The organism is Xanthobacter sp. NM-25 (genome assembly GCF_022138605.1).
In the GTDB taxonomy this organism is placed as follows: domain Bacteria; phylum Pseudomonadota; class Alphaproteobacteria; order Rhizobiales; family Xanthobacteraceae; genus Xanthobacter.
On the sequence record NZ_JACBFS010000005.1, the window covers coordinates 55565 to 112610 of the forward strand.

Here is a 57046-nt window from a genome sequence, read left to right on the forward strand (position 1 = left end):
AATGCGGCGGCTGCTCGCCCGGCTATTCAGAATGCCCGGGGGCGTAAAAGGATTCCATTTTGTCGGCAATGGGCGCCAGGAAGGAAAAACGGCGTGTGGTGCGCGGAACCATTGCGCGCGCGCCCGTCCAAAGACCTTCCGCGCGAAGGTGATGGATCATCGGGCCGCGGTGCAGGAGACGGGGCGGACATGTCGGAAAAGCATAACTGCCGTGCGTGATCATCTGTTCTGGGCCATCAAGGTGGAACCAGCATTTGCTGTGCTGGAACGAGCGACTGTTGTTGCATGGGGCGGCCTTTGCCATTCATCCCGGTGCCGGCATCCGGTCGGGCCGGTGGGTGAAGGATGATTGGCGGCATCGGACGCAGCCGTTATAGACAGACGCAAGCGTCCGGCTCGGCGCGAGGGGCGGTGCGGCGGCGTGGTCCGTGAGGCGGCCCGGTCGGGCGTGGCCCAAGACCTTGAGAACGGTGGAACCATGCCGCGCGCCGTCGCCGGACCGGAGATCGAACGTTTGATTCAGCTGCTGGCGCGGTTGCCCGGGCTCGGACCGCGCTCCGCGCGACGGGCGGTGCTGCAGCTGATCAAGCGCCGGGAAGCGCTGATGGCGCCGCTGGCGCGGGCGCTCACCGATGTCCACGACAAGGTGGTGGAGTGCCAGATCTGCGGCAACGTGGATGTGTGCGATCCCTGCACGGTCTGCACCGATGTCAGCCGCGATCCGCGGCTGCTGGTGGTGGTGGCCGAGGTGGGCGACCTGTGGGCGCTGGAACGCGCCGGGGTGCTCAACGCCCGCTACCATGTGCTGGGCGGCGTGCTCTCTCCCCTCGACGGGGTCGGCCCCGACGATCTCAACCTCGCCAAGCTGGTGGAGCGGGTGCACGACGGCGCGGTGGCCGAGGTAGTGCTGGCGCTCGGCGCCACCGTGGATGGACAGACCACCGCCCATTACATCACCGATCTGCTGCGGGATCTGCCGGTGCGGGTCACGCGGCTGGCGCAGGGCGTGCCGGTGGGCGGTGAGCTCGATTATCTCGATGAAGGCACGCTGTCGGCCGCCATTCGCGCCCGCACCCAGATGTGAGCGCCTCAGGCGCCGCTGGGGGCCGGACGCGGCGGCGCGACCAGGGGCCGCGTGGCGGCGGTGGTGAAGAAGTCCGGCAGGGCCCGCAGCGCGGCGGCGGCCCGGCGCAGGGCATCCACCGCCTCGCCCGGCACGTTGCTGGGGCGATGCGCGAGCCGGGTGGCGGCGCGATCAAGGGCATTGGCCACCCGCAGCGGCTGGGTGGTGAGCACACTCATGGCGGTGAGCGCGGCGACGAGGCTGCGATCGAGGCTGTCGGAGCGATCCGGCGCGGCCCGGCAGGTGTGAAGGGCGCGGATGGCGGTGCCCACGGCGAGAGCCGCCAGGCCGCCGTCGATGGCCGCGAAATCGCGATCGCCGGATTTCTCGGTCCATCGCACCAGCCGCAGCAGGCGATGATAGAGCCGGGCCCGCCAGCGGCGCGCGTGGTCCGGGCCATAGGGTGCGCGCGCCATGTCGCTCAGCTCGCGCACCATCATCTGCACCAGCATGGTCCGCCTTCGGCGGGCGTCCACGGGAAAGGCCACGCGGTAGGCCACCAGGGCCACCACCGGTCCGGCCAGCATGGCGAGCACCATCTGGACCATGATGGCCGGGGTGCCGTGCAGCGGAAAGGCGGGCTGCAGAAGCAGCAGCAGCGCCATGTTGTAGTCCATGCCCGCCAGCATGGTGGTGCGGTGGGCCATGATGAAGGCGCCGATGAACAGGAACGGCACCGTGAGGGCGATGACCCCGGCGAGGCTGTCCGCATAGGGCAGCACCAGCCAGCGCGCCGCCAGCGCCGCCAAGGCCCCCGCCACCGAGCCGCCCAGCACGAACCGCATGGTCAGGGCGGGGTTGTCGAAGGTGGAGAAGAGCGAGGTCATGATGGCCGCGCCCATGAGCATGAAGGGGCCATAGGTCCAGCCGGTGGCCAGCCACAGGGCCCCCACCACCAGCACCGCGCCGGCGGCGCGCAGGGTGGCGGCGCGGGCGCCGATGAAATCGCGGTGCCGCAGCAGCTGCGGGCCCTCGGCGTCCGGATCGGCGGTGTGGCTCCCTTCCGTGTCGAGGGCGACATAGGCCGACACCACGGTTTCCACCGTTGCGGCGAGGGCGGGGTCGTCGGCGGTGGCGAGGGCCCGGGCGCTGCGGCTGACGGCGTCGAGGTCCGGGCGCGCGAGGTCGAGGGCGGCGACGATGTCGCGCAGCCGGGCCTGATCCTCCTGCCGGTGGGGGGCGGCGCCGCCGGCGCGGCCGCGGGCGAACACCAGGGCGCTGAGCAGCGCCGCCAGCAGGGTGCGGCTGCGATGGGCGGCATTGCGGCTGCGGCTGGAACCGGCGCCATGGGCGTCGAGCACCTCGTCGATGGCGGCCATCTCGGAGATGATGGCATGCTCCTCGGCGCGGAACCGGGGCAGGTCGGCGCTGTCGAGGGCCTGGGCGAGATGGCGCAGCACCCGGGTGGTGAGCCGCCGCACCCGGCCGAACAGCGCGCTTTCCTCGCTGGCCGGGGTGAACAGCCAGCCCACCGCCAGCGACACCACCACGCCGACGCAGATGGTGAGCACCCGGTCGAGCGCCAGGGCGTAGATGTGGTCCGGATGGTGGAAATCGATGAGCGCGACCATGGCGGCGGAATAGCCGGCGAGAATGGTGCCATAGCCGGTGAAGCCGCCGAACACGTTGCCGGCCCCGGCGCACAGGCCGATCCAGGCGGCGAGCCCGATCACCATCAGCGCCGGCGTGTCGGCGCAGGTGAGCACCAGCACGATGCCCACCAGGGCGCCGGCGAAGGTGCCGATGATGCGGAACACGCCCTTCTCGAGCAACTGCCCGCGGGTGGGCTGCGCCACCGCCCAGACGGTCATGGCGGCCCACTGCGGATTGTCGATGTGCAGCGCCGAGGCGAGGATCAGGGCCACCGCGGCGGCCACCGCCGTGCGCAGGGTGAAGGCGAGGCGCGGCGTGTCGAAGCCCAGCCGGGTCAAAAGAGCGAGGGCGGGCATCAGCGTTCGGAACCCTTGCTGGCCGGTGGCGGAGCGGCCTGGATGCGGGCGTCGATGCGGTCGAACGCGGCGGTCATCTGGGCGATCTCCGGATCGGAGAGGTCCTCCAGCAGCTGATCCTCGATCCGCGCCAGCTTGGCGCGGATGTCGTGCACCGCGGTGTGCCCGGCGGGGGTGAGCTGCACCAGCTTGAGCCGGCGGTCCCGTGGGCTCGGCTGGCGTTCCACCAGGCCCCGCTCGGCCAGCAGATCCAGCAGCCGCACCAGGGTGGATTCGTCGATGCCCACCGCCGCCGCAAGCTCCTTCTGGCAGCGGCCGTCGCCCAGCTCCGCCAGATGCACCAGGGGCGCCCAGGTGGCGTCGCTGAGGCCGATGACGGCGAGCCGCTGATCCAGCGCCCGGCGCCAGCGCCGGGCCAGGCCCACGAGGTGAATCCCGAACCGACGTCGGGCCGACATATCCGTTTGCATCCAAGTCGTTTTAATTCAAACTATATGGATCGCAAGCGGTGGCCCCTGCCCCGCACGCGGGCCAGCCGCGCTATTTCAGCAGGGGTTCATAGCGCTTGTCGGTCAGTGTCTTGAGAAAGGCCACCAGGGCGTCGACCCGCCGGTCGTCGAGGGCGGGGCCGCTTTCCAACTCCTTCAGGGAGATGTTCTGTGCCACCTCCGGCGGCGTGAACGGGGCCCCGGTCTCGGGGTTGATGTGGCGGGCCGGATTCTTGGTGTTGTAGGTGTTGTAGAAGAGAATGACGGTGCGCAGGTCCTTGAACACGCCGTTGTGCATATAGGGGCCGGTTACGGCCACGTTGCGCAGGGTGGGCGTGCGGAAGAGACCGGCCTGTGCCGCCTTCTGTTTGCCCTTCACATGGGGATTTTGCGCCAGGCCGAGGTCGCGGCTGTCGGGCTTCAGCCCGGCGGCGGCGCGGGCGGCGATGTTCTTCGGCACGCCGATATTGTGGAATTCGTAATTGGTGAAGGTCTCCTCCGGCGCGCCCACCTGGGCATTCAGCCGGTGGCACTGGCTGCAATTGGTGAATTGCTGGGAGAAGAACAGCAGCCGCCCAAGCTCTTCCTGGTCGGTCAGCTTCACCTCGCCGCGCAGATAGCGGTCGTATTTCGAATCGAAGGGGGCGAATTCCGGTGTCCGCTCATAGGCGGCGATGGCGCCGGTCATGGCGGCGTAGCCGCTGGCGGCCTTGTCGAGCACCTTGGGGCCGTAGAGCGCCTCGAACGCCGCCACATAGGCCGGGTTCTCCTTCAGCCGCGCCACCACGCTGGCCTGATCGGGCATGCCCATTTCCACCGGGTTGAGCGGTGGCCCGCCGGCCTGCTCGGCGAGGTCCTTGGCGCGGCCGTCCAGGAACTGCCCGCCGTGGTAGCGGCCGGTGGTCTTGGATTTGCCGAACGGCGGGCTGAACCGGGCATAGGCCGCGGTGGGCGCGTTGCGGTCGCCCAGGGAGGTGCCGTCATCGCCCAGCGACACCGCCGCGCCAGCCTCGGGGGTCTCGCGCGGATCGGTGAAGGCATGGTCCGGGGAATGGCAGGAGGCGCAGGCCTGGGTGCGGTTTTTCGACAGGTTGGTGTCGAAGAACAGCGCCTCGCCCAGTTTTTCCCGGGTCGACAGATCCACCGCATTGGCCGCGCGGGCGTCGCCCGGAACCGTCGTGAGCAGCATGCCGGCGAGGGTGACGCCGGTGGCGAGTGCCGCCCATGCCCGCGCCCGGACAACGCGAGAAGCCGGCGTGCGAAAGGGCGTGCCAACAGCTGATCGGCCAGGCTTGACGGGAGCAGACCCGAAACCGTCGCGGCCGGGCCGGACGGACGGTAGAACCATCACCATCACTCTCCTCAGGGCGGCGGCCGGGGCAGCGCCGGCCCGCGCCCGGTTGCGACGCATTCGACAGCCATGAAGCGCGCCTCGCCCGCCAAGGACAATCCGGAAATCTACCAAAGCGCGTCAAATCAATGATTTAGAGAAATTCTAAACGCCGCGCATTGCGTTGCGAAGTCGCGCTGCAGCAACAGATTTGCTTCGCATCTGCGCTGTAATCTCCTAGCGTATCGTGTCACTTTGATACCAACCCTCGCGCGCCCGGAGCGCGTGCCGGAGGAGCGATGTCGGCCCTCGTCTCTTCATCCGCCGCCGCTGATGACCTTGCGCGGGTCGTCGCCCAAACCTGCCTGTGCCTCGCCATCCAACGGGCGAGCCGCGCGGTGGGCCGCTGCTTCGACGAGGCCTTCCGGCCGCTGGGCCTGACCAACTGGCAGTTTTCCCTGCTCGCCATGCTGAGCCGTCCGGAGCCGTTCACGGTGACCCGCTTGGCGGAGGCCATGGGCATGGACCGCACCACCATCACCTCCAATCTCAAGCCGCTGGAGCGCAAGCGGTTGGTGACGGTCGCCACCGATGCGCAGGATCGCCGGGTGCGTCGCATTGTGCTGAGCGCCCGTGGCCAGGAGGTGCTGGAGCAGGCGGCGCGCCACTGGCAGCAGGCCAATGCCGCGGTGGAAGCGCGACTGGGCGAGGTGGACCCCATCACTCTGCGCATGGCTCTCGACGAGCTCGCCGGCGCCTGAGCGATCAGGACGGGGTCAGGACCGCGGGCGATGTCGGCGCGGGGAGCGGCCTTGGAGATGGGGACAGGGCGCGTCGCACCAGCGGGTGGGCGCGCACCTCGGCCCAGGTGAGCCGGCTGCGGGTGCCGGGGCCGCTGGCGGTCGCCTCCGCCGGGTGGTCGGCCCGCCAGTGGGCGCCCCGGCTCTCCGTGCGCTGGTGCGCGGCCACCGCCATCATCAACGCCACGAGGGCCGGTTCGGCGGCGGGTGTGGCCGAATGGGCGAGAGGTGCCAGCGTGGTGATGGCGTCTCGCAGCCCGTCCTCCCGCCGCACCACGCCGAGATGCGCGCTGGTGATGGGCTGCACTGCGGCCGGGTCCGGCGCCGGCGGCAACGCCTGCGGGGGCAAGCTCTCTCGCGTGGTCCCCTGTCCCGTAGTCCCCTGTCCCGTGGCCCCCTGCCCTGTCGTCTTCCGCGCGGCACCGCCGGCGAGGCTGTCGGCCACCCAGCGGGCGCACACCACCGCTTCCACCAGGGAGTTGCTGGCAAGGCGGTTGGCGCCGTGCAGGCCGGTGGCCGCCACTTCCCCGCAGGCCCAGAGCCCTGGCACGGAGCTGCGCCCCTCTAGGTCCACGGCGATGCCGCCCATGTGATAGTGGGCCGCCGGCCGCACCGGCAGCAGCTGGCGTGCCGGATCGCGACCGGCGGCGGCGCACAGGGCGGCGACGGCCGGGAAGCGGCTGGCGAAGCGTGGGCCCAGCGCCGCGCGTGCGTCGAGATAGACCGCGCGGCCTTCGGCCAGCTGGCCGGCCACCGCGCGCGCCACCACGTCGCGGGGGGCGAGCTCGCCGCCGGGGACCGCATCGAGGAAGAAGGTGCCGTCGGCGGTCATCAGCCGGGCCCCCTCCCCCCGCACCGCCTCGCTGATGAGGGCAAGCGGCCGGCCGGCGCCCACCAGCGCGGTGGGGTGAAACTGCACGAACTCGAGGTCGGCCAGCACCGCGCCGGCCCGGGCCGCCAGCGCCAGGCCGAGACCGAACGAACTGAGCGGATTGGTGGTGTCGGCGAACAGGGCGCCGAGGCCGCCGGTGGCGAGCACCACCTGGCGCGTGTGGAGGGTGACGGGCGTGTCGCCCCGGGCCAGGAGCAGGCCGCGAATGCCGGCCTCGTCGCGCAGCAGGCGGCGGGCCTCCAGCCCTTCCAGCACCGTCACCGAAGCCGTGGCCCGCACGGCCGCCGCCAGGGCCCGCACCAGCTCGCGGCCGGTGCCATCTCCGTCGGCGTGAACGATACGGCGGCGGCTGTGGGCCGCCTCCAGCCCCAGCGCCAGCCGGCCCCCCTGCTCCCGGTCGAGGCGGGCGCCGATGCGCTCCAGGGCGCCGATGGCCGCCGGTACCGCGGCGAGGATGCGCCGCGCCATGGCGGCATCGCACAGGCCGGCGCCGGCGCTGAGGGTGTCGGCGAGGTGGAGATCGACGCTGTCGTCGTCGGCCAGGGCGGCGGCCATGCCCCCCTGGGCCAGGGGGCTGGAGCCGTCCTGTTCGAGGGGTGCGCGGGTGACCAGCACGCAGGGACGGGGCGCCAGGAACAGGGCGGTGGCAAGCCCCGCCACCCCCGCGCCGACGACGACCGGAGGCTGATCCGGCAGGGCGCCGCTCACAGCGCCAGCATCCGGTCGACGGCGGCGCGGGCACGGCCGGCCACGTCGGGCGCGATGTCCACCACGTGGCGGTTCTGCTCCAGGGCCTGGCGGATGTTGGCAAGGGTGATGCGCTTCATGTGCGGGCACAGGTTGCATGGGCGCACGAAGTCGATGTCGGGATGGAGCACCGCCACATTGTCGCTCATGGAGCATTCGGTGAGCAGCACCACCTGCTCCGGCCGCTCACGGCTGACATAATCCGCCAGGGCGGCGGTGGAGCCGGCGAAGTCGGCCTGCGCCACCACCTCCGGCGGGCATTCGGGATGCACCAGCACGCTCACCCCCGGGTGCGCCTCGCGCAGCTCGCGGATGTCGTCGGCGGTGAAGCGTTCATGGACCTCGCAGGCGCCGGGCCAGGAGATGATTTCGACACCGGTCTCGGCGGCCACGTTGGCGGCGAGATACTGGTCGGGCAGCATGATGACCCTCGGGGCCCCCAGCGCTTCCACCACCCGGCGCGCATTGCCGGAGGTGCAGCAGATGTCCACTTCCGCCTTCACCGCCGCCGAGGTGTTCACATAGGCGATGATCGGCACCCCGGGATAGGCTGCCCGCATGGCGCGCACGTCGGCGGGGGTGATGGATTCGGCCAGCGAGCAGCCGGCGGCGAGGTCCGGCATCAGCACCGTCTTGTCCGGGTTCAGCAGCTTGGCGGTCTCGGCCATGAAGTGCACGCCGGCCAGCACGATCACATCGGCATCCGCCGTGGCGGCTGCCCGCGCCAGGGCCAGGCTGTCGCCGACGATGTCGGCCACGCCGTGGAAGATCTCCGGGGTCTGGTAGTTGTGGCCGAGGATGATGGCGTTGCGGCTGCGCTTCAGCGCCAGGATGGCTTCCACGTCGTCGACGAACAGGGCCCAATCGGCGGGCGGCACCACCCGCTTCACCCGGTCATAGAGCGCCGCGGTGCGGGCCAGAGCGGCATTGAGGGCGGGGGTCGCGGCGGCGGGGGCTGAGGAAACCGGGGTCATGGCGCATCTCCCTATGCTCATACTGAGCATATTTATGGGATATGCTTATCTTGAGTATAAGCCATGTCAAGAGCGCGCCAGCGGCAGCTTGGTGCCCGCCACTGCCCGCTCGGCGAGGACGGCGGCGCGGAAGCGGAACAGCTTGGCGGGCCGGCCGATGCCTTCGGCGGTGGTGGCGCCGGTTTCCTCCACCAGCTCCTGCTGCTCCATCAGCCGGCGGAAATTCTGTTTGTGCAGGGTGCGGCCGGCCAGGCCCTCCACGCAGCGCTGCAGTTGCAGCAGGGTGAAGGTGGGGGGCAGCAGCTCGAACACCACCGGCCGGTATTTGATCTTGGCGCGAAGCCGGGCGATGGCGGTGGCAAGGATCCGGCGATGATCGCCGATCATGGGCCGGCCCAGGTCGGCAAGGTCGGCAAGGCCGGCAAGGCCGGCAAAGGCGGGTGCCGTATCGACGTGCCGGCGCTCGGGCACCAGGGCGGCTTCATAGAGCAGCTCATAGCGCTGCAGGGCCAGCTCCTCGTTCCAGGGCTGCCCGTCCAGGCCGAAGGCAATGGCCACCCGCTGGCGGCGGGCGGCCTGCTCGGCCGGGTCTGGCGCGCTCTGCGCCCAGCCGGAGAGGGCCGGGGCGATCTGCGCGGCGATGAGCGGCGGCGGCCCGGCGCGGTGGTCCTCCCAGGGGAAATAGGCATACCAGCTGCACCAGCCGCTTTCCGCGTCCGACAGCGCCCGGGTGAGGCCGAGATAGCTGATGGAGATGGTGCGGGCTCCGCCCTCGCCGGCCCGATCCTTGTCGGCGAAGGTGTAGAGCTGCTCCACATAGCCGAGGGGATGGTGCGTCTGCTGCTCCACCCAGGCCCGCAGGCCCGATTGCAGGGAGCGGTGGCCGAGCGCGAAGGGACCCGACGGCAAGGCGCGCTCCCGGTCGAGGGTCATCACCAAAGGCGTGCCGGCCTGCACCGCCACCAGCACCGCGATGAGGTCCACCGTCACCGCTGGAGCTTCGCGCGGCGCGGGCGGGGGCGAAGCGGGCACCTGCGTCACGGGCCGGCGCCGTTCAGGCTTCGACCCGGAGGTCGGTGTCGATCGTTTGGGCCTTGGGGCGGGCGCCGTCGGTAATCCTGACGCCGCCCTTGCCGTTCTTCTTGACCTCGTACATGGCGGCATCGGCGAGCCGCATCAATTCGCCGTCGTCGGTGGAATGGCGCGGGCAGAGCGCGATGCCGATGCTGGCGCCGATGGACACCGAGACGGCCGGCCGCGCCTGGCGCAGGCCATAGGGCTCCTTGAGCGCCTCGCACAGGCGATGTCCCTGGTCCAGGGACACCGTCTCGTCCTGCAGGTCCAGCATGATCACGGCGAACTCGTCGCCGGAGAGGCGCACCGCGAAATCACCGTGGCGCAGGTTGGCGCGCAGACGCTGGGCGATGGCGCACAAAAGCTCGTCGCCGGCGGCGTGGCCGTGGCGGTCGTTCACCTGCTTGAAGCCGTCGATGTCGATATAGAGCAGGGCGAAGGCGGAGCTGTTCTGCTGGGCCTGGGCAAAGGCTCGGCTGAGATGCTCCACGAACAGGATGCGGTTGCCGAGGCCGGTCAGGGCATCGTGGGTGGCCATGTGGCGCACCTGCTTTTCCACCCGGCGCCGCTCCTCGATCTCCACCTCCAGCTGCCGATTGCGCTTCTCCAGCTCCTCCAGGGCGCTTCGCAGCCGCATCTTGGAGATGTGCAGCTCCAGGAACACCGTGACCTTCGACAGCAGCACCGCGTCGTTGATGGGCTTGGCGATGTAGTCGACGGCGCCGAAGGTGTAGCCCTTGAGACGGTTGACGTCGTCCAGATAGGCGGCGGTCACGAAGACGATGGGGATGTCGCAGGTGGCGGGATCGTTGTTGAGCAGCGAGGCCACCTCGAAACCGTCCATGTCGGGCATCTGCACGTCCAGCAGGATCAGCGCGAAGCGGTGGTCGAGGCACAGGGCCAGCGCCTCGTTGCCGGAGCGGGCCTCATAGATCTCGGCGTCGACCGGGGCCAGCAGCCGGCGCATGCCCGCCAGATTGGCGGAAACGTCGTCCACCACCAGGATCTTGGGGCGGGGCTCGCCCTGGACGGTCTCGCTCATGTCCGGCACGTTTCGTTGATCCGCGTGGCGAGCGCCGCCAGCGGGGCGCACAGGTCGGCGCCCGCGCGCTCCAGGGCTGCCTGCGGCATGGTGGCGACCTGCGCCTCGTCCGGAGCCTGCACCAACGCCATCCCTCCCAGCGCGCGGATGCAGGCCAGTCCTGCCGCACCGTCGCTGCTCGCCCCGGTGAGAACGACACCAATGAGGCTTTTCTGGTACGCCCGCGCCGCGCTTTCAAACAGCACGTCGATGGCCGGTCGGGAGAAGCACACTTTGGCATCCACCGAAAGTGTAAAGTGATGATCGGGCGCGATGAGCAGGTGGTAGCCGCTCGGCGCCACGAACACCTGGCCCGGCGTCACCGGCAGGCGCTCGCGGGCGGTCGAGACCGGCAGCGGGCAGGCGGGGGCCAGCACGTCCGCCAGCAGGTCGGGGCCCCGTGCCCCCACGTGGTTGACGATCACCACCGCCGCCGGCAGCGCCGGCTCGAGGCCGCCGAGCAGCCGCCGCAGGGCGGCCGGACCGCCGGCCGAGGCGCCGATGACCACGGTTGGCGCCATGCCTCAGCCTCCGCTGCGCAGGCGATAGATCTGCGTGTCCGCATCCAGGCACTGGAATCGCTCCCGCGCCCGGGAGAACTGCAGATTCTCGCGGGTGCCGAGACACAGGAAGCCACCCCGCACCAAGCTGTCGGCGAACATGCCCAGCACCCGGTCCTGCAGGGCGTTGTCGAAATAGATGAGCACGTTGCGGCACAAGATCAGGTGCGCTTCGCAGAACACCGTGTCGGTCACCAGATTGTGTTCGGCGAAGGTGACATTGGCGATGAGCCGCTCGTCCAGCTTCAGCAGGTCGTAACGGGCGTGATAATAATCGGAAAAGCTGCGGGTCCCGCCACTGTCGAGGTAGCGGCGGGCGGCATCGGGGGCGTCCTGCAGGGGAAAGATGCCTTCGCGCGCCCGCGCCAGCGCCTGGGTGGAAATGTCCGTCGCATAGATGTGGGCGCGCGAAGAGAGCCCGGCCTCGGCGAGCAGGATGGCGAGCGAATAGACCTCCTCCCCATGGGCGCATCCGGCCTGCCAGATGTTGATGCGCGGGTAGGAGGCGAGCAGCGGGAGCACGCTCTGCCGCAGGGCCTGGAACACGGGCGGATCGCGGAAGAATTCCGACACCGGCACGGAAAGGCCCGAGATGGCGGATTTCAGCTGCTCCGGCGCGTGCAGCAGCCGATCGGTGAGGGCGGTGACGGTCCCGGTGCCGAACTGGGTCACCAGGGCGCGCACCCGGCGCGTCAGCGAGGCCCGGCTGTAGCCACTGAAGTCATAGCCGTAGCGGCGCTTCATCGCCTCGACGAACAGGTCGATCTCGAGGGTTTCCAGGGCCACGGGGTCGTCGATGTGGGTCATTTGGGCGGCAGCCAGGCGCGGATCATGGACAGGAGCTTGGGCACGTCGATGGGCTTGGCGAGATAGTCGCTGGCGCCCGCCGCCAGGCATTTCTCCCGGTCATCCTTCATCGCCTTGGCGGTCAGGGCGATGATGGGCAGCTTGGCGAACTGCGGCCGCTTGCGGATCTCCGCGGTGGCTTCATAGCCGTCCATCACCGGCATCATGATGTCCATGAGCACGATTTCAAGCTCGGGATGCGACTCCAGCTGGGCCACCGCCTTGGCGCCGTCCTGCGCCAGGGTGACCTCGATGCCCTTGCCGCGCAGCACCTTGGCGAGGGCGTAGATGTTGCGCATGTCATCATCCACCAGCAGCAGCCGGCGACCCTTCAGATCGCCATCGGGATCGGCCGGCAGGGCCGGGGAGTCGTGGCGGACCGAGTGCAGGAACAGGCTCACCTCGTCCAGCAGCCGTTCCGGCGAGCGGGCCCCCTTCACGACGATGGAATCGGTGAAGGCGCGCAGCTTCATGCTTTCTTCCGGGGTGAGATCGCGGCCGGAATAGACCACCACCGGCACCTGGCGGTTGCTGGCCGCCAGGTGCTCCAGCAGCTCGAAGCCGGACATGCCCGGCAGGCCAAGGTCGAGCACCATGCAATCCACATCGGAGCTGTTGATGGCGTCGAGGGCGGCCTCGCCGCTGTCCGCCTCCACCACCTCCACATGCTCGCCGGTGATCAGCTTGCGCACCGCCAGCCGGGCGCCGGCGTCATCGTCCACCACCAGCACGCGGCGGGGCTGGTCGGGCGAGAAATGGGCGAGGAGGGCGAGGGCGCCGCTGAGCTCGTCGGCGCTGACCGGCTTGGTGAGGAAGCCCACCGCGCCGAGATCGCGGCCGCGCTTGGCCTCATCGAGGGCCGAGACGAAATGCACCGGGATGTGGCGAGTGGCCGGGTCGCTCTTCAGCCGCTCGATCACCGTCCAGCCATCCATGCCCGGCAGCATCACATCGAGCAGGATGCCGGTGGGACGATGGGCGCGGGCCAGTTCCAGGCCGCTTTCGCCATCGCCGGCGGCCAGCACCTGGAAGCCCTTGCGCCGCACCAGGCTCACCAGGGTCCGGGCGAACGCCGGGTCGTCTTCCACCACCAGGATGGTGGTCACCCCGGCCCGCAGCCGCGCGCGGTCGTCCTCGACCACGATGGCCGGCCGTGGCGCGGGCGCGGCGGTGGCGAGGCTGGTGGCGAGGCTGGGGGGCTCCGGGCGGGCCACGGGGGCGGCGGTCTCCGCGCCATCGCCGATGGGCAGCACCAGCTGGAAGGTGGAGCCGGCCCCGAGGCTGCTGTCCACGGTGACGTCGCCACCCAGCAGCTGGGCGAGCTTGCGGGTGATGGCAAGGCCCAGCCCGGTGCCGCCGAACTGGCGGCGGGTGGAGGCGTCCACCTGCTCGAACGCCTCGAAGATGGTCTGCCTCTTGTCCTCGGGAATGCCGATGCCGGTGTCGCGCACGCGCACCGCGAGGGTCTCGCCCGGCCCGCGCGCGAAGGTGACGGTGACGCTGCCTTCAGCGGTGAACTTGAAGGCGTTGGACAACAGGTTGTTGGTGATCTGCTCCAGCTTGCCGTCGTCGGTGACGATCTGCGGCGGGGCGTCGGGGGCGATGGTGACGGTGAAGTCGACGCCCTTCTCCTGCGCCACGTGGCGGAAGTTGCGCTCCATGCGGGTGGCGATGGCGGGGATGCTCACCGGCTCGTGCACCACGTCCATCTTGCCGGCCTCCACCTTGGACAGGTCGAGGATGTCGTTGATGAGCCGCAGCAGGTTGGTGCCCGAGGAATGAATGATGTTGGCGGCCTCGATCTCCTCGCCGTCGAGGTGGCCGGTGTGGTTCTGGGCCAGATCGTGGGCGAGGATCAGCAGGCTGTTGAGCGGTGTGCGCAGCTCGTGGGACATGTTGGCGAGGAATTGCGACTTGTACTGGTTGGCGCGCGCCAGCTCGTCGGCGCGCGCCTCCGCCTCCCGGTTCATCTCCTCCAGCTGGGCCTTCTGGGCGGTGAGCTCTTCGGAATTGTGGCGCAGCACCGCATTGGACCGCTGCAGCTCGTCCGCCTGGACCCGCAGCTCTTCCTCGGAGGCGGCGAGCTTCTGGGATTGGCTCTGCAGCTGCTCGTTGGTGGCGCGCAGCTCCTCCTGCTGGGTGCGCAGCTCCTCTTCCGCAGCCCTGAGCTCGGTGGTCTGGCGCTGGGTCTGCTCCAGCAGGTCCCGGGTGCGCAGGGCCCGCACGAGATTGTCGAGGGAGAGCGCCGCGATCGGCGCCACATCGGCCAGCAGGCGTGCGCGCGCACCCTCCAGGGGTTCAAGGCAGGCGAATTCCATCACGCCGAGCAGGCGGTCCTTGCTGATGACCGGCACCGCGACCACCAGGTGCGGGACCGCTTCGCCGGTTCCCGAGTGGATGCGCACATAGTCGGCCGGCACCGGGCTGAGGGTGATGGGCTTGCGCTCGCGGGCGCTCTGGCCGATCAGCCCCTCGCCGAGGGCATAGCGCAGCGACAGGTGACGCCGCTCCTGGAAGGCGTAGGTGCCGGCGAGGCTGAGCGCCTCGCTGCCGGGATCGAAGGCGTAGAACACGCCAACGCCGGCCTTGAGCCGGGGCGCCAGCTCTGCCAGCAGGTCGTTGGCGAAGGTCGCCAGATCCTCGGCCGGCTGCACCTTGGCGGAGACCGCGGCCACGCCGGTCTTCACCCAGTCGTTGTCATAGGTCTGCACCGCCATGGTTTTGAACACCGCGAGGGCGCGGGCGATGGTGCCCACCTCGTCGCGGCGGTCGGTGAAGGGCACCACGATGTCGTGGTCGTGGTCCGCCAGCTGCTCCATCCGCTCCGCCAGGGTCCGCAGCGGGCGGGTGATGGAATGCGCGGTAAGCACCAGGGCGCCGATGCCGGCCACCAGGGTGGCGACAAGGGCGGCGAGATCGACCATCCGCAGCAGGGATTCGGTGTGCGCGAGGCTGGTGCGCGCCCGTTGCAGCGCCTCGTCCGCAGTGGCATTGACCTGGTCGATGGCGGAGATGATGGCACGGCTGCCGCCTTCGGCGCGCTCGGCGGTGAGGAAGGCCAGCAAGGCCTGGTTGAGGTCGCCGGGGGTGGCCTCCCCCCGCTCCGCGCGCGCCGCTGCCGCCACCAGCGGCGTGGCGGCCGATTGCGACCAGCGCTGATCGAGGCGGGCCACCACATCCACCGCCGCGCGCAGGGCGCTGTCGCCGTCGGTGGCGGCGCGCAGCTCCTTGATCAGGCCGGCCACCTCCGCATCGGCTTCGGTCAGTCGCGCGCGTACGGTTGTCGGCGCGATGAAGGTATTCTGGATGAGCCGGCCCTGGCGCTCGATGATGGCGCGGGTGACGCCGCTGCCGATCTCCATGAAATGCACCAGGCGATTGGCCTGCTGCTGCAGGTGGTTGAAGGCCTGGAGGGCGAGGCTGTTGGCTCCCAGGAGCAGGATGAACAATGCCACCAGCAGCACGATGACCGCGCCGAACTTGCGCTGCATCGGCATGTTGGCGAGCCAGGAGCTGCGCGACGAGGCTTGCGACATCCTTATCCCCACGAGGCGTCTTGTGACGAACCGACCGGGGCGGAATGAAGCACGTGAGCTGATAAGAAGTTCTGAAGCGCCTGCGGTGCAGGGGGCTAGGGCAGGATCTCGCGCACCCGTTCCATCGGCCGGCACAGACGCACCCCCTTGGGGGTGAAGACGAAAGGGCGCTCGATCAACGCCGGATGGGCGATCATGGCATCGAGCAGCGCATCATCGCTGAGCGCGGGATCGTCGAGGCCGAGGTCCTTGTAGAGATCGCCCTTGCGCCGCAGGGCATCGCGCACGCTGATGCCGGCCGCCTGGACGGCCTGGGCGAGGGCCGGTCGGCTCGGCGGGGTCTTCAGATACTGGACGATGTCCGGGGTGAGCCCTTCGGCCTCCAGCAGCGCCAGGGTCTTGCGCGAGGTGCCGCAGGCGGGATTGTGCCAGATGGTGACGCGCGACGAACCGCTCATGACGCTGGACTCCGGAGGGGACAGGATCGGGGCGGCGACGGCGGATGGCCGGTCGGCGCGCCCCCGCCATCAAGCCGGCGGGCGCGGCGGGATGTCAACGCGGCGCCGCGCCGCCGCGACTCATGTAGTTCGATTGGATTAATGTTATTTGTTGAGTCGTGACGCGAGGTGGGATGCCAGATGGGACCGGAGAGCGAACGCGAAAAGGGCCCGCGCGGCACGCTGATCATCGTTGGGGGCGGCTTCAGCGGCACCCTGGCGGCGCTGCTGGCCCATCGGCGCGGTGCGTTCGACGTGGTGCTGGTGGAGCGCGAGGCGCAGGCCGGCCTCGGCCTCGCCTATGGGGCCTGCGACGCCCACCATGTGCTCAATGTGCCGGTGGTCCGCATGGAGCTGGGGCTGGAACCCTCCTTCGCCACGTGGCTTCAGGCTTCGGGTGTCGATCTCGAGGCCGCCCTGGCGGAAGCGGGGGGCGATCTCTCCCAGGCGTTTGTGCCGCGTGCCCTGTTCGGGGCCTATGTGGCGACGCAATGGGAGGCGGCCCTGGCAGAGGCGCAGAATGCCGGCGCGCCCCGCCTGCGCCGGGTGCGCGGCGCGGTGGTGGAGGTGCGCGCGCAGCCGATGCCCGGCGTGGTGCTGGCGGATGGGCGCCGGCTCACCGGGACCCATGTGCTGCTGGCCACCGGCAACCTGCCGCCCAAGCCGCCCCGCTGCGCCGATGCGGCGTTCTACGACACGCCGCGGTTCATCCCCGACCCCTGGGCGCGCGGCGCGCTGACGGCGCTGCCGCCGGATGCGACGGTGCTGCTGATCGGCTCCGGCCTCACCCTCGTGGACGTGGCCCTGAAGCTGGCGGCGGCGGGGCATCGTGGGCCGCTGGTGGCGGTGTCCCGGCACGGGTTGCTGCCGCAGGTGCATGCTGCGGGCGGGCGCTTCGCGGCGTTCCTGTCACCGGCCCTGGCGCCGACGCCGCGGGCGGGGCTGCGGGCGATCCGGCAGGCGGTGGCGCGCGCGGCGGCGGAGGGCATCCCCTGGCAGCGGGTGATGGATGCGGTGCGCCCGGCCATCGCCACCATCTGGAGCCACTGGACGCAGCCGGAGAAGGCGCGGTTCCTGCGTCACGCGCGTACCTATTGGGATGTGCACCGCCATCGCATGGCGCCGCGGGTGGCGGATCGGCTGCAGGCCCTCATCGGCTCCGGCCAATTGCGGGTGGTGGCCGGTCGCATCACCGGCTACCGGGCGGGGACCGACGGGGTGAGCATCACCCTGCGCCACCGGGGCGGCGGCCACGACAGGAGCCATGACAGGGGCCATGAAGAGGTACGGGCGGCGGCGGTGATCAATTGCACCGGGCCGCGCTCGGATTTCGCCACCCTGGGCCTGCCGCCGTTCGCCGCCCTGCGGGATGCCGGCCACATCGTGCCGGATGCCCTGGGGCTGGGGCTTGAAACCCGCGGCTGCGCCCTGGTGGACCGCTATGGCGCCGCCAGCTCCTGGCTCCACGCGGTGGGGCCGCTGACCCGGCCGGCCTGGTGGGAGATCACCGCCGTGCCGGAAATCGCCGCGCAGATCCATCGGCTGGTGGAGGATCTCGCCGATGGCACCCTGTCCGCCCCCGGCGTGCCGGCGGATCTGCTGGTGGATTTCGTCAATCTGGGCGCGGGCATCTGAGGCCCCGCGCCATTGGGTCGCTGCCGGGGCCGCAAATAGGCGCAAATACGCCTAATCGAACGGCTGAAGGCGTCCCCGCCGACCCCATCCCCTGGCAGGTGCCCCAGCGGCAGGGGGCCGGTGATGGTAGCGCGGGCCGCGTGCCTCTGGCATGTTTCCGCTGAAACGTGTTCCCCCACTCCATCCGAGCGGGCGGCGGAACCGGTGCACGGAGGTCGGCGCATGGCGGGGCGTGCGAACGAAACCGCGGACGGAGACGGCCGCATCGTCGCCCTGCGCGGCGCCGTGATCGACGTGCGCTTCGCCGCGGGGAACCTGCCGGCGGTGGAGCACGCCCTGTGGGTGGAAGACCCCGCGCGCGGCCGCATCCTGGCCGAGGTGCAGAGCCATATGGACATCGAGACGGTGCGCGCCATCGCCCTGCAGCCCACCTCCGGCCTCAAGCGCGGCGATGTGGTGAAGCGGGTGGGCGGACCGGTGGAGGTGCCGGTGGGCGACGCGGTGCTGGGCCGCTTGCTCGACGTGGCCGGCAATGTGGGCGACAAGGGCGCCCCGCTGCCCGCCGATGTGCCGCGCCGGCCGATCCATGCGCCACCCCCCGCCTTCGCCGACCAGAGCGGCACCGCCGACATTTTCGGCACCGGCATCAAGGTCATCGACCTGTTGGCGCCGCTGGCCCAGGGCGGCAAGGCGGCGATGTTTGGCGGCGCCGGCGTGGGCAAGACCGTGCTGGTGATGGAGCTGATCCACGCCATGGTGGCGAGCTACCAGGGCATCTCGGTGTTCGCCGGGGTGGGGGAGCGCTCCCGCGAGGGGCATGAGATGCTGCTCGACATGACTCATTCCGGGGTGCTGGACCGCACCGTGCTGGTCTATGGGCAGATGAACGAGCCCCCCGGCGCCCGCTGGCGGGTGCCCATGACGGCGCTGACCATCGCCGAATACTTCCGTGACGAGAAGCACCAGAACGTGCTGCTGCTCATGGACAACGTGTTCCGCTTCGTGCAGGCGGGCTCGGAAGTGTCGGGCCTGCTCGGCCGGCTGCCCTCGCGGGTGGGCTACCAGCCGACCCTGGCGAGCGAGGTGGCGGCGCTGGAAGAGCGCATCGCCTCGGTGGGTGGCGCCGCCGTCACCGCCATCGAGGCCGTGTATGTGCCGGCGGACGATTTCACCGATCCGGCGGTGACCACCATCGCCGCCCATGTGGATTCCACCGTGGTGCTCTCCCGCGCCATGGCGGCGGAGGGCATGTATCCCGCCGTCGATCCCATCGCCTCCTCTTCCATCCTGCTCGATCCGCTGATCGTCGGGGAGGAGCACGCGCAGGTGGCCACCGAGGTGCGCCGCACCATCGAGCATTATCGCGAGCTGCAGGATGTCATCTCGCTGCTGGGCATGGAGGAATTGGGGGCGGAGGATCGCCGCATCGTCGAGCGCGCGCGCAAGCTGCAGCGCTTCCTCACCCAGCCTTTCACCGTCACCGAGGCCTTCACCGGCGTGCCCGGCCGCTCGGTGCCCATCGCCGACACCGTGGCTGGCTGCAAGGCCATTCTCGCCGGAGCCTGCGACGACTGGCAGGAAAGCTCGCTTTACATGGTGGGCGGGCTCGATGAGGCTCGCGCCAAGGAGGAGGCCGCCCGCAAGCCCAGCGGCGCGAAAGCCGGCGCGACCGCAGGGGCGGCGACATGAGCGGAACCCTGCGGCTCTCCATCTCCACGCCCACCGCCGTGCTGGTGCGTGATGCGGAGGTGCGCGCGGTGCGTGCCGAGGATGAGAGCGGCGGCTTCGGCATCCTGCCGGGCCACACGGATTTTCTCACCGTGCTGCCGGCCTCGGTGGTGCGCTGGCGCACCGGCGACGACGTGGTGCATTACTGCGCCCAGGCCGGCGGGCTGCTGACGGTGGAGGGCGGCACGAAGGTGGCCATCGCCTGCCGCCAGGGCACGCTGGGGGATGATCTGCCCCGGCTCGAGGCGGAAGTCGCCCGCCTGCGCGCCGCCGAGACCGATGCCGAGCGCAAGGCGCGGGTGGAGCAGATGCGCCTCCATGCCCGCGCGGTCCGCCAGCTCATGCGCTATCTGCGGCCGGGGCAGGGGGAGGCCTTCGGCGCCTTCGGCACCGACACGCATACGCCGCCAGCGGATGGAGGGGCGTGATGGCGGCAGATCCCCGTTCCGGCCCGCCGATCGACCGTCTTGCCGAAGCCGCCCGGCGTGCGGCTGAGCGGCAGAAGCGCGGCCTGGAGAATCCGGAACCCTCCCTCGGCGCCCGGCTGGGGCAGATGGGCATTCTCGGCTGGACCATCGTCGTGCCCACCCTGCTGGGGCTGGTGGTGGGCCGTTGGCTCGACACGCAGTTTTCCACCGGCATCATGTTCGCCGCGGCGCTGCTGATGCTGGGGGCCGCCTTCGGCCTGTGGTCTGCCTGGCGCTGGATGCACCGGGCGGGGGGAGCGGACCAATGAGCGCACCGTTCGCCGCCATGGCGGCCCTCTCCGCCGCTCTGCCGAGCTTCAGCCCCTTCGCCGGCGCCGCCGTCGGCCTGGGGGTGGGGCTTGCTGCCGGTTTCGCCTATTTCGCCTCGCTCTGGTGGAACACGAAGCTCTATCTGGCCGGCGGCCGGGTGGCCCTGGCGGTGGTGCTGCAAATGGGCCGGTTCGCCATCCTGCTGGTGGCCATGGCGGTGCTGGCGGCGCTGGGCGCGCTGCCGCTGCTGATGGGCGCGGTGGGGCTGCTGGGCGCCCGCACCCTCGTCGTGCGGCGGCTGGGGAAGGTGGCATGATCTCTTCGCCCCTGGTCATCGAACCTTTGTTCCACGTGGGCCCGGTGCCCATCACCGCGCCGGTGGTGGTCACCTGGGGCATCATGGTGGCGCTGGGCGGCGGCTGCTGGCTCGCCACCCGCCACCTGAAGCTGGTGCCCGGGCGCGGCCAGGCGCTGCTGGAGACGGTGGTCTCCGCCATCGACAGCCAGATCGCTGACACCATGCAGGTGAACCCGGCGCCGTATCGGGCGTTGATCGGCACCATCTTCCTCTATGTGCTGTGCGCCAACTGGATCTCGCTGATCCCGGGCCTGGAGCCGCCCACCGCCCATCTGGAAACCGATGCCGCCCTCGCCCTCATCGTGTTCGTGGCGACCCTCGCCTATGGGGTGCGGGCGCGCGGGCTCGGCGGCTATCTGAAGACCTTCGCCGAACCCACCTGGGTGATGATCCCGCTCAATGTGGTGGAGCAGATCACCCGCACCTTCTCTTTGGTGGTGCGCCTGTTCGGCAACATCATGAGCGGCGTGTTTGTCATCGGCATCATCCTGTCCCTGGCGGGGCTGCTGGTGCCGATCCCGCTGATGGCGCTCGATCTGCTCACCGGCGCCGTCCAGGCCTACATTTTCGCGGTGCTCGCCACCGTCTTCATCGGCGCGGCGGTCAGCGAGGGCGAGGCCCCCGCGCCCGCCGTCCCGCCCGATCCTTCCGCCCAGCAGGAGCGCTAGACCCCATGGACAATCTCATTCAAGTGGTCTCCATCGCCGCCGCCGCCATGGCGGTGTCGTTCGGCGCCATCGGCCCGGCGCTGGGCGAGGGGCGGGCGGTCGCCGCCGCCATGGACGCCATCGCCCGCCAGCCGGAAGCCGCCGGTACCCTCTCGCGCACCCTGTTCGTCGGCCTCGCCATGATCGAGACCATGGCGATCTACTGTCTGGTGATCGCGCTTTTGGTGCTGTTCGCCAATCCGTTCGTGAAATAGCGGCCCGCGCCCATGCAGATCGATTGGTGGACGCTCGGATTGCAGGCCATCAACGTCCTGGTGCTGGTCTTCATCCTGGCCCGTTTCCTGTTCCGGCCGGTGGTGGCGCTGATGGCCGAGCGGCAGGCGGCGGCGACCCGCGACCTGGAGGCCGCGCGCGCCGCGCGCGCCGCCGCCGAGGCGGAGCGCACCAAGGCCGCGGCCGAGACCGCCGCCATCGCCGCCGCCCGCACCGAGAAGGTGGATGCCGCTCTGGCCGAGGGGGAGGCGCGCAAGGCGGCGCTGCTGGCGGCCGCCCGCAGCGAGGCCGATGGCCTGCGGGCCGCCGCCGAGGCGGACATCGCCCACGTCCGCGCCCGTGCCGAGGCGGCGGTGGATGACCGGGCCAGCCGGCTCGCCGTGGACATCGCCGCCCGCCTGCTGGCGCAGCTGCCCGACGACACCCGCGTCGCCGCCTTCATCGATGGCCTGTGCGCGGGTCTCGCCGCTCTGCCGGAGGAGGCGCGCGCCAGTCTTGCCGTCGCCGAGGAGCCGCTGCAGCTGAAAGCGGCGCGCGCCCTGTCCACGGAAGAGGAGGCGATTTGCCGGCAAAAGATCGCCGCTGCGCTGGGGCATGACGTGACCCTGGCGCTGAGCGTCGACCCGAACCTGATCGCCGGCCTGGAGCTCACCGCCCCCCATGCCATCGTGCGCAACAGCTGGCGGGCCGCCCTCGACCGCATTCTGACGGAGCTCACCCACGATGGGCGCTGATGCCGATTGGCTCGAAGCAAGCCGTGCGAAGGTAGCCCGCGCCGATCTGTCGGTGCAGGCGGAGGCCATCGGCCGGGTGGAGGAGGTGGCGGACGGCATCGCCCGCGTCTCTGGCCTGCCCGACGTGCGGCTCGACGAGATCCTGAAATTCGAGGGCGGCCGCCTCGGCTTCGCCTTGACCCTCGACGCCGACACCATCGGCGCCGTGCTGCTGGACGATGCCGCCGGCGTCGAGGCCGGCTCCAAGGTCACGGGCTCCGGAGAGGTGGTGCGGGTGCCGGTGGGGGAGGGGCTGCTGGGCCGGGTGGTCGATCCCCTCGGCCGCCCCCTCGACGGGGGCGCGCCCATCACCGCCACCGACCATCTGCCCATTGAGCGGCCGGCCCCCGCCATCATCGACCGCGACCTCGTCAGCGAGCCGGTGGAAACCGGCATCCTGGTGCTCGACGCTTTGTTCGCTCTGGGTCGCGGCCAGCGTGAGCTGATCATCGGCGATCGCGCCACCGGCAAGACCGCGGTGGCGGTGGACGCCATCGTCAACCAGAAGCATTCGGATGTGATCTGCGTCTATGTGGCGGTGGGCCAGCGCGCCACCGCCGTGGAGCGGGTGATCGAGGCGGTGAAGGCCCATGGCGCCCCGGAGCGCTGCATCTTCGTGGTGGCCGCCGCCTCGGCAGCGCCGGGCCTGCAGTGGATCGCGCCCTTTGCCGGCTTCAGCATGGCGGAATATTTCCGCGACAAGGGCGGCCATGCCCTGATCGTGGTGGACGATCTCACCCACCATGCCGCCACCCATCGCGAGCTCGCCTTGCTCACCCGCGAGCCGCCGGGCCGCGAGGCCTATCCCGGTGACATCTTCTATCTGCATGCCCGCCTGCTGGAACGCGCCGCCAAGCTCTCACCGGAGCTGGGCAGCGGTTCCCTCACCGCTCTGCCGGTGGCCGAGACCGATGCCGGCAACCTCTCCGCTTACATTCCCACCAACCTCATCTCCATCACCGATGGCCAGATCGTGCTCGATTCCCGCCTGTTCGCCGCCAATCAGCGGCCGGCGGTGGATGTGGGCCTGTCGGTGTCGCGGGTGGGCGGCAAGGCCCAGAAGCCGGCCCTGCGCGAGGTGTCCGGCCGGTTGCGGCTCGATTATTCCCAGTTCCTGGAGCTGGAGATGTTCACCCGCTTCGGCGGCATCTCCGATACCCGGGTGAAGGCGCAGATCACCCGTGGCGAGCGGATCCGCGCGCTGCTCACCCAGCCGCGCTTCGCCAATCTGCGCCTCGCCGACCAGGTGGCGCTGCTGGCGGCGCTGGCCGAGGGGGTGTTCGATGCCCTGCCGGTGGCCGTCATTCCCCCGCTGCGGGCGCGGCTGCCGGCCTATCTCGATGCCAATGCGGGCGCTGAGGTGGCGGCCCTTGCCGCCAGCGGCACCCTCGAGGCGCCGGTGCGGGAGAAACTGGTGGCGGCGGTTCAGGCGCTGGCGCAGGAGTTGGCGCAGGAGCTGACGGCCGCCGGCTGAGGCGGCAGGGAGCCGGGATAAGGAGAGGGCCATGGCGGAACGCCTGTCCGATGTCACCGCGCGCATCCGCACCGTGCATCAATTGTCGGCGGTCATCACCGCCATGCGCGGTATCGCCGCCGCCCGCTCGCGGGAGGCACGGGCCCATCTCGACGGCATCCGCGCCTATGCCGACACCATCGCCGCCGGCATCGGCCATGCCCTGGCCTTTCTACCGGTGGACGAGCGGGGCACGGCGCTCCCGTCGGGTCCGGGCCTGCGGCTGGTGATCGCCCTGTGCGCGGAGCAGGGCTTTGCCGGCGCCTTTAGCGAGCATGTGCTGGAGGCTGCCGTCGCCGCGCGCGGGCCCGACGCGGGCGGGGGGCTGTTCATCGTCGGCGATCGCGGGCTGCTGGTGGCGGAAGAGCGGGGCCTGGCCTGGGACTGGTCGGCGGCCATGGTGGGGCATCCGGATCAGGCGGCGCGGCTCGCCAGCGAGATCGCCGATGCGCTGTTCGCGCGGCTTGAGCGCGTGCCGGTGGCGCAGGTGTGCCTGCTGCACGCCGTGCCGGGCGGCGGGGAGGCCATGGAGGTGGCGACGAAACAGCTGGTGCCGTTCGATTTTCACCGCTTTCCGCTGGCCCGCCGGGCGGTGCCGCCGCTGATCACGCTGGCGCCCGATGTGCTGCTGGCGCGGCTGGTGGCCGAATATGTGTTCGCCGAGATCACCGAGGCGGTGATGCTCTCGTTCGCGGCGGAGAACGAGGCCCGCATGCGGGCCATGATCGCCGCCCACACCAATGTGGAGAACACCCTCAACACGCTGGTGGCCCGCTCCCGCCAGTTGCGGCAGGAGGAGATCACCAACGAAATCGTCGAGCTGGCGGGCGGCGCCGCCGCCCACGGCGGCTAGGCGCCGTCACGCGAAGGGGAACCGGCTTCGCGGGGCGACAGCGCGCCGGGCGGCCTACAGGGCGGGCGTCAGCGGCCCGTCGTCATGGGGGCCGACGCCGACCACCGCCACCGGGATGTCGTGGGCGGCATGGTCGAGCCGGTGGGCCACCACAGCCAGCAGCATGGCGAGGCAGGCCAGCCCGGCACCCATCCACGGCAGGTCCATGTAGGAGAGGCCGGCGGAGAGGCCGACGCCGCCGACGGCCGCGCCCAGGGCGTTGCCCAGGTTGAAGGCGCCCTGGTTGAGGGTGGAGGCGAGGTTGGGGGCTTCCGCCGCTTCCTTCACCACCCGCATCTGCAGCGGAGCCACCAGCGCGAAGGCCAGCACGCCCCAGATGAACAGGGTGATGGCCGCCGGCAGCGGATAGGCGCTGGTGAGCGGGAACAGGGCCAGCAGTACCGCCAGCACCGCGGTGATGCCGATCACCGTCGGCAGCAGGCTGCGGTCGGCCATCCAGCCACCGCCGAAATTGCCGATGGTGAGGCCGACGCCGAAGATCAGCAGCATCAGCGTCACCCCATGGGCCGACACGCCGGTGTGCTCGGTGAGGATCGGGGCGATATAGGTGAACACGCTGAACAGGCTGGCGGAGGCGACGATGGAGATGACCATGGCCAGCACCACCTGCACGTTGGCGATGGCCTTGGCCTCCCGCTTCAGCGCCAGGGGCGGGGTGGGCAGGTCCTTGGGCAGCCACAGGGCGAGCGCCGCCGCGGCGGCGACGCCGATGACCACCACCGCGAGGAAGGTGTCGCGCCAGGTCAAGGCCTCGCCCAAGGCGGTGCCGAGGGGCACGCCCAGCACGTTGGCGATGGTGAGGCCGGCGAACATCATGGCGATGGCCTGCGCCTTGCGGCTCGGCACCGAAAGTTCCGCCGCCACCACCGCGCCGAGCCCGAAGAAGGCGCCGTGGCACAAAGCGGTGACGATGCGGGCGGCCATCAGCAGGGTGAAGCTGGGCGCCACCGCGCACAGCGCATTGCCGGCGATGAACACCCCCATGAGGGTCATCAGCGCATGGCGCCGGTTCATGCGGGCGGTGGCAATGGCGAGGAAGGGCGAGCCGAACGTCACGCTCAGCGCATAGCCGGTGACCAGGAAGCCGGCCTGCGGAATGGTCACCGACAGGTCGGTGGCCACGCGCGGCAGCAGCCCGACGATGACATATTCGGTGGTGCCGATGCCGAACGAGGCAAGAGCCAAAGCGAGCAGGGCGAAGCGCACGGCGCGGGGATCCGCGCCGGCGGCGATGGAAGAAGGGAGACCCATGGGCTTCACCAGGGAATGGGGCAGATCGAAACGGGGGGGTGAGCCCTGCCGATCACGGTCCGTCGCTGCCGCGGTGCCGTCAGCGCAGCGGGTGGGCGCTGCCTCGATCGTCAGAAATCGGCGGAAATCTATGTCCGCTTGCTGCGGCGCGAAAATGAATTCTTCGACTAGTGTCCAGGCGGCAATCGAATGATGGCGCAGGTGTGGAGGCCGTCTGTCCAAAAGCCGCTGGCTCAGGGCCGGTTCGCCCGGAAACGGGGCCGGTGCGGGCGTGGCCCGGTGGACACGGCGGGGCGGCGCCGTGGGCGGCAAGGGGCTGGTGCGCCGCACAGGGGCTCGCCTTTGGCGGCGCGCAGGCTATAGTGGCCGCGAATTGACCCGGATGGCCCGCATTTCCATGTCCCGTCTCTCCCTTCCTCTGGCGCTGGTCGCCGCCCTCGCACTCGCCGGATGCGGCGTGAAGGGGCCGCTTGAGCCGCCGCCGGGGGCCCCCAAGGCCGAAGCGCCGAAGACGCCGCCGGCGGTTCCGCCACCCACGGCCGCCGGGGAAACCGGCTTTCACTCCGCCACCTCGGCTTCCGACATGGCCAATTCGGTCACGCCCCATGCCGATTGGGAAAAGAGCAAGCAGAAACAGAGCGGCAAGACGGATCAGCTGGAGGGCGTGGCCCGTCCGGACCGGCCGTTCTTCCTCGACGGCCTGCTGTGATCGCGCCTACTGGCGCAGCGCGCTGCCGCCACCGGGCCTGACGCGGCATCGCGATCGGCGCGCCGGGGCCATGATCTGAGGGCGATCCGCGCCACGGGTCCCGTGGCGGCGCCCGATCCTCCGCGGGTGGGCTCGCCCCTTTCGCCGCCTGTCCCGCGGCTTCCTGCACATTCGGCCTTACCATCATGCATCACTTCAGCTACCGCGACGCGCGCCTTCATGCCGAGGACGTGGACCTCACCGCTCTCGCCTCCGAGGTGCGCACCCCCTTCTATTGCTATTCATCGGCCACGCTGGAACGCCACTACAAGGTGTTCATGGAGGCGTTCGCCGATCGGCAGGCGCTGCTGTGCTATGCCTTGAAGGCCAATTCCAACCAGTCGGTGATCGCCACCCTGGCGCGGCTCGGCGCGGGGGCGGACATCGTCTCGGTGGGCGAATTGCGGCGGGCGCTGGCGGCCGGCATTCCCGGCTCGCGCATCGTCTTCTCGGGAGTCGGCAAGACCCGGGAGGAGATGGCGGAGGCGCTGGCGGCCGGCATCTTGTGCTTCAATGTGGAGAGCGAGCCCGAGCTGCACGTGCTCTCCGAGGTGGCGACGGCGCTGGGCCGGGTGGCGCCGGTGTCCATTCGCGTCAATCCGGACGTGGACGCCCGCACCCACAAGAAGATCTCCACTGGCCGGTCCGCCACCAAGTTCGGCATTCCCATCTCGCGGGCGCGGGAGGTCTATGACGAGGTGGCGCGGCTGCCCGGCCTCGCAGTGACCGGCGTCGACATGCACATCGGCAGTCAGATCACCGATATGGCGCCGGTGGAGAATGCGGTGGAGCTGCTGGCCCAGATGGCCCGCGACCTGCTCGCCGCCGGCCATCGCCTGCATCACCTCGATCTGGGTGGCGGGCTCGGTGTGCCCTATGCGGTGAGCGACCCTGTGCCGCCGCCGCCCCACGTTTATGCGGAGGTGGTCCGCCGCGGCCTCGGCGGCCTCGATCTGCCACTGGTGTTCGAGATGGGGCGCATGATCGTCGCCAACGCGGGCATCCTCGTCACCCGTGTGATCTATGTGAAGCACGGGGAGGGCAAGACCTTCGTGATCGTCGACGCGGCCATGAACGACCTCATCCGCCCCACCCTGTACGAGGCGCACCACGACATCTTCGCGGTGGCGCAGCCCGCGCCCGGCACCCCCACCATGGTGGCGGACGTGGTCGGGCCGGTGTGCGAGACCGGGGATTTCCTCGCCCTCGATCGGGCCATGCCGGAGGTGAAGGCCGGGGATCTCCTGGCCGTGATGACCGCCGGGGCCTATGGGGCGGTGCAGGCCTCCACCTACAACACCCGGGGCCTGGTGCCGGAGGTGCTGGTGAATGGCGCGGTGGCGGCGGTGGTCCGGCCGCGGGTGGATGCGGACGCTCTCATCGCCCTCGATCAGATGGCGCCCTGGCTGGGGTGAGGGGCCGGCGCGGCGCCGGTGCCGTTTTCACGTGAAACAGGGGGTGAGCCCGCTGTCACAGCGCGCGGCAGCGCTCACACCGTGGCGAGACCGCGCTCGGCGATGAACTGCAGCAGGGCCTCCTCGGTCATGGGGCGGCCGAGATAGAAGCCCTGAACCTCGTCGCAGCGGTCGGCCTTGAGGCAGGCGAGCTGGCTTTCGGTCTCCACCCCTTCGGCCACCACCTGCATGCCCAGGGCCCGGCCGAGGCCGAGGATGGCCTGGACGATGGCCAGCGCCCCCTTGCTCTGGTCGAGATCGCCGACGAAGCGGCGGTCGATCTTGAGCGCGTCGAACGGGAACGAGCGCAGATAGCCCAGCGATGAATAGCCGGTGCCGAAGTCATCCATGGACAGGCGCACCCCGAGATCCTTCAGCTTCATCAGGATGTCGAGGGCGTTGTCGGTATTCTCGATCAGCACGCTTTCGGTGATCTCGAGCTCCAGGCGGTGGGCCGGCAGCTCGGCGGCCCTGAGCACGGATTCCACCGTGGTCACCAGCTCCGGGCCGCGGAACTGCACCACCGAGACGTTCACCGAGACATTGAGGTCCGGCAGCCGGGCAATGGTGTCGCACGCCTTGCGCAGCACCCATTCGCCGATGGGAATGACAAGGCCGCTCTGTTCGGCCAGGGGCACGAACTCGTCCGGCACCAGCCGCCCGAGCTGCGGGTGATCCCAGCGGATCAGCGCCTCGACGCCGAGGATGCGCAGGGTGTCGGTGCTCCAGCGCGGCTGGTAGAGCAGAACGAACTGGTCGGACACGATGGCGCGGCGCAGGTCGCCTTCCAGCGACCGCTTGCCCTGGGCCGCCTCGTTCATCTCGGCGGTGAAGAAGCAGAAGACGCCGGGGCCGATGCTCTTGGCGCGCTCCAGGGCGAGGTCGGCCCGATGCAGCAGGGCATCCGCCTCGTCGCCATCCAGCGGCGCGAGGGCGATGCCGAGGGTCGCCTGGGGGTAGACCGTGGTGGCGGCCAGCGCCATGGGGGTGCTCACCGCCGCCTGCAGCCGGCGGCACAGGCGCTCGGCGGTCTGCGCGTCATTGAGGCCGGTGGCGATGAGAATGAACTCGTCGGCGCCCACCCGCGCCACCAGGTCATTGTCGCGCACGCAGCGGCGCAGGCGCCGGGCCATCTCCACCAGCACCTGATCGCCGCAGGAGAAGCCATACTGGTCGTTGAGCTGGCGGAAATTATCGAGATCGACCGACAGCACGGCCACGGTCCGCGCGCCATCCCGGGCCGCGCCCAGGGCGCCGGCCAGAAATTCGAGCATGAGCAGCCGGTTCGGCAGATTGGTCAGCGGGTCGTGCAGAGCCAGATACTCCGACCGCCACGGACCTCCCGTCTCCCCTGTGTCGTTCGTCGCCATCTTGCGCAAACCGATGAAATGCCTGGCGGTGCCCACCCCGGAACCGCACAGCGCGTGTGCACATCTAGAACGACAGATCCACCGTCACATTGCGACGGCACAAATCCGCCCCGTGTGCTGAAGTCGATAACGCACGTGACCTGATATTGCGCCTCGCCGTCTCACCGTCAAGCGTGCTGCGTCGGCGGCCGGGGACACGCGCCGGTTCAAGCGCCGGTGCGCGCGTCATTTCAGGGGCGTTGGGGCCGGTGCGCCGGACTCCTCACAGGGTGATCACCACCCGCATGATCGAGGGATCCTCGGCGCTGGGCGCCACCTTGAAACCGAGGTCCTCGGCCATGTGCAGCATGGGCCCGTTCTCCCGCATCACGTCGCCGAACACCTTCTTCAGGCCGCGGGCGCGGGCGTGGTCGAGGATTTCGGTCATCAGGCGGTAGCCGAGGCCTTTGCCCTTCATGTCCGAGCGCACCATGATGGCGTATTCGGCCTCCTCATTGTCCGGATCGGCGATGATGCGCACCACGCCGCAGATGTCGCCGGAGGGCTCCACCGCCACGAACGCCATCTCGCGATCATAATCGATCTGCGACAGGCGGGCGGCCATCAGGTGCGGGAAGTCCTTCACCGAGCCGAGGAAGCGCATGCGCACATCCTGGGGATCGGACCGGCGCACCACGTCGACGAGGCCCGGCTCGTCCTCGGGCCGGATCGGCCGCAGGGTGACGGTGTGATCGTCGGTGAGGGGAATGTCCTTCACGTGCTCCGGCGGATAGGGCTTGATGGCGAACCGTGCGGTGCCGTCCTGCCGTGCCTCGTGCACGACGATGCGGGCGTCGAGCGCCAGAACGCCATTCTCGTCGGCAATCAGCGGGTTGATGTCGAGCTCGGCGATCTGTGGCAGGTCGGCCAGAAGCTCGCTGATCTTGATGAGGGTGGAGGCGATGGCCTCCATGTCGGCGGGCGGGTGGTCGCGATAGCCGGCGAGGCGCTTGGCCACCCTTGTGCGGGAGATCATCTCCCGGGCCAGCACACCGTTGAGCGGCGGCAGCGCCACCGCCCGGTCGCCGATCACCTCCACCGCCGTGCCGCCACGGCCGAACAGCACGATGGGGCCGAAGGTGGGATCGTTGGCGATGCCGGCGATCAGCTCGATGGCGTGGGGCCGGCGCACCATTTCCTGCACGGTGAAGCCCTCCACCTTGGCGCGCGGCATCTTCTCCGCCACCGTGGCGATGATGGCGCGGCAGGCGTCCTCCACCGCCGCCGGCGTGCGCAGATCGAGCCGCACCCCGCCCACGTCGGATTTGTGGGTGATGTCGTGGGAAAGCACCTTCACCACCACCGGCCCGCCCATCTCGCTGGCGATGCGGCCGGCATCCTCCGGGTTCTGGGCGATGCGCGTTTCCACCACCGGAATGTCATAGGCGGCGAGCACCGCCTTCGCCTCGAACTCGCCCAGGGTGCTGCGGCCGGCGGCCAGCACGTGCTCGACGATCTGCCGCGCCCGCTCGCGGTCGGGCTCCTCGAAAGTCCGCGCCGGCGGCGTCTCCATCAGCAGGGTTTGGTTGCGCTGGTAGGACACCAGGTGTCCGAAGGCGCGCACCGCCTCGTCGGGGGTTTCATAGGTGGGAATCCGGCGGGCGGCGAACTTGCGGCGCACGTCGGCCACCGCGCTCTCGCCCAGCCAGCAGGTGAGCACCGGGGCGCGCGGTCGCGTCTCCAGCACTTCCATGACCGCCGCCGCCGCGCCCGGCGCATCACCCACCGCGGTGGGGCAGTCCAGCACCAGGATGCCGTCGGAGCCCTTATTGGCCAGCAGCGCCTTGAGCGCCTCGCCATAGCGCTTGGCCGGGGCGTTGGCGTGGATATTGACCGGATTGGCGTGGGACCAGGTGGGCGGCAGCGCCGCCTCCAGCTTGGCGAGGGTATCGGGATCGAGGGTGGCGAGCGTGCCCTCCACATCTTCCAAAGCGTCCACCGCCAGCACCCCGGCGCCGCCGGAATTGGTGAGGATGGCGAGCCGGTCGCCATGGAGGCGGATGCCCGACGACAGCGTGGTGACGGCCTCGAACACCTCGCGCAGCTCCAGCACCCGCAGCATGCCGGCGCGGCGGAAGGCGGCGTCATAGACGAGATCGGCGCCGGCCAGCGCGCCGGTGTGGGAGAGGGCGGCCCGGGCGCCGGCGGCGCTGCGGCCCGCCTTGATGACGATCACCGGCTTGGCCCGGGCGGCGATGCGGCCGGCGGACATGAATTTCCGCGCGTCGGTGATGTTCTCCACATAGAGCAGGATGGCGCGGGTGGTGTTGTCGAGGGCGAGATAATCGAGCAGGTCGCCGAAATCGATGTCGCCCTTGTCGCCCAGGGAAATCACGTGGGAGAAGCCGAAGCCGCGGGCGTTGGCCCAGTCCAGCACGGTGTTGGCCATGGTGCGCGACTGGGTGATGAAGGCCACGTCGCCCTTGGTCGGCATCAGGTGCGCCACTGAGGCGTTGATGCGGGCGGCAGGGGAAATGAAGCCGATGCAATTGGGCCCGAGAATGCGCAGGAGATGCGGCTTGGCCGCGTCCAGCATGCGCTGCAGCAGGTCGGTGCCTTCGAGCTTGGCGCCCTCGCCGAAGGCCGAGGCGGTGACCACCGCGGCGCGGCACCCCTTGGCGCCGAGATCGGCGATGATCTGCGGCACCGTCTCTGGCGGTGCAGTCACCACCGCCAGGTCCACCGGGATCGGCAGGTCGTTCACATGGGCATAATTGAGCGAGGAGCGGGTGACGCGCTCCTTGGCATTGACGGTGAGGATGGGACCCGCAAACCCGGCCTCGAACAGGTTGCGGGCGATGATCGAACCGATGGAGCCCGGTGCGTTGCTGGCGCCCACCAGCGCGATGGCGCTCGGGTGGAACAATGCATCGAGATTGCGGGTGGTCATGGCTGGCCTTCCGGTCTGCGGCGCCCAGGGGCGGTCCCGGCGTCCGTCGTCGCGACTTGGATCATGCCTCGGCGATGCGACAGCACGTCGACCCGGTCAGGGTGCCGGGTGCGAAGCTGCGGTGCAATAGCCAAGGCGTGTCGCACGGGTTGTAGGCGGGGACGCTTGCGCCGGACTGGCGCCGGCGCGGCGCGGGTTGCTCAGCAGGGCATGGCCCGGGAGAAGCTCGCCCGCACCGCCTCGCTGAGCTGATTGCCCAGCAGCGGTTTCTCGATGATGGCGACGCCCTGCGCGCTGGCCCGGCGCCGCACGTTGGTGGTGGGGTTGCTGGTGATGAGGAAGGACGGCAGGTGCACATCGCGCCGGTCCAGTTCGCCCAGCAGCTCCAGACCGTTGAGGCCGGGCAGATTGTAGTCGACGATCAGGCAGCCGGCGCGCGGCAGGTCCGACGCCAGCAGCTCGCCATAGCCGGGATAGGTGCGCACCTCGAAGCCGTCGAGCTCCAAAGCGAACTTGAGGGAGCTGCACACCGCCGCGTCGTCATCCACCACATGCACGATCCACGGCAGGTCCGGATCCGGCTCGGGCTGAACCTGATGGGCCATCAGCGGTGCCGCGGCATTGGGGATGGGGGCGTGGGGAGCCGGTGCGTGGGACATTGATGGGTGGGGCATGGCGGAGCGAGGCACCACCGGTGCGGGCAGCCCCGCGTGCGGCGCCAGGCCGAAGCGCGCCGTCGCCGGTGGCGACAGGTCGACACCCGCCGGCGGCGCGTCGCGGTCGCGGGTCATGTTGGCCTTGCAGTGCGCATCCATCGGCCGCCTCCCGCGACCCGCAAGAGGGCCCACATTGGGCCCAGTTGGTCGATGACACAGGCTAACCGATGTGGAGGGAAAGTGGCCTTGAGTTAAATCAAGCGCTTCACCCGGCGCTGGGGGCGATGCCGGCGAGCAGCGCCATGCGCACCAGTTCCGACAGGCTCTGGGCCTTCATCTTGGTCATCACATTGGCGCGGTAGACCTCCACCGTGCGCGGGCTGATGCCGAGATCATAGGCGATCATCTTGTTGGCTTGGCCGGCCACCAGGCATTCCAGTACCTGCCGTTCGCGCTGGGAGAGGGCGGAAATGCGCTCGTTGACCTCCTCGCGCAGGGCGTCGCGCTGGTGGTGCTTCTGCCGCCGCGCCAGCGCCGCCTTCACCGCGTCGAGGATGGCCACGTCGTCGAACGGTTTTTCCAGGAAATCGGTGGCGCCGAGCTTCATGGCCTCCACCGCCAGCGGCACGTCACCATGGCCGGTGACCACGATCACCGGCACGCTGGAGCCTTTGTCCTTGAGCTGGTGGAGCAGGTCGATGCCAGTCATGTCGGGCATCCGCACATCGGTGATGATGCAGCCGGCCAGGCCGTCGCCCGCCGGCAGGCCGGCCTGGATGAAGGCGCGGGCGGAGGGGTGCTCCTGCACCTCATAGCCGGCGGTGGCCAGCAGGAAGGCCAGGGATTGGCGGACCGCCTCGTCGTCGTCGATGACGTGGATCAGCGTCGGTTCAGTCATCGACCGCCGCCTCGTCGCCCACGGCGCGCAGGGTGAAACGGAAGGTGGCGCCGCCCGCCGGGTTGGATTCCACCCAGATGCGGCCGCCATGGGCTTCGATGATGGTGCGCGAGATGGACAGGCCGACGCCCATGCCCTGTCGCTTGGTGGTCACGAACGGGGTGAACAATTGAGCCTTGATCTCCGGCGAGATGCCGGACCCGGTGTCCGAGACGCTGATCATCACCATGTCATCCTCCGCCGGCTCGGTCTGCACGAGGAGCTGCCGCCGGGGTGCCTCCATCATTGCCTCCAGGGCGTTGCGCATCAAGTTCAGCAATACCTGCTGGACCTGCACCTTGTCGGCGAGCACGAGGTCGCACCCGGGATCATAATGGAACCGCACCTGGATGCCGTGCTCCTTGGCGCCCACCAGCGCCAAAGCGCTCGCCTCCTCCACCAGCTTGGCGAGGCTCTCCACCCGCCGCTCGCTTTCACCACGGGAGACGAAGTCGCGCAGGCGGCGGATGATCTGGCCGGCCCGCAGGGCCTGTTCGCCGGCCTTTTCCAGCGCCCCCTGGAGCATCTCGGTGCGCACCACCCCGCCTTCCAGCAGCCGCCGGGAGCCCTTGATGTAATTGGCGATGGCCGATAGCGGCTGGTTCAGCTCATGGGCCAGGGTGGAGGCCATCTCGCCCATGGCGGTCAGTCGCGAGATGTGGACGAGCTCGGCCTGCAGCTCCTGCAGGCGGGCCTCGGTTTCTTGACGCTCCGTCAGGTCGCGGATGAAGCCGGTGAAGAAGCGTTCCGTGGCCGAGCGCATTTCGCCCACCGATAGTTCCATGGGGAACGTGGAGCCGTCCTTGCGCTCGCCCACCACCACCCGGCCGATGCCGATGATGCGCCGCTCGCCGGTGTGAAGATAGCGGCCGATATAGGCGTCATGGGCCTCCCGATGGGGCGAGGGCATGAGCACGGAGACGTTCTGGCCCACCGCCTCGGCGGCGGTGTAGCCGAACAGGCGCTCCGCGGTGGCGGAAAACGAGCGCATGATGCCGTGCTCGTCGATCACCACCATGGCATCGGGCACTGTGCTGAGGATGGAGGAGAGGTGGGCCTCGCGAGCCAGCAGGTCGCGGGTGCGTGCGGCGGCGGCTTGTCGGGTCTGCCGCAGGCGTTCCCCCAGCACCGCCACGCCGAGGCCCGCGCCAGCCAGCAGCAGCGCCGCGATCGGATCGAGCGGCGAAAAATCGGGGCGGGAAAGGGTGAGCAGCACCCCGCCGGCCAGGCCGACGCACAGCAGGGCAAGGCTCGCCGCCAGCCCGAGCGCGCTCACCAGGACGGTGGCGATCACCAGCAGCAGGGCGCCGCGCGCGTCAAAGGGCGGCAGCGGAAGCATGGCGCACAGCGCCAGCACGAAGGCGCCGGTGCCCGCCCCGCGCGCGAGGTTCAGCGCCTGCTGGCGCCAGGGGCGCTGAACCTCGCGCGCGGCGCCGCTCTGTTCGGTCGCCGCCGGTTTCATCTCGCCCACTGCCTCGTCCTCGCGCCTGTTCCCCGGTGGAGCTTCCGTCCCTGTTAGCGCCGGCCGTCACCTCCGTAAATATACCTAAGGGTCACGACTTAAGTGTTCGTTCCGAATTTCTCTCAAGGTCTCCGAGAGTTATCGCTGATAACATTCTGTGGAGGAGAGTTCCCATGTCGACCATTGCCGCCGCCCTCACCCAGAAGGCCTATGTTCAGCCGCCGCTGTCGGGCGCGGTCGCGGGCCGGGTGTCGCGCGCATGGCAGGACGAGACGGGAACCCGCCAGCCCACCGACATTCTCGCCGGCCTCGGCGTGGTGACCACCTTTTCGCGCAATTCCGAGATCTTCGCCGAGGATGCGCCGGCCGATCACATCTTCCTGGTGCTGTCCGGCGCGGTGCGGGTCTGCAAGCTGCTGGGCGATGGGCGCCGCCAGATCGAGACCTTCTGCCTGCCGGGCGACGTGTTCGGCTGGGAGACGGCGCCGCGGCATCGCTTCTCCGCCGAGGCGGTGAACGAATGCCGGGTGGTGCGCGTCAAGCGTTCGATCCTGTTCGCCCGCGCCGCCGACGATGCCGAGCTCGCCCATGCCCTGTGGGCGCTGACCGCCGGCGAGCTGAGCCGCACGCAGAACCATCTGCTGGTGCTAGGCCGCAAGACGGCGCAGGAGCGGGTGGCCACCTTCCTCCTCGACATGGCCGCGCGCTCGGCCGGCACCGCCGGGGAAGTCACCCTGCCCATGTCGCGCCAGGATATCGCCGACTATCTCGGCCTCACCATTGAGACGGTCTCGCGCACCCTCACCCATCTGGAAGATGCCGCCGTCATCGCCCTGCCGTCGTCGCGCCGCGTGGTGCTGAAGGACGGTGGCGCGCTGCGCGGCCTGAATTCCTGAGGTTTCATCCCATCGGGCATGTGACCACCCGAGCTGGCGGCTGAGACCCAGCCGCCCACCTGCTGCAGGCACGTCCCGCCTTACACGGCGGCGGCGTGCCTCTTCTTTTCCGGCTCCGCCTGGCGGGCCGCCGTGAGGCGGGGATCGAACACCGCGCACACCACCCGCGCGAAGCTGCGAGCGGCTTCCGGCACCCTCACCACCAGCCCGTCACGCACCGCCAGCCCGTCGGCGATCAGCGGCGCGAGGGCCTCCAGCTCCGGCTCGAACAGGTGGGGCGAGGCGCCATGGGCGGTGGCCATGGCCGCCAGATCCACCTCGAGGTCGCACATCAGCCGCTCGATGATGGCCCGGCGCAGCCGGTCCTCGCCGGTGAGCGCGATGCCGCGGGCGATGGGCAGGTGGCCCAGCTCCAGGGCCTTGTGCCACAGCGGGGTGGCGGCGATGTTCTGCACATAGCCTTGCGGCAGGGCGCCGATGGCCGAGGCGCCGAAGCCCAGCAGCACCGGCGCATCATCGGTGGTGTAGCCCTGGAAATTGCGCTTGAGGGTGCCGGCCCGGGCGCGCTGGGCCATGGGGTCTTCAGCCCGCGCGAAATGGTCGAGGCCGATGGCGTGATAGCCGTGATCCGCCAGCAGGCCGGCCACCAGCTCGGCCTGCTCCAGCCGCTCCAGCGGGCCCGGCAGATCGGCATCGCGGATCAGCGCCTGATGCTTCTTCATCCACGGCACGTGGGCATAGCCGAAGACGGCGATACGGTCGGCCTCGAGTTCGAGGGCCTGCTCCACCGTCCGCTGCACCGATTGCGCAGTTTGGTGCGGCAGGCCGTACATGAGATCGAGGTTGATGGCGGTGATGCCGGCCGCCCGCAACGCGTCGGCGATGGCCTTGGTGGTGGCGTAGGACTGCTGCCGGCCGATGGCCTTCTGGACGGCGGGCTCGAAATCCTGCACGCCGAGGCTGGCCCGGTTGAAGCCCTCGCGGGCGAGGGCGGCCACCTTGCCGTCATCCATCACCCGCGGGTCGATCTCGATGGCGATCTCGGCGTCGTCGGCAAAGGCGAAGGCGCGCCGCAGGGCGGCCATCACTTGCGCCAGATCCCGGTCGCCGAGCATGGTGGGGGTGCCGCCGCCGAAATGCAGGTGGGTCAGGCGCAGGCGCCCGGGCAGGCGGGCGCGGACCTGCTCGATCTCCGCCACCAGGCGCTCCGCATAAGCGGTCACCGGCGTGCCGGAGCGCACCACCGCGGTCTGGCAGCCGCAATAGAGGCAGAGCTCGGCGCAGAACGGAATATGCACATAGACCGACACGGCGCTGTCTTCCGGCACGGCCGACAGCCACCGGGCATAGGTTTCGGCGGTGATGTCGGGCGTGAAGTGCGGCGCGGTCGGATAGCTGGTGTAGCGGGGGACCGGGTGCCCATAACGGGCGAGCAGGGCGGCATTCACCGGGGTGTTTTCGCGGGCGTTCATGGCGGAACTCTGGGCAAAGGCTGTGTGCCCTATCCATGTCGCCAGCGGGTCGAGACCGCTTTGACCTGCCGCAATTCTAAGCGCTGCGGCAGGTCCTTCGCGTCATTGCATGCCGCCGCCACCGGCGGCGGAGGGCCTCAGTAGGAGAGGAAGGCGCCGGCGAACAGGCCCTCGGCGCGGTCGTCGCCGGCGAGCTTGAAGCGATACTGGGCCATCAGGTCCACATAAGAGTGGGGCGCCTGGTATTCGTCCTCGTTGAACCAGTAGCGCAGGGTCGCGCCGGGGCCGATGCCGAGGGCGAACGGGGTGTCGTAGCCGTTGTCGTAGGCGCCGCCGAGGGCGAGGAACGGCCACAGCACCAGATGATCATTGATGGGATCCAGCCGGAAGGCGTGGCCGTAGCGCACCTCGAAGGTGGCGATCGTCTCCGGCAGCATGGTGTAATAATTGTAGTCGGCATAGATCTGCCAGGCGCGCCAGTTGTCGGGCTGGCCCACCCGCAGTTCGGTGCCCTCACCCTTGGAATAGGCCGCGCGCAGCAGCACGTCCTCTCGCGAGGTGCCCCCGGTGGGGAACAGATAGGACGCCTCCAGCACCAGGTTTTCCGTCTTGAACGGCTTCCAGCGCGCGCCGACGCTGCCCTGGAAGGTGTCGAGCCCGGTGTTGCCGCCATTTTCGGCGTAGAGCGTGGTGAAGCCGCGCACGAACAGCTCGAACAGGGCGCCGTCGCGATAGCCGATGCCCGGCGGGCGCCAGTAGATTTCACCGCCGGCACCAATGGTGTGATAGGCGCTGCCGGTGGGCGGGGCGAGATAGGAGCCGGGGGCGACGCCCACCGCGCCATAGCTCACCGAGGCATAGGCGCCCCAGGTGCGGCTCAGCTCGGCCACCTCCCGCCGCAGGCCGAAGACCTGCTGGGGATCGAGCGGCAGCTTGCCGGACCGGTGCTCGTCGATGGCCGCCTTGAAATAGTCCACCGCGGTGTCGTTGTGATAGGTGCGGCGGGCGTTGTAGGCGGCGTTGATGAGGTTGGTGCCGCGCAGCTGCCACTTGTCGTTGGCCTGCTGGAAGTATTGGAAGGCGATGTCGTCCTCGCCCGCCTGGCTCGCCAGCACCGCCAGATCCACCGTGCGCATGCCACGCAGGTCGCCGCGCTCGTAGGCGGCGAGGAACAGGGCCTTCGCCTCTTCCTTGCGGCCGAGCTGGTTGAGCACGCCGACGCGCGCGGTGAGCATGGCGTTGCGCTGCTGCTGGCCCTGGGCCCGCCGCGCCGCGGTGTCGAAAGCGGCGAGCGCGGCTTCCTTGTCGTCGAGGGCGAGATAGGCGTAGCCGAGGCGCGCCTGCACGTCATAGCTCTGCTCGCCGGCCATGGGCGCCAGGGTGGAGAGGGCGAGCTCGGGATCCTTCACCTGCAGCGCCGCGTCGGCCAGGGCCAGGCGAACGGTGCGGGCTTCGCCCGGCGGCAGCCGGCCGGTGGCGAGCGCGGCGCGATAGTCGCGGATGGCGCCGCCGAACTGGTGCGCCTGCATGCGCAGGTTGCCACGCTGCACCAGCAGGGTGACATCCCGCGGGCGGGCCGCCAGCAACTGGTCGAGCAGGCGCTCGGCCTCGGCGTAACGGCCCTGTGCCATGAGCGCGTTCATGAGCAGCATGCGGTAGCTGCTGTTGTCCGGCTCCGCGTCGATGGCCTTGCGGATCTCGCGCACGGCGGTGGCATAATCGCGCCGGCCGAAGGCAGTGTAGGCGGCGCTGGCGGCGGCATAGCCCGGGCTGGCCGGGTTGAGGCCCGCCCCGCCGGGACCGCCGGGGGCGCCGAAGAACACCGAGCAGATCACCCCGTATTTGGTGGGCTGGCACAGCACGGTAGGCGGAATGAGGCCCGGGCGCTTGCCCGACGGCGTCTTCACCAGCGCCTCCGCGGTGCGCCGGTAGGCCGCCACGTCCTTGTTCTTGGGATCGTCGATGGGCTGCAGGATCTTGAGCGCCGCTTCCGCCGCGCCCTGCGCCAGGGCGGCATTGGCGGCGATGAGGCGATAGTTCACCTCTTCCACATCGGTGAGGATGGTGGAGGCGAGCACCTTGTCGAAATCGGCGGTGGCCTCCTCGCGCTTGCCGAGCTTCTCCAGGAGCCAGGCGTTGAGGATGCGCGGCAGCGGATCGTTCTCGTCCTCCTTGGCGGCGGCGGCGGCCTCGGTCTGGGCATCTTGGAACTGGCCCGAGGACATGAGCGCGCTGACGAGGATGAGGCGGAACTGCATCACCGCCGGGGCCCGCGCCACCGCCTTGCGGGCGAGGGTGACGGCGGTCTTGGGGCGGCCCTGGCTCAGCTCCTTGATGGCCTGGGTGGCATCGGGCTCGGCGAGGCGCTTGTCGGTAACGGCGCGCAGGGCTTCCAGGGAATTGTCATCGCCGGCCTTGGCGACCGCATCGTTGATGGCGGCCTCCAGCTCCTTGAGCTTGCCGGCGCGCTCCAGGGTGTCGATGAGCAGGCGATGCCAGGCGCCGTTCTTGGGATTGAGCTGCAGCGCCTCGCGGATGCGCTTTTCCGCCAGGGCGTCATCGCCCTTGCGATAGGCGGCGAATGCCTCCTGGGCGGCATAGAAGCCGGGGGTGTCGCTGACCCCGCTGCCGGGCGGGGCATCGGCGGGCACCAGCGAGCAGGACGGCCCATAGGGCGTATCCACGCACTTCTGATAGGGCACCGGCAGGGTCTGGTGCGCCTTGGCGGGAATGATCTGCGGATTCTTCTCGGCGGCGCGCGCCACCTGCAGCCGCGCGGTCACCGCCGGATTGTTGCTGTCGGCCAGGGGCTCCAGAATCTTCAGCGCGCGATCCACATGGCCCGCGGCCAGCGCCGCATCGGCAATGACGATGCGGGTGTCGCGCTCGGTGTCGCCAGTGAGGACCTCGTCCTTGAGGGCGTCGTCGAAATCGCGTTCGCCGTCGGCGATCTGGCCGAGCCGCACTCGCAGGAAGCCGCGCAGGGTGCGCGGCAGGAAGGAATTGGGATCGACCGCGATGGCGTCGCTGGCCGCCTTTTCCGCCGCCTCGAGCTGCTTCTGCGCGATCAGCGCATAGACCAGTAGCATGCGATAGCTGAGATCATCGGGAACCAGCAGGATGGCCTTGCGCGCCGCCTCGGCGGCGGCGGCCGGGTCGTTGGCTTCCAGCGCCTTGTTGGCGGCGAGGGAGGGCGCCTGGGCGAGCACCTTGCTCTGGGCCCGCAGCCGGGCGCGCAGCGAGGCATCCTTCACGCCGGCGGCGAGCGCCTCGTTGCCGGCGCCCACCGATTCGGCGAGCTTGCCCTCGGCGTCCAGCGCATCCATCAGCAGGATCCACATCTGCGCCGCGTCGGGCCGCAGCCGCAGCACCTCGCGGGCGAGGTAGGCGGCGCGGGCATAATTCTTCTGCTGATAGGCCTGGTAGGCCTGATTGGCGGTGTTCCACGCGGCGCCGGTGAGGGCCGGCGGCACCGGCTCATCGGCCGGCGTGCTGGCGGCGGATGAGGAGCCGGGTGATGGAGGATGTGCCGCGGGTGCCGCCGGCGAAGGCTGGGCGCCCGCCTGCTCGACCGCGCTCAGCGTCAGCGCGCTGACCGTTGCGGCCAACATCAGTCCGAAGGCGAGACGCCTGAGGAGTGTCGTACCCTCCCGGGAGTCCGCGGGAGCGCTAACAGTGTGGAGATGGATCGCGGTCGTCATAGCGCCACTGTGGGCGCGAGTACTTAAATTGCAGTTAACCTTAACAAGTATCCAACTCTTAATTATAAGTAAAAATTCTATGAATACATTTACGCGCTGTTAACGCTTGGCGGCCGGTGAGGCCAGGGCGGCCGGTCATTGTCGCTTCGGTGCAGCCGCTTGCGGCATCCTCGCGGGGGGGGCGGCGGCGGCACCTGCCGCAAGACAGAGGGGCGCCCCGCGGGGACGCCCCCTCGTCACGTTCGTGCGTCCGTGTGGCGCCGCGGCCACAGCCACCTATTTACGCACGGCGGCCTGCATGCGGTCGCGCCACTGCTGCGCCGACATGATGGAGGAGGCATCCCACTGGTCGGTGGCCTCGGGGGCGGAATGGAACGGGCCTTCGTTGAACTGCCACACCACCACCTGCGGCGGGTTGCGGGCGAAGTCGGGGGCACTGGCGAACTGCAGGAAGGTGACCCAGGGGCCCACGTTGCCGGGGTTCCAGGTCAGCGCCACCGGCCGGTCGAGGGCGTTGGAGAGCTTCTGCGGAAAGCCGAGATACGGCTGCACGAAGCTGTTGCCCACCACGTGCACCGGCGCGGGGGCGGTGTCCACCAGGCTTCCCTTGGCCTCGCTCTGCACCCGGACGGTATAAAGGTCGGGGCCCACCTGCTTCTGTTGGTCGGGGGTGAGGAAGCGTTCGGCCAGATCGCCCAGATGGCGCTGGGTGACCCATTGGCCGAGCTTGTCGCCGGAGCCGGGCGCCCCGGCCAGCTTGACGCCGCTGGCCTTGATGGCGGCGGCCACCGCATCGGCCGAGGCCTCCGCCGCCCAGGCGCTCCAATGGTAATCGGCCCGGTAGAAGCTGACCTGCTTGCCCTTCTCCACGGACTTGATGGCCGGTCGCAGGTCCACCGTGTCGAGACCGTTCTGCTTGAGCTGGGCGAGGATGTAATCGTACTGGCCGCTCACATCCGCCGAGAGCCTCACGCCATCGGGCAGCTTGTCCGCATAGAAGGCGGCCTTCAGCGGCACCACGATGGGAATGAGCGTGATGTTGCGGGCGGCCAGCGCCGTCTGGGCATCCTTGATGAGGCCGATGGTGCGGGCGATGCCGGCCTTGTCGAGCACCGAGAGGCTTTCCCAGCCGGGAAACAGCCAGCCGCCCTTGCCCGAGATGATCGGCTGCGACTGGGCGGCGGCCGGTCCGCTGGCCGCCGTGAGCCCGGTGGTGGCCATGAGCCCGGCGCACAGGCCGAGGGCCGCGCCGCGGATGAGGTCGCGCCGGGACGGTGCGGAACGAAAGATCATTTGTCGTCTCCCAGAAAGGTGCGTTCAGCCGGTGTCAGAGGCTGGGTGAGGACACGCATGGGAAATTCCCAGACCACCAGACGGGTCTGATCAAGAAGGGTCGGTTCACGGGTGAGGATGTCGAGCAGCGCCCCCGCGAAACCCGCCCCGTCCTGGCTGCGCTGGGCCACCTCGCGGTTGAGCGCGCCCTGAAGATAGTCCAGGAACCCCGAATTGCGGGAATAGGACGAGCCCGCCAGCACCACGCTTGGTGCCTCCACATCATCAAGCAGGCCGCCGGAGCGGGTGAAGCGGGTGCTCACCTCGCCTTCCCGATCGGGCTGCGGCCCGGACCATGGCCAGGAGCGGGCGAGGCCCGCGAGGCGCATGAGGTCGCCCACATGGTCCTGGGGCGGGGAGACCACCACCTGCGCCGGCAGGGTTCCGGCGCCGAGCCGGGCCGTCACCGTTTCGGCCACCAGCCGGGCGGCGAAGGCGGCGCCGGTCTGGTTCCAATGGGTGTCGGTGCGCAGGAAGCCGCCGGGGGGCCAGTCGGGGCGGATATCCACCTGCGTGAGGCCGAGACCGGCGCTGTTGCGTGCCCATAGTCCCGGCCGCTGCCGCGCCTGATCGGCAACCCCGAGCCCGCACAGGGTATCGCGGGAGAGATCGGCCTTGTCGGGCACCGGCAGCACCACCAGCGCCACGCCCTTCGCCGCCAGCGCCGCCTGGAGCTTGGCGGCGAGGCGGATGCGATCGGCCAGATGGCGGGGGCCACCGGGAGCCTCCACCAGCTCCTCGGCCAGAAACAGCCAGCCGGCGCAGCCGGCGCGCACCTGCGGCCCGGCATCGCCGAACAGGCGGTAGGAGAGGCCCGACACCAGGGAATCGAGGGCGGGCGTCGTCGGCAGGGCCGCCACCACGGCCTTGTCCACGCGGGCGGTGAGCGAACCGTTCAGCACCCCTTCGAGGCTGGCATCGGCGGCGATGCGCCCGCCCGCCGGTCCGGCCAGGTGGACGGCGACGAAGCCGAGGCCGACCAGCATGAGAGCCAGGAAGACCAGGGTGGCGAGGGTGCGGGCGAGGCCGGGCATGATGGACTCCCCCTCTAGAACTGGAAATACAGGAACGGCACCACCGTGCGCCCCTGCAGGATCAGCAGCGCGAACAGGAACAGCGGCAGGGCGGTCCAGGCGCGCAGACTATGGCCAGGCTCCGGCGCCGCCGGGTCGATGCGCAGCAGCTTGGGCAGATAGACGAAGCCGATGCCCACCATCAGCGCCAGCAGTTCCACCGGCCGCACCGCCGCCGCCATGGCCGGCGACAGGCCGAGGCCGTGGACGCCGGCGAGCCCGGTGAAGATGGTGGCGGCCTCGCTCCAGCTCTGGGCGCGGAACAGCGCCCAGCCCACCATGACGAACGCCAGGGTGAGGATGTGGCCCAGGAGCGGTCCCAGCCGCGGCAGGGTATGGTTGCTCCACACCCGCCCCACCATCAGGCCGAAGCCGTGCCACAGGCCCCAGGCGAGGAAGGTCCAGCTGGCCCCATGCCACAGACCGCCGAGCCCCATGGTGATGATGAGATTGGCGGAGGTGCGGGCGGTGGAGCCCCGATTGCCGCCCAGGGGAATGTAGAGATAGTCCCGGAGCCAGCTCGATAAGGAGATGTGCCAGCGCCGCCAGAATTCCGCGAGGGAGGTGGATAGGTACGGGTTGTCGAAGTTCTCGGGAAACTTCAACCCCACCATCAGGCCGAGGCCGATGGCCATGGCGCTGTAGCCGCAGAAATCGAAATAGAGCTGCAGCGTGTAGCCGGAGACCGCCAGCACCACGTCGGTGGTGGTGGGATTGGCCAGCGCATAGCCGGCGTCCACCAGCGGCGCGAGGGTATCGGCGATCAGGACCTTCTGGGCGAAGCCGAACATGAAGCGCTCGACCCCGAACATGAATTCGGCGCGCTGGAAGGTGCGTTCCTTCAGCCGCTCGGCCACCCATTTGTAGCGCACCACCGGGCCGGCCACGAGGTGGCCGAACATGGATTGGTAGGTGGCGTAGTTCACGAACGAGGGCTCGGCCGGCACGGTGCGGCGGAACACGTCCATGGAATAGGAGATGGCGCCGAACACGAAGAAGCTGAGGCCGATGGGCAGCAGCACGTCTTCCCAGCCCCAGACGGAGGCGGTGACCGCCTGGCCGGTGGCCACCAGCATGTTGGCGTATTTGAACCAGACGAGGGAGATGAGCGGCCAGGCGATGCCCGCCAGCAGCGCATTGCGGCGGGCGGGTCCCTCGGCGCGGGCGATCCACAGGCCGGTCAGCCACGACCACACGGCGATGGAGACGATGAGCGGCAGGAAATCGGCCCGCCACCAGGCATAGAACAGCCAGGAAAAGGCCAGGATAGTGAGATTGCGCGCCGCCCCGGGCGTCAGCCCATAGACGATGAGGAAGACCGGCAGGAACAGGAACAGGAAGCTGTCGGAAGCGAAGACCATGGTGAGGTCAGTTGGCCGGGGCGCGGTAGGGTTCGGTCTCGTCGCGCTGGCCAGCCAGCACCGGTGCGCCGCCGGTGGGCACCAGGAACAGGCTGTAATGATCGCCCGCCTTGAGGGGCGGCAGCTTCAGGGTCTCGGTCTTGGTGGCGCCGCAGCTGGCTTCCAGGGTCGCTTCGATGGGATTGATGGAGCGCTGGCGGGTGTCGTGGGTGGCCACCCCCTCGAACACCTTGGGGCCATCCACCACCGTCACCGCCCCGATGCAATCGGGCACCAGATTGTAGAAGCGCAGCTGCGCCTTGAGATCGTTGCGTCCCTCGGTGGAGTCGGGGATCAGGATCAAGCTCTCGTCGGGGGTGATCACCAGGGTCGAGAAGGCGTCGGCCGGCGGTGTCACCGGGCCGTTCACGGGCTTGCCGGCGAGATTGAGGGTGAGCGGAGCCCCGCCCTTGACAATGCGGTAGATGCTGGCGGCCTCGCCGCTGCCGGGCTGCACCGCGCGGGCGTCCGAGCTGAACGAGATGGGAGAGCCCGAGCGGGTGAGGTCCACCACCCGCACGTAAGCGGAGCCGGCCGGCGGCTTCGGCGCATAAAGGCGGGTCAGCTCCTGGGCGCTGGTGGCGTTCGGCCCGGCGACGGCAGCGGTTGTGAGGGCCGCGAGCACGAGGGCGCGGACCCGGCGGGCGCGGCGCTTCAGCCGGTGCCCAGTGCCATCCGCTCGCGCCGTCTGCGATCCCCTGATCTTCATGGCCACGCCCTGCTCCGATGTCCCAGCGGATATGGATACCATGAGTGTTAGGGGGGCGGCGGACTCAATGCAACCGATGCCGGCCCCCTTTCATCCGTATGGTTACGGGCGGCGCCGTCAAATCACCAATCGGGGAGCGGTGTTCAGGCGGCTTTCGCCGCCAGCGCCTGGGCCACGCGGGAGGTGGGCGCGCGGCCGAGCGCCGCAGTGATGGCCCGGCCGGCGGCGGCCAAAAGGTCGAGATCCACACCGGTCTCGATGTTAAGGCCGTTCAGCATATAGACCAGGTCCTCGGTGGCGAGATTGCCCGACGCCCCCTTGGCATAGGGGCAGCCGCCGAGGCCCGCCACCGACGCATCCACCGTGGCGATACCGAGATCGAGGCAGGCCAGCACATTGGCCAGGGCCTGCCCGTAGGTGTCGTGGAAGTGCAACGCGGTGCGGGCGACGCCGATGCGGTCGGCCACCGCGCGGGCCATGGCCTTGGCCTTGTCCGGGGTGCCGACGCCGATGGTGTCGCCGAGGGAGACCTCATAGCAGCCCATGGCGATGAGCGCTTCGGCCACCTCCACCACCTTGGCCACCGGCACCTCGCCCTGGTACGGGCAGCCGAGCACGCAGCTCACATAGCCGCGCACCGCCACCCCATGGGCCCGGGCGAGGTCCAGCACCGGGGCGAAGCGCTCCAGGCTCTCGGCGATGGAGCAATTGATGTTCTTTTGGCTGAACGCCTCGGAGGCGGCGGCGAACACCGCCACCTCGGTGACGCCGGCGGCCAGCGCCAGCTCCAGGCCCTTGAGATTGGGGGTGAGCACCGGATAGCGCACCCCCTCGCGGCGCTGGATGGTGGCGAGCACCTCCGCCGTGTCCGCCATCTGCGGCACCCATTTGGGGGAGACGAACGAGCCGCTTTCGATGGCGGTGAGCCCGGCATCGGCCAGGGCCTCGATCAGCGCCACCTTGGCGGCCAGCGGCACGACGCCCGGCTCATTCTGTAGCCCGTCGCGGGGGCCCATCTCGACGATGCGGACCGAAGTGGGGCGGGCCATTATGCGTCCTCCAGAACCAACAGTTCGGCGCCCTCGTCCACCAGGTCGCCCACGGCGAAATTGAGGGCCTTGATGCGGCCGTCGCGGGGGGCGGCCACCGTGTGTTCCATCTTCATGGCCTCCACCACCACCAGCGGCGCCCCCTTGGCGACGTTCTGGCCGGCCTCCACCGCGATGCGGATGATGGTGCCCGGCATGGGCGCCACCAGCCGGCCGGCGGTGCCCGTGGCGGCCAGGGAGGCGAGGCGCGGATCGATGAATTCCAGCGCGAACTCGCCGCCGCGCACGAACACCGTGAGATGGTTGCCGGTGCGCACCACCCGGGCGCTGAGCTTCACCCCATCGAGCCGGGCGAACAGGGTGCCGCTCTCATCGGCCTCGCCCTCCACCGTCATCGAGCCGCCGGGCAGGTCCAAAGTGAAGCCGTTGGGCTTGAAATGGGCGCGCACCACGGTGCGCCCTTCCAGGTACGGATCCTGGAAGGTGAGGTCCACATGGGCGTCGCGGTTGAGCCGCCAGCCGGGGGCGCGGCCCCAGGGGGAGAACGGATCGGCCGCATCCACCGCCTCTGCCGACTGGCGGGCCTCGTCCTTCAGGATGGCGAGGGTGGCGAGGGCCAGCACCGCATCGCCCACCGGCTGGGGCGGGGGCAGCAGATCGGCGGCGTGACGGGCGATGAAATTGGTATCCAGCTCCGCCGCCGCGAACGCGGGATGGGCGGCGATGGCTTTCAGGAACACCCGGTTGGTGGCAAGGCCCACCACCTCGGTGGCGGCCAGCGCCGCCTCGAGCCGGCCCACCGCTTCCGCCCGGTCGGCGCCGGCGACGATGATCTTGGCGATCATCGGATCGTAATGGATGGAGACCGTGTCGCCGGCCCGCACGCCGGTATCGACGCGGGTGCCGGGCACATGGGCGGGCAGCACCAGATGGTCGAGGGTGCCCACCTGGGGCAGGAAGTCCCGCGCCGGGTCCTCCGCATAGAGCCGCACTTCGATGGCGTGGCCGTTGAGCGGAATCTGCTCCTGGGTGAGGGGCAGGGGCGCACCGGCGGCCACCCGCAACTGCCACTCCACCAGATCCTGGCCGGTGATGGCCTCGGTGACCGGATGCTCCACCTGCAGGCGGGTGTTCATCTCCATGAAATAAAAGCCGTCGCCCTCGGCGATGAATTCCACCGTGCCGGCGCCCACATAGCCCACCGCCTTGGCGGCATCCACCGCCGCCTGCCCCATGGCGGCGCGGCGCGCGGCCGTCATGCCGGGGGCGGGGGCTTCTTCCACCACCTTCTGGTGGCGGCGCTGGATGGAACAGTCGCGCTCATGGAGATAGACGGCGTTGCCGTGGGTATCGGCGAACACCTGCACCTCGATATGGCGCGGGGTGGTGAGATATTTCTCCACCAGCACCCGGTCGTCGCCGAACGCGCTCTTGGCCTCTCGCTGGGCGGAGGCGAGCGCCTCCGGAAACCCCTCGGCTGAGCGCACCACCTTCATGCCCTTGCCGCCACCGCCGGCGGAAGCCTTGATGAGCACCGGAAAGCCGATGCGCGCGGCCTCCCGCGCCAGGAGCGCGGGATCCTGGTCTTCCCCATGATAGCCGGGCACCAGGGGCACGCCGGCCTTTTCCATCAGCGCCTTGGCGGCGCTCTTGGAGCCCATGGCGCGGATGGCGCTGGCCGGTGGGCCGATGAAGACGAGGCCGGCCATCGCGCAGGCGTCGGCGAAATCCGCATTTTCGGAGAGGAAGCCGTAGCCGGGATGGATGGCGTCCGCCCCGCTCTTCTTCGCCGCATCGAGAATGGCGTCGATCTTCAGATAGCTCTCGCGGGCCGGGGCGGGGCCGATGGGATAGGCCTCGTCCGCCACCGCCACGTGCAGGGCATGGGCATCCGCCTGCGAATAGACGGCGACGGTATTGAGGCCCAGGGCCTTAGCGGTGCGCATGACGCGGACCGCAATCTCACCCCGGTTGGCGACGAGAACGGTGCGGATCGGCCGGCTCATGCGCTTTCCCCTTTTCCCCATTGGGCTTTTCTTTTCTCAAGGAAGGCGGTGACGCCCTCCTTGCCGTCGGCGCTGGCGCGGATGTCGGCGATGCGGCGGGCGGTGTCGTCCACCACCGCGTCATCCAGCGGCCGGTCCACGGCGCGGATCAGATCCTTGGTGGCGCTGAGCGCCGCCGGGCTCGCCGCCTTCAGCGCCTTGAGATGGCGGGCGATGGCGGCATCGAGCGCATCCGGCGGCACCACCTCGTGCACCAGGCCCAGCTCCAGGGCGGTGGCGGCGGAGAAGCGCTCGGCGGTGAGGAAATAGCGCCGCGCCTGCCGGGCGCCCATGGCCCGCACCAGATAGGGGCTGATGACCGCCGGGATGAGGCCGATCTTCACCTCGGTCACCGCGAATTCCGCTTCCGGCACCGCCACCACGATATCGGAAGCGGCGATGAGCCCGGTGGCGCCGGCGAAGGCCGAGGCGTGCACCCGCACCAGGGTCGGCTTGGGGCACAGGTCGATGGTGCGCATGAGGGCGGCGAGCTTGCCGGCATCCTCCAGGTTCTCGGCATGGGAATAGCCGGCCATGCGGCGCATCCAGTTGAGATCGCCACCGGCGCAGAAGCTCTTGCCCTCCGCCTTCAGCAGGATGGCCCACACGGCGGGATCGGCGCTGGCCTCGGCATAGGCGGTGGTGAGGGCGGCGATGACCGTGTCGTCGAAGGCGTTGTGCACCTCCGGCCGGTTGAGGGTGAGGATGCGAACGCCGTCCTCGGTGGTGGTGAGAAGGCTCATGCGGTCCTCGGTCGAGGTGAGGAGGCTCATGGGATCCTCATTGAAATGGAGGCCGCTGTCCGCGGGCGCCGGTCCATTCCCTCTCCCGCTTGCGGGGGAGGGCCAGGGAGGGGGCGGACGGCGGCGGCCGGTGAGCGGCGGTGGGGCCTGTGGGCGAAGCCGGACGTGCAGGCGACGGATGCCGCGCGGGTGGCGGTCGCCCGTTCCCCCTCCCCAACCCTCCCCCGCAAGCGGGAGAGGGGGCGCGTCGCATGAGCGTTGAGGGCCATCACATGCGGAACACGCCGAAGCGCGTCTCCTGCTCGGGGGCGTTCAAGGCGGCGGAAAGGGCCAGCGCCAGCACCATGCGGGTGTCGGCGGGGTCGATCACCCCGTCATCCCACAGCCGGGCGGAGGAATAATAGGGATGGCCCTGGCGCTCATACTGGGCGCGGATGGGGGCCTTGAAGCCCTCTTCCTCCTCACCGGTCCATTTGCCGCCGCGGGCCTCGATGCCGTCGCGCTTCACCTGGGCCAGCACATTGGCCGCCTGCTCGCCGCCCATCACCGAAATGCGGGCATTGGGCCACATCCACAAAAAGCGCGGATCGAAGGCGCGCCCGCACATGCCGTAATTGCCGGCGCCGAAGGAATTGCCGATCACCACGGTGAATTTCGGCACATTGGCGCACGACACGGCGGTGACGAACTTGGCGCCATCCTTGGCGATGCCGCCGCTCTCATATTTGCGGCCCACCATGAAGCCGGTGATGTTCTGCAGGAACACCAGGGGAATGTTGCGCTGCGCACACAATTCCACGAAGTGCGCGCCCTTGAGCGCGCTTTCCGAGAACAGGATGCCGTTGTTGGCGACGATGCCCACCGGATAGCCGAAGATGCGGGCAAAGCCGGTCACCAGCGTTTGGCCATAGAGCGGCTTGAACTCGTCGAACTCGGAGCCGTCCACCATGCGGGCGATGATCTGGCGCACATCGAACGGCTGCTTGGGATCAGCCGAGACGATGCCGTAGATCTCCTTCGCGTCATAGAGCGGGGCGCGCGGCTCGGCGATATCGAGGCTGTGGGCCTTGGTGCGGTTGAGATCGGCGACGATGGACCGGGCGATGCCCAGCGCATGGGCGTCGTTCTCCGCCATGTGGTCGGCGACACCGGAGGTGCGGGTGTGCACGTCCGCACCGCCCAATTCCTCGGCGGTGACCACCTCGCCGGTGGCGGCCTTCACCAGCGGCGGGCCGCCGAGGAAGATGGTGGCCTGGTTCTTCACCATGATGGACTGGTCGGCCATGGCCGGCACATAGGCGCCGCCGGCGGTGCACGAGCCCATCACCACCGCGATCTGCGGGATACCTTCGGCCGACATGTTGGCCTGGTTGAAGAAGATGCGTCCGAAATGCTCGCGGTCGGGAAAGACCTCGTCCTGGTTGGGCAGGTTGGCGCCGCCGGAATCCACCAGATAGATGCAGGGCAGGTGGTTTTCCCGGGCGATGGTCTGGGCCCTGAGGTGCTTCTTCACGGTGACCGGGTAATAGGTGCCGCCCTTCACCGTGGCATCATTGGCGACGATGACGCATTCGCGGCCCGACACGCGGCCGATGCCGGTGATAATGCCGGCCGCCGGCACCTCGTTCTCATACATGCCGAAGGCGGCGAGCTGGGAGAGCTCCAGGAACGGCGAGCCGGTGTCGAGCAGGGTGCGGATGCGGTCGCGCGGGAGCAGCTTGCCGCGCTTCAGGTGCCGCTCGCGGGCGACCTCGCCGCCACCTTCGGAGACGGTCTCGACCTTGGCGCGCAGATCGGCGACCGACTGCTCCAAAGCCTCCTTGTTGCGGCGGAAGGTGTCGGAGCGGCGGTCCACCGCATCCTCGATGATCGCCATGAGCGGCCTCACGTCCGGGCAGATGCCCTTGTCAGGGGTGCCCTTGCCAGGTGGGAGAGGACGACGCGCGGCGTCACCGGTGCCGATGGCACCGGGCACCCCCGGACAGGCCGGTGGGCGGGTGGCGTACGAGCGTGTCCTCCGTGCCGATCACGGTCGGCTTGGAAACGATCGTACGTTTTTTTCCGGCAGGTGCAAGAGGTTTTCGGCGCGGGATGAAGGGCGCGCGACGGCGGGCCCTGTCAGGCCATCAGGCGCCGGCGGCGGTCCTCTTCGCCGTGGCCTTGCCGGTCGTTTTGGTCTTGGCCTTGGGGGTGCGGGCCGCCGGGCTGGTGGCCATCGACGCCTTGGCCTCCAGCGGCAGCGGCGCGGCGACGGCCTCTTCCGCCCCCGTGACACCGCCCACCACCAGGCCGGTATAGATGCCGATAAGATCCTCCTGGCTCAGCCGGCCGCCGGGGCGGTACCACATGCAGATGCCGGTGAGCATGGAGATGATGGCGTAGGTGGCGACCTTCGGCTCGCGCACCTCGAACACGCCCGCCTCCGCGCCGCGGCGCAGGGTGTCTTCCAGCAGGCCTTCATAGCGGCGGCGCTGGGCGATGATGGTGGCGCGATGCTCGTCCTCCAGGGAGCGGATCTCCATGTTGGCGATGAACACATGGGCCATGCGCGTCATGTGGTAGCGCAAATGGAAGGCGGCGAAGGCCTTCAGCCGCGCCAGCGGATCGGCCACCCCGGCGAGGTCCGCCTCGGCCTTGGAGATCAGATCCTCCATATGCTCGCGGACAATGTCGAACAGGAGGTTCTGCTTGTTCTCGAAATATTTGTAGAGCGAGCCGGATTGCAGGCCCACCTCCGCTGCCAGCTGCCGCAGGCTCATGGCCTCGTAGCCGTGCTTGTAGATGAGCTTCACCCCCGCCTGGCGGATCGCCTCGGCGGTGCGGGTGCCGTTGGAACCGATGGTGCGCGCCATGGCCTTCTGAACTGTTGGGGCCCGGCAACCGGGCCGGCCGCGCGACTCACGCGAATGCGCGCGCCGCGCTGGATGGAGAGGTGCTAAACTGTGCGGCCCGCCGCCGGGATGCAAGGTGATCCTCGCAAGATCATCCTTGCAAGATCATCCTGGCAGCGCCGCCAACATCATCCTGCGACATGAAATGCCGCTTGACCAGAATAAAAAAGAACGCTTGATTGTTTCCTGAGACCTGACGTTACGATCGGGCAAGGGCGCCACGCCAACCGCCGGGCAAAGCACCGCGTGGGGGCGCCGACAAAACGGGGGAGGGGGCAGCGCCTCATTCTCCCGGCACATGAGGGAGGATGGGCTTGAGCACCACATCCGTGGTTCCGCAGGCAGCTGCGGACGTGCGCGCGCTGTTGAGCGTGGAAAACATCTCCTTGCGCTTCGGCGGCCTCAAGGCCCTGACCGACGTGAGCTTCCACGTGAAGCCCGGAGAATTATTCTCCATCATCGGCCCCAACGGCGCCGGCAAGACCTCCATGCTGAACTGCATTTCCGGGCGCTATACGCCCAGCGAAGGCATCGTGCGGTTCGAGGGGGAGAATATCACCAAGGTGAAGCCGAATCGGCGCGCCGCCATCGGCATCGGCCGTACCTTCCAGAATCTGGCGCTGTTCAGCCACATGAGCGTGCTCGACAACATCATGGTCGGCCGCCATCACCTCCTGAAGAACAACTTGTTCAATGGCGCCCTCTATTGGATCGGTGGCGCCCAGAAGGAAGAGCTGGAACATCGCCGCAAGGTGGAGGAGGTGATCGACTTCCTCGACATCCAGCATGTGCGCAAGGCCACCGCCGGCACCCTCTCCTATGGCCTGCGCAAGCGGGTGGAGCTCGCCCGCGCGGTCGCCCTCGAACCCAAATTGATCCTGCTCGACGAGCCCATGGCCGGCATGAACCTCGAAGAGAAGGAGGACATGGCCCGCTACATCGTCGATCTCAACGAGGAATGGGGCATGACCATCATCATGATCGAGCACGACATGGGGGTGGTGATGGACATTTCCCACCGGGTGATGGTGCTGGATTTCGGCAAGAAGCTGGTGGAGGGCGAGCCGGCCGCCGTGCTGGCCGATCCCCATGTGCGCAAGGCCTATCTCGGCGAGGAAGACCCGCTGCTCGAAGACGAGCAGGCCCTGACTGCTCTGTCCGCGTGAGGCCCGCCATGAGCGCTGCTGTTTCCGCCGCCCACGATTGGCCGGACGTGACCGTTCACGACACCTTCCCCAAGCTGCTGCGCCTGCACGCGGCCCAGCATCCCGACGACATCTGGCTGCGGGAAAAGGATCTCGGCATCTGGATTTCCCATACCTGGCGGCAGGTGGCCGGCCGGGTAGCGGCCATCACGCTCGGCCTCGAAAGCCTCGGCGTCGCCCGCGGCGACGTGGTGGCCCTTCTGGGCGACAACCGCCCCGAATGGCTGATGGGGGAGATCTCCGCCCATGCGCTGGGTGGCATGAGCCTTGGCATCTATCGCGATGCGCTGGCCGATGAGGTGGCTTATCTCATCACCTATGCCGACGTGGCGGTGGTGTTCGCCGAGGACGAGGAGCAGGTGGACAAGCTGCTCGCCCTGGAGGACCGGATCCCCACGGTGCGCCACATCGTCTATGCGGACCCGCGCGGCATCCGCAAATATGACGATCCACGCCTGATCTCCCTGAAGGATCTGGAGGCGCGGGGCACCGCGGTGGCGGCCGGGGAGCCGGCCCGCTTCGATGCGCTGGTGGATGCCGGCTCCGGCGCCGACGTGGCGATCTTGTGCACCACCTCCGGCACCACTTCTCATCCCAAGCTCGCCATGCTCTCCGCCGGCTCGCTCTTGAAGCATTGCCGGGCCTATCTCGACATGGATCCGCGCGGCCCCGCCGACGAATACGTCAGCGTGCTGCAGATGCCGTGGATCATGGAGCAGATCTACGCGTTCGGTCAGGCGCTCATCTCCCGCATGAAGGTGAACTTCGTGGAGGAGCAGGAGACGATGATGGCCGACATGCGGGAAATCGGCCCCTCCTTCGTGCTGTTCGCGCCCCGGGTGTGGGAGCAGATCGCCGCCGACGTGCGCTCGCGCATGATGGATTCCTCGCCCTTCAAGCAGGCGATGTTCCGGCTCGGCATGACCCTGGGCCTCAAGGCCTTGAACGAGGGCAAGCATTCGGCGCTGGCCGACTTCATCCTGTTTCGCGCGCTGCGCGACCGGCTGGGCTTTTCGCATCTGAAGTCGGCGGCCACCGGCGGGGCGGCGCTGGGGCCGGACACCTTCCGCTTCTTCCTGGCGCTCGGCGTGCCCATGCGCCAGCTCTATGGCCAGACCGAGACCCTCGGCGCCTATACCCTGCACCGTGCCGACGACGTGGATTTCGACACGGTGGGCGTGCCGTTCGAGGGGGTGGAGATCCGCATCGACGACCCCGATCCCAATGGTTTGGGCGAGGTGGTGACGCGCCATTCCAACATGTTCACCGGCTATTTCCGCAACGAGGACGAAACCGAGAAGTCGTTCTCCGAGGGCGGCTGGATGCGCACGGGCGATGCCGGCTTCTTCAACAAGAAGGGCCACCTCGTGGTCATCGACCGCGTGCGCGACATGGCGAAGACCGCCCATGGCGACCGCTTCTCTCCCCAATATATCGAGAACAAATTGAAGTTCTCGCCTTATGTGGCCGAGGCGGTCGTTCTGGGCGATGGCCGCGACAGTCTTGCGGCGCTCATCTGCATTCGCTTCTCCATCGTCTCCAAATGGGCGGAGAAGAACCGCATCGCCTTCACCACCTATACGGATCTTTCCGCCAAGCCTGAAGTCATCGCGCTGCTGCGAAAAGAGGTGGAGGAGGTGAACAAGACGCTGGCGGAAAAGCAGCGCATCGGCCGCTTCCTGCTGCTCTACAAGGAGCTGGACGCCGACGATGGCGAGTTGACCCGCACCCGCAAGGTGCGCCGCGGCGTCATCAACGAGCGCTACGGCTCCATCATCGATGCCATGTATGCGGGCGAACAGGTGATCGACGTGGACACCACCATCACCTTCCAGGACGGCACCAAGCAGCGGGTGAAGACCACCCTCGACGTCATCGACCTCGGCGGCCCCGCCGCCGGCGGCGCGCGGAGGGCGGCGTGATGACTGCGCTCCTTCACCTGAGCCGCGCCGCTCCCTCTCCCGCCTGCGGGGGAGGGCTGGGGAGGGGGAAGGCGCCCTTCCGTCACGTCTCCACCGTCGGCGCCTGCCGCCGCCATCCGTTCCCCCTCCCAACCCTTCCCCGCAGGCGGGAGAGGGCTCTGGCGGAGTGTGTGTGATGCAATCCCAGCTTCTGCTTCAGCTCATCATCAACGGGCTCATCATCGGCACGCTCTATGGCGTGGTGGGCATGTGTTTCGTGCTCATCTACAAGGCCAGCCAGGTGGTGAACTTCGCCCAGGGCGAATTTCTGCTGATCGGCGCCTGGACCTGCTGGTGGCTGCTCACCGCCTGGGACATCCCTTTCTTCTGGGGCTTCCTCATCGCCGTGTGCTTCATGATGGTGTTCGGCATCGCCGTGCAGATGATCATTCTGCGCCCGCTCATCGGCGAGCCGATCATCTCGGTGATCATGGTCACCATCGGCATGTCCATCTTCTTCCAGGCGCTGATGAAGTGGATGTTCGGCACCTTCGCCCAGCCGTTCCCGCCCATCTTCCCGGTGGAGAAGGTGGATGTGCTGGGGCTGCAGGTGCAGACCGCCTATCTCATGTCCACCGGCGTCAGCCTCGCGATTATGGCCGGCTTCGCCTGGTTCTTTAAGTATTCGAAGATGGGCCTCGCCATGCGGGCCACCGCCTTTTCCCAACAGGTGGCGCAGTCGCTCGGCATCTCGGTGCGCCAGGTCTTCGCCTTGTCCTGGGGCATTTCGGCGGCGGTGTCGGCGGTGGCCGGCGTGGTGGTGGGCATCGTCAACGGCGTGTCCTCGGCGCTCTCCTACTTCGGCATCAAGGTGTTTCCGGCGGTCATCCTCGGCGGCCTCGACAGCATCTTCGGCGCGGTGGTGGGCGGGCTCATCGTCGGCCTTCTGGAAAACCTCGGCCAATACGTGGACAGCCAGTATCTGAAGTGGGGAAATCTTTACGAGGTCATCCCCTTCTACGCCCTCATCATCATTCTCATGATCAAGCCTTACGGCCTGTTCGGCACCCGCGACATCGAGAGGGTTTGATCCCATGGCCATCGACACCATGCGTCCGTGCGGCGATTACCGCACCAGCTACAAGGCCGACCAGACCATCTTCGCCACGCGGCTCACCTTGCTGTTCTGCATCGGTGCCGTGGTGCTGCTGTGCTTCGCGCCCTTCTTCATGTCGCGCTATGCGCTGAGCCTCCTGATCCAGATCGGCTATCTCGGCATCGCCGCTTTGGGGCTCAACATCCTGGTGGGGTTCTCGGGGCAGATCTC

Annotated in this window: 48 protein-coding genes (2 of these 48 cut by a window edge); 20 read left to right on the plus strand and 28 right to left on the minus strand. The window is 69.3% G+C overall.

Translation table 11 applies throughout. The features are described from left to right. Together MEU52_RS14690 and recR are read left to right on the plus strand one after the other, a co-directional pair. Positions 1-349: the 3' portion of a hypothetical protein gene (locus tag MEU52_RS14690; protein WP_238122397.1), read on the plus strand. 47 nt of this gene lie to the left of the window's left edge; only the last 349 of its 396 coding nucleotides appear in the window; its start codon lies off the left edge, out of view; the stop codon is at positions 347-349. 129 nt (positions 350-478) lie between these two features. Further along, positions 479-1084, plus strand: a complete 606-nt coding sequence (gene recR, locus MEU52_RS14695; protein ID WP_238122396.1) for a recombination mediator RecR — start codon at positions 479-481, stop codon at positions 1082-1084. A gap of 5 nt (positions 1085-1089) precedes the next feature. Here the strand turns inward: recR and MEU52_RS14700 are convergent, their stop codons facing one another. From MEU52_RS14700 to MEU52_RS14710, 3 genes are all read right to left on the minus strand, one after another. After that, positions 1090-3072, minus strand: coding sequence for an FUSC family protein (locus MEU52_RS14700; RefSeq protein WP_238122395.1), 1983 nt, complete (start codon positions 3070-3072; stop codon positions 1090-1092). Next, on the minus strand, positions 3072-3530 hold the full coding sequence (locus tag MEU52_RS14705) for a MarR family winged helix-turn-helix transcriptional regulator (RefSeq protein ID WP_238122394.1): 459 nt from the start codon (positions 3528-3530) through the stop codon (positions 3072-3074). Before MEU52_RS14705 ends, MEU52_RS14700 begins: the two co-directional genes overlap by 1 nt. Positions 3531-3612: 82 nt before the next feature. Continuing rightward, a complete protein-coding gene (locus tag MEU52_RS14710; RefSeq protein WP_238122467.1) occupies positions 3613-4749 on the minus strand; it encodes a cytochrome-c peroxidase in 1137 nt (378 codons plus the stop codon). 440 nt (positions 4750-5189) lie between these two features. Between MEU52_RS14710 and MEU52_RS14715 the strand changes: the two genes are divergently transcribed. Further along, positions 5190-5651 carry a MarR family winged helix-turn-helix transcriptional regulator gene (locus tag MEU52_RS14715; protein WP_238122393.1) on the plus strand — a complete coding sequence of 154 codons (462 nt, stop codon included), beginning with the start codon at positions 5190-5192 and terminating at the stop codon, positions 5649-5651. A gap of 4 nt (positions 5652-5655) precedes the next feature. On the opposite strand, the gene MEU52_RS14720 is transcribed toward MEU52_RS14715, so the two are convergent. The 8 genes from MEU52_RS14720 to arsC form a co-directional block, all read right to left on the minus strand. Next, a complete protein-coding gene (locus MEU52_RS14720; protein WP_238122392.1) occupies positions 5656-7290 on the minus strand; it encodes an L-aspartate oxidase in 1635 nt (544 codons plus the stop codon). After that, positions 7287-8303, minus strand: coding sequence for a quinolinate synthase NadA (nadA, locus tag MEU52_RS14725; RefSeq protein ID WP_238122391.1), 1017 nt, complete (start codon positions 8301-8303; stop codon positions 7287-7289). Before nadA ends, MEU52_RS14720 begins: the two co-directional genes overlap by 4 nt. 66 nt (positions 8304-8369) lie before the next feature. Beyond that, positions 8370-9344, minus strand: a complete 975-nt coding sequence (locus MEU52_RS14730) for an NUDIX hydrolase (protein ID WP_238122390.1) — start codon at positions 9342-9344, stop codon at positions 8370-8372. A 13-nt stretch (positions 9345-9357) separates the two neighbouring features. After that, positions 9358-10419: a diguanylate cyclase domain-containing protein gene (locus MEU52_RS14735; RefSeq protein WP_238122389.1), complete on the minus strand. Its 1062-nt coding sequence runs from the start codon at positions 10417-10419 to the stop codon at positions 9358-9360. After that, the gene (locus MEU52_RS14740; RefSeq protein WP_238122388.1) at positions 10416-10979 is read right to left on the minus strand and encodes a chemotaxis protein CheB; all 564 of its coding nucleotides are present in this window, start codon (positions 10977-10979) and stop codon (positions 10416-10418) included. Before MEU52_RS14740 ends, MEU52_RS14735 begins: the two co-directional genes overlap by 4 nt. Before the next feature lie 3 nt (positions 10980-10982). Next, entirely contained in the window at positions 10983-11825 is an 843-nt protein-coding gene (locus MEU52_RS14745) for a CheR family methyltransferase (protein ID WP_238122387.1), read from the minus strand. Next, positions 11822-15400, minus strand: a complete 3579-nt coding sequence (locus MEU52_RS14750; protein ID WP_238122386.1) for a response regulator — start codon at positions 15398-15400, stop codon at positions 11822-11824. The genes MEU52_RS14745 and MEU52_RS14750 overlap by 4 nt, the downstream gene beginning before the upstream one ends. 95 nt (positions 15401-15495) lie before the next feature. Further along, a complete protein-coding gene (gene arsC, locus MEU52_RS14755; protein WP_238122385.1) occupies positions 15496-15858 on the minus strand; it encodes an arsenate reductase (glutaredoxin) in 363 nt (120 codons plus the stop codon). A gap of 180 nt (positions 15859-16038) precedes the next feature. On the opposite strand from arsC, the gene MEU52_RS14760 reads away from it, so the two are divergent. The 10 genes from MEU52_RS14760 to MEU52_RS14805 all read left to right on the plus strand — a co-directional run bounded on the left by MEU52_RS14760 (position 16039) and on the right by MEU52_RS14805 (position 24435). Then, entirely contained in the window at positions 16039-17532 is a 1494-nt protein-coding gene (locus MEU52_RS14760) for an FAD/NAD(P)-binding protein (RefSeq protein WP_238122384.1), read from the plus strand. A 123-nt stretch (positions 17533-17655) separates the two neighbouring features. Next, complete coding sequence (atpD, locus tag MEU52_RS14765) at positions 17656-19221, plus strand: F0F1 ATP synthase subunit beta (protein ID WP_443267150.1); 1566 nt, start codon at positions 17656-17658, stop codon at positions 19219-19221. After that, positions 19218-19688: a F0F1 ATP synthase subunit epsilon gene (locus MEU52_RS14770; protein WP_238122382.1), complete on the plus strand. Its 471-nt coding sequence runs from the start codon at positions 19218-19220 to the stop codon at positions 19686-19688. The genes atpD and MEU52_RS14770 overlap by 4 nt, the downstream gene beginning before the upstream one ends. Beyond that, positions 19688-19996: an AtpZ/AtpI family protein gene (locus MEU52_RS14775; protein ID WP_238122381.1), complete on the plus strand. Its 309-nt coding sequence runs from the start codon at positions 19688-19690 to the stop codon at positions 19994-19996. Before MEU52_RS14770 ends, MEU52_RS14775 begins: the two co-directional genes overlap by 1 nt. Further along, positions 19993-20313 carry an ATP synthase subunit I gene (locus MEU52_RS14780; protein WP_238122380.1) on the plus strand — a complete coding sequence of 107 codons (321 nt, stop codon included), beginning with the start codon at positions 19993-19995 and terminating at the stop codon, positions 20311-20313. The genes MEU52_RS14775 and MEU52_RS14780 overlap by 4 nt, the downstream gene beginning before the upstream one ends. Continuing rightward, complete coding sequence (locus tag MEU52_RS14785) at positions 20313-21023, plus strand: F0F1 ATP synthase subunit A (protein ID WP_443267370.1); 711 nt, start codon at positions 20313-20315, stop codon at positions 21021-21023. Before MEU52_RS14780 ends, MEU52_RS14785 begins: the two co-directional genes overlap by 1 nt. A gap of 5 nt (positions 21024-21028) precedes the next feature. Continuing rightward, positions 21029-21277, plus strand: a complete 249-nt coding sequence (locus MEU52_RS14790; RefSeq protein ID WP_238122378.1) for a F0F1 ATP synthase subunit C — start codon at positions 21029-21031, stop codon at positions 21275-21277. Between the two features lie 12 nt (positions 21278-21289). Then, on the plus strand, positions 21290-22030 hold the full coding sequence (locus MEU52_RS14795) for a F0F1 ATP synthase subunit delta (RefSeq protein WP_238122377.1): 741 nt from the start codon (positions 21290-21292) through the stop codon (positions 22028-22030). Next, complete coding sequence (locus tag MEU52_RS14800) at positions 22020-23543, plus strand: F0F1 ATP synthase subunit alpha (RefSeq protein ID WP_238122376.1); 1524 nt, start codon at positions 22020-22022, stop codon at positions 23541-23543. Before MEU52_RS14795 ends, MEU52_RS14800 begins: the two co-directional genes overlap by 11 nt. Positions 23544-23574: 31 nt before the next feature. Further along, entirely contained in the window at positions 23575-24435 is an 861-nt protein-coding gene (locus MEU52_RS14805) for a F0F1 ATP synthase subunit gamma (protein ID WP_238122375.1), read from the plus strand. A 54-nt stretch (positions 24436-24489) separates the two neighbouring features. Here MEU52_RS14805 and MEU52_RS14810 read toward each other — a convergent pair whose 3' ends face one another. Beyond that, entirely contained in the window at positions 24490-25746 is a 1257-nt protein-coding gene (locus tag MEU52_RS14810) for an MFS transporter (protein ID WP_238122374.1), read from the minus strand. A 397-nt stretch (positions 25747-26143) separates the two neighbouring features. Here MEU52_RS14810 and lptM point away from each other — a divergent pair, with 397 nt between their 5' ends. Both lptM and lysA read left to right on the plus strand, forming a co-directional pair. Beyond that, positions 26144-26455, plus strand: coding sequence for an LPS translocon maturation chaperone LptM (lptM, locus tag MEU52_RS14815; protein ID WP_238122373.1), 312 nt, complete (start codon positions 26144-26146; stop codon positions 26453-26455). Between the two features lie 185 nt (positions 26456-26640). Further along, positions 26641-27909 carry a diaminopimelate decarboxylase gene (lysA, locus tag MEU52_RS14820; protein ID WP_238122372.1) on the plus strand — a complete coding sequence of 423 codons (1269 nt, stop codon included), beginning with the start codon at positions 26641-26643 and terminating at the stop codon, positions 27907-27909. Between the two features lie 74 nt (positions 27910-27983). Here lysA and MEU52_RS14825 read toward each other — a convergent pair whose 3' ends face one another. The 5 genes from MEU52_RS14825 to MEU52_RS14845 all read right to left on the minus strand — a co-directional run bounded on the left by MEU52_RS14825 (position 27984) and on the right by MEU52_RS14845 (position 35302). Beyond that, a complete protein-coding gene (locus MEU52_RS14825) occupies positions 27984-29318 on the minus strand; it encodes a putative bifunctional diguanylate cyclase/phosphodiesterase (protein ID WP_238122371.1) in 1335 nt (444 codons plus the stop codon). 262 nt (positions 29319-29580) lie between these two features. Then, a complete protein-coding gene (locus MEU52_RS14830) occupies positions 29581-32247 on the minus strand; it encodes a bifunctional acetate--CoA ligase family protein/GNAT family N-acetyltransferase (protein WP_238122370.1) in 2667 nt (888 codons plus the stop codon). 200 nt (positions 32248-32447) lie between these two features. Further along, entirely contained in the window at positions 32448-33062 is a 615-nt protein-coding gene (locus tag MEU52_RS14835) for a response regulator (RefSeq protein WP_238122369.1), read from the minus strand. 106 nt (positions 33063-33168) lie between these two features. After that, positions 33169-33801, minus strand: coding sequence for a response regulator FixJ (gene fixJ / locus MEU52_RS14840; protein ID WP_238122368.1), 633 nt, complete (start codon positions 33799-33801; stop codon positions 33169-33171). After that, complete coding sequence (locus tag MEU52_RS14845; protein WP_238122466.1) at positions 33794-35302, minus strand: sensor histidine kinase; 1509 nt, start codon at positions 35300-35302, stop codon at positions 33794-33796. The genes fixJ and MEU52_RS14845 overlap by 8 nt, the downstream gene beginning before the upstream one ends. Positions 35303-35475: 173 nt before the next feature. Here MEU52_RS14845 and MEU52_RS14850 point away from each other — a divergent pair, with 173 nt between their 5' ends. Then, complete coding sequence (locus tag MEU52_RS14850; RefSeq protein WP_238122367.1) at positions 35476-36198, plus strand: helix-turn-helix domain-containing protein; 723 nt, start codon at positions 35476-35478, stop codon at positions 36196-36198. An 80-nt stretch (positions 36199-36278) separates the two neighbouring features. Here MEU52_RS14850 and hemN read toward each other — a convergent pair whose 3' ends face one another. The 11 genes from hemN to MEU52_RS14905 form a co-directional block, all read right to left on the minus strand. Further along, positions 36279-37670, minus strand: a complete 1392-nt coding sequence (gene hemN / locus MEU52_RS14855) for an oxygen-independent coproporphyrinogen III oxidase (protein WP_238122366.1) — start codon at positions 37668-37670, stop codon at positions 36279-36281. Between the two features lie 137 nt (positions 37671-37807). Beyond that, positions 37808-41281, minus strand: coding sequence for a bacteriophage N4 adsorption protein A (locus MEU52_RS14860; RefSeq protein ID WP_238122365.1), 3474 nt, complete (start codon positions 41279-41281; stop codon positions 37808-37810). A gap of 366 nt (positions 41282-41647) precedes the next feature. Next, entirely contained in the window at positions 41648-42664 is a 1017-nt protein-coding gene (locus MEU52_RS14865; protein ID WP_238122364.1) for an alginate O-acetyltransferase AlgX-related protein, read from the minus strand. After that, positions 42661-43737 carry an alginate O-acetyltransferase AlgX-related protein gene (locus MEU52_RS14870; RefSeq protein WP_238122363.1) on the minus strand — a complete coding sequence of 359 codons (1077 nt, stop codon included), beginning with the start codon at positions 43735-43737 and terminating at the stop codon, positions 42661-42663. The genes MEU52_RS14865 and MEU52_RS14870 overlap by 4 nt, the downstream gene beginning before the upstream one ends. Before the next feature lie 14 nt (positions 43738-43751). Continuing rightward, positions 43752-45137, minus strand: coding sequence for an MBOAT family O-acyltransferase (locus MEU52_RS14875; protein ID WP_238122362.1), 1386 nt, complete (start codon positions 45135-45137; stop codon positions 43752-43754). Positions 45138-45144: 7 nt separating this feature from the next. Next, entirely contained in the window at positions 45145-45885 is a 741-nt protein-coding gene (locus MEU52_RS14880) for an alginate O-acetyltransferase AlgF (RefSeq protein ID WP_238122361.1), read from the minus strand. 143 nt (positions 45886-46028) lie between these two features. Continuing rightward, a complete protein-coding gene (locus tag MEU52_RS14885) occupies positions 46029-46934 on the minus strand; it encodes a hydroxymethylglutaryl-CoA lyase (protein ID WP_238122360.1) in 906 nt (301 codons plus the stop codon). Further along, a complete protein-coding gene (locus MEU52_RS14890) occupies positions 46934-48940 on the minus strand; it encodes an acetyl/propionyl/methylcrotonyl-CoA carboxylase subunit alpha (RefSeq protein WP_238122359.1) in 2007 nt (668 codons plus the stop codon). Before MEU52_RS14890 ends, MEU52_RS14885 begins: the two co-directional genes overlap by 1 nt. Further along, positions 48937-49752: an enoyl-CoA hydratase/isomerase family protein gene (locus tag MEU52_RS14895; protein ID WP_238122358.1), complete on the minus strand. Its 816-nt coding sequence runs from the start codon at positions 49750-49752 to the stop codon at positions 48937-48939. The genes MEU52_RS14890 and MEU52_RS14895 overlap by 4 nt, the downstream gene beginning before the upstream one ends. Before the next feature lie 238 nt (positions 49753-49990). Then, on the minus strand, positions 49991-51598 hold the full coding sequence (locus MEU52_RS14900) for a carboxyl transferase domain-containing protein (protein ID WP_238122357.1): 1608 nt from the start codon (positions 51596-51598) through the stop codon (positions 49991-49993). 250 nt (positions 51599-51848) lie between these two features. Continuing rightward, positions 51849-52574: a TetR/AcrR family transcriptional regulator gene (locus MEU52_RS14905; RefSeq protein WP_238122356.1), complete on the minus strand. Its 726-nt coding sequence runs from the start codon at positions 52572-52574 to the stop codon at positions 51849-51851. A 347-nt stretch (positions 52575-52921) separates the two neighbouring features. On the opposite strand from MEU52_RS14905, the gene MEU52_RS14910 reads away from it, so the two are divergent. From MEU52_RS14910 to MEU52_RS14925, 4 genes are all read left to right on the plus strand, one after another. Then, the gene (locus tag MEU52_RS14910) at positions 52922-53779 is read left to right on the plus strand and encodes an ABC transporter ATP-binding protein (protein WP_443267170.1); all 858 of its coding nucleotides are present in this window, start codon (positions 52922-52924) and stop codon (positions 53777-53779) included. Positions 53780-53787: 8 nt separating this feature from the next. Next, positions 53788-55740, plus strand: a complete 1953-nt coding sequence (locus MEU52_RS14915) for a long-chain fatty acid--CoA ligase (protein ID WP_238122355.1) — start codon at positions 53788-53790, stop codon at positions 55738-55740. 175 nt (positions 55741-55915) lie between these two features. Continuing rightward, entirely contained in the window at positions 55916-56809 is an 894-nt protein-coding gene (locus MEU52_RS14920; RefSeq protein WP_238122354.1) for a branched-chain amino acid ABC transporter permease, read from the plus strand. A 4-nt stretch (positions 56810-56813) separates the two neighbouring features. Beyond that, positions 56814-57046 carry the 5' portion of a branched-chain amino acid ABC transporter permease gene (locus MEU52_RS14925; RefSeq protein WP_238122353.1) on the plus strand. It continues 838 nt past the right edge of the window, so the window shows 233 of its 1071 coding nt (coding positions 1-233); the start codon lies at positions 56814-56816; its stop codon lies beyond the right edge, outside the window.

What these genes read in the sequence shown, in the direction of transcription:
- recR (WP_238122396.1), top strand. Translation starts at nt 479, where the DNA reads ATGCCGCGCGCCGTCGCCGGACCGGAGATCGAACGTTTGATTCAGCTG.
- MEU52_RS14700 (WP_238122395.1), bottom strand. Translation starts at nt 3,072, where the DNA reads ATGCCCGCCCTCGCTCTTTTGACCCGGCTGGGCTTCGACACGCCGCGC.
- MEU52_RS14705 (WP_238122394.1), bottom strand. Translation starts at nt 3,530, where the DNA reads ATGTCGGCCCGACGTCGGTTCGGGATTCACCTCGTGGGCCTGGCCCGG.
- MEU52_RS14710 (WP_238122467.1), bottom strand. Translation starts at nt 4,749, where the DNA reads ATGCTGCTCACGACGGTTCCGGGCGACGCCCGCGCGGCCAATGCGGTG.
- MEU52_RS14715 (WP_238122393.1), top strand. Translation starts at nt 5,190, where the DNA reads ATGTCGGCCCTCGTCTCTTCATCCGCCGCCGCTGATGACCTTGCGCGG.
- nadA (WP_238122391.1), bottom strand. Translation starts at nt 8,303, where the DNA reads ATGACCCCGGTTTCCTCAGCCCCCGCCGCCGCGACCCCCGCCCTCAAT.
- MEU52_RS14735 (WP_238122389.1), bottom strand. Translation starts at nt 10,419, where the DNA reads ATGAGCGAGACCGTCCAGGGCGAGCCCCGCCCCAAGATCCTGGTGGTG.
- MEU52_RS14740 (WP_238122388.1), bottom strand. Translation starts at nt 10,979, where the DNA reads ATGGCGCCAACCGTGGTCATCGGCGCCTCGGCCGGCGGTCCGGCCGCC.
- MEU52_RS14745 (WP_238122387.1), bottom strand. Translation starts at nt 11,825, where the DNA reads ATGACCCACATCGACGACCCCGTGGCCCTGGAAACCCTCGAGATCGAC.
- MEU52_RS14750 (WP_238122386.1), bottom strand. Translation starts at nt 15,400, where the DNA reads ATGTCGCAAGCCTCGTCGCGCAGCTCCTGGCTCGCCAACATGCCGATG.
- arsC (WP_238122385.1), bottom strand. Translation starts at nt 15,858, where the DNA reads ATGAGCGGTTCGTCGCGCGTCACCATCTGGCACAATCCCGCCTGCGGC.
- MEU52_RS14760 (WP_238122384.1), top strand. Translation starts at nt 16,039, where the DNA reads ATGGGACCGGAGAGCGAACGCGAAAAGGGCCCGCGCGGCACGCTGATC.
- atpD (WP_443267150.1), top strand. Translation starts at nt 17,656, where the DNA reads ATGGTAGCGCGGGCCGCGTGCCTCTGGCATGTTTCCGCTGAAACGTGT.
- MEU52_RS14770 (WP_238122382.1), top strand. Translation starts at nt 19,218, where the DNA reads ATGAGCGGAACCCTGCGGCTCTCCATCTCCACGCCCACCGCCGTGCTG.
- MEU52_RS14775 (WP_238122381.1), top strand. Translation starts at nt 19,688, where the DNA reads ATGGCGGCAGATCCCCGTTCCGGCCCGCCGATCGACCGTCTTGCCGAA.
- MEU52_RS14780 (WP_238122380.1), top strand. Translation starts at nt 19,993, where the DNA reads ATGAGCGCACCGTTCGCCGCCATGGCGGCCCTCTCCGCCGCTCTGCCG.
- MEU52_RS14790 (WP_238122378.1), top strand. Translation starts at nt 21,029, where the DNA reads ATGGACAATCTCATTCAAGTGGTCTCCATCGCCGCCGCCGCCATGGCG.
- MEU52_RS14795 (WP_238122377.1), top strand. Translation starts at nt 21,290, where the DNA reads ATGCAGATCGATTGGTGGACGCTCGGATTGCAGGCCATCAACGTCCTG.
- MEU52_RS14800 (WP_238122376.1), top strand. Translation starts at nt 22,020, where the DNA reads ATGGGCGCTGATGCCGATTGGCTCGAAGCAAGCCGTGCGAAGGTAGCC.
- MEU52_RS14805 (WP_238122375.1), top strand. Translation starts at nt 23,575, where the DNA reads ATGGCGGAACGCCTGTCCGATGTCACCGCGCGCATCCGCACCGTGCAT.
- MEU52_RS14810 (WP_238122374.1), bottom strand. Translation starts at nt 25,746, where the DNA reads ATGGGTCTCCCTTCTTCCATCGCCGCCGGCGCGGATCCCCGCGCCGTG.
- lptM (WP_238122373.1), top strand. Translation starts at nt 26,144, where the DNA reads ATGTCCCGTCTCTCCCTTCCTCTGGCGCTGGTCGCCGCCCTCGCACTC.
- lysA (WP_238122372.1), top strand. Translation starts at nt 26,641, where the DNA reads ATGCATCACTTCAGCTACCGCGACGCGCGCCTTCATGCCGAGGACGTG.
- MEU52_RS14825 (WP_238122371.1), bottom strand. Translation starts at nt 29,318, where the DNA reads ATGGCGACGAACGACACAGGGGAGACGGGAGGTCCGTGGCGGTCGGAG.
- MEU52_RS14830 (WP_238122370.1), bottom strand. Translation starts at nt 32,247, where the DNA reads ATGACCACCCGCAATCTCGATGCATTGTTCCACCCGAGCGCCATCGCG.
- MEU52_RS14835 (WP_238122369.1), bottom strand. Translation starts at nt 33,062, where the DNA reads ATGGATGCGCACTGCAAGGCCAACATGACCCGCGACCGCGACGCGCCG.
- fixJ (WP_238122368.1), bottom strand. Translation starts at nt 33,801, where the DNA reads ATGACTGAACCGACGCTGATCCACGTCATCGACGACGACGAGGCGGTC.
- MEU52_RS14845 (WP_238122466.1), bottom strand. Translation starts at nt 35,302, where the DNA reads ATGAAACCGGCGGCGACCGAACAGAGCGGCGCCGCGCGCGAGGTTCAG.
- MEU52_RS14850 (WP_238122367.1), top strand. Translation starts at nt 35,476, where the DNA reads ATGTCGACCATTGCCGCCGCCCTCACCCAGAAGGCCTATGTTCAGCCG.
- hemN (WP_238122366.1), bottom strand. Translation starts at nt 37,670, where the DNA reads ATGAACGCCCGCGAAAACACCCCGGTGAATGCCGCCCTGCTCGCCCGT.
- MEU52_RS14860 (WP_238122365.1), bottom strand. Translation starts at nt 41,281, where the DNA reads ATGTTGGCCGCAACGGTCAGCGCGCTGACGCTGAGCGCGGTCGAGCAG.
- MEU52_RS14865 (WP_238122364.1), bottom strand. Translation starts at nt 42,664, where the DNA reads ATGATCTTTCGTTCCGCACCGTCCCGGCGCGACCTCATCCGCGGCGCG.
- MEU52_RS14870 (WP_238122363.1), bottom strand. Translation starts at nt 43,737, where the DNA reads ATGCCCGGCCTCGCCCGCACCCTCGCCACCCTGGTCTTCCTGGCTCTC.
- MEU52_RS14875 (WP_238122362.1), bottom strand. Translation starts at nt 45,137, where the DNA reads ATGGTCTTCGCTTCCGACAGCTTCCTGTTCCTGTTCCTGCCGGTCTTC.
- MEU52_RS14880 (WP_238122361.1), bottom strand. Translation starts at nt 45,885, where the DNA reads ATGAAGATCAGGGGATCGCAGACGGCGCGAGCGGATGGCACTGGGCAC.
- MEU52_RS14885 (WP_238122360.1), bottom strand. Translation starts at nt 46,934, where the DNA reads ATGGCCCGCCCCACTTCGGTCCGCATCGTCGAGATGGGCCCCCGCGAC.
- MEU52_RS14890 (WP_238122359.1), bottom strand. Translation starts at nt 48,940, where the DNA reads ATGAGCCGGCCGATCCGCACCGTTCTCGTCGCCAACCGGGGTGAGATT.
- MEU52_RS14895 (WP_238122358.1), bottom strand. Translation starts at nt 49,752, where the DNA reads ATGAGCCTCCTCACCTCGACCGAGGACCGCATGAGCCTTCTCACCACC.
- MEU52_RS14900 (WP_238122357.1), bottom strand. Translation starts at nt 51,598, where the DNA reads ATGGCGATCATCGAGGATGCGGTGGACCGCCGCTCCGACACCTTCCGC.
- MEU52_RS14905 (WP_238122356.1), bottom strand. Translation starts at nt 52,574, where the DNA reads ATGGCGCGCACCATCGGTTCCAACGGCACCCGCACCGCCGAGGCGATC.
- MEU52_RS14910 (WP_443267170.1), top strand. Translation starts at nt 52,922, where the DNA reads ATGGGCTTGAGCACCACATCCGTGGTTCCGCAGGCAGCTGCGGACGTG.
- MEU52_RS14915 (WP_238122355.1), top strand. Translation starts at nt 53,788, where the DNA reads ATGAGCGCTGCTGTTTCCGCCGCCCACGATTGGCCGGACGTGACCGTT.
- MEU52_RS14920 (WP_238122354.1), top strand. Translation starts at nt 55,916, where the DNA reads ATGCAATCCCAGCTTCTGCTTCAGCTCATCATCAACGGGCTCATCATC.